Annotated in this window: 52 protein-coding genes (1 of these 52 running past the window's edge); 36 read left to right on the top strand and 16 right to left on the bottom strand. The window is 44.0% G+C overall.

The features are described 5' to 3' along the window. From Q4549_RS15390 to Q4549_RS15375, 4 genes are all read left to right on the top strand, one after another. Window positions 1-3,434, top strand: partial view of a contractile injection system tape measure protein gene (locus tag Q4549_RS15390; protein WP_303553368.1) — the 3' portion only. The gene continues 1,741 nt to the left of window position 1, outside the view; only the last 3,434 of its 5,175 coding nucleotides appear in the window; its start codon lies beyond the left edge, outside the window; the stop codon is at window positions 3,432-3,434. 15 nt (window positions 3,435-3,449) lie between these two features. Continuing rightward, window positions 3,450-4,844 (top strand): ATP-binding protein, encoded by a 1,395-nt coding sequence (locus tag Q4549_RS15385; protein WP_303553369.1) that lies wholly within the window; start codon window positions 3,450-3,452, stop codon window positions 4,842-4,844. Further along, a complete protein-coding gene (locus Q4549_RS15380) occupies window positions 4,844-7,384 on the top strand; it encodes a hypothetical protein (RefSeq protein WP_303553370.1) in 2,541 nt (846 codons plus the stop codon). Before Q4549_RS15385 ends, Q4549_RS15380 begins: the two co-directional genes overlap by 1 nt. A gap of 69 nt (window positions 7,385-7,453) precedes the next feature. Continuing rightward, entirely contained in the window at window positions 7,454-8,002 is a 549-nt protein-coding gene (locus Q4549_RS15375) for a DUF4157 domain-containing protein (RefSeq protein WP_303553371.1), read from the top strand. 71 nt (window positions 8,003-8,073) lie between these two features. Here the strand turns inward: Q4549_RS15375 and Q4549_RS15370 are convergent, their stop codons facing one another. Together Q4549_RS15370 and Q4549_RS15365 are read right to left on the bottom strand one after the other, a co-directional pair. After that, a complete protein-coding gene (locus Q4549_RS15370; protein WP_303553372.1) occupies window positions 8,074-8,733 on the bottom strand; it encodes a response regulator transcription factor in 660 nt (219 codons plus the stop codon). A 67-nt stretch (window positions 8,734-8,800) separates the two neighbouring features. Further along, on the bottom strand, window positions 8,801-9,409 hold the full coding sequence (locus Q4549_RS15365) for a LysE family translocator (RefSeq protein ID WP_303515763.1): 609 nt from the start codon (window positions 9,407-9,409) through the stop codon (window positions 8,801-8,803). Window positions 9,410-9,694: 285 nt separating this feature from the next. On the opposite strand from Q4549_RS15365, the gene Q4549_RS15360 reads away from it, so the two are divergent. After that, window positions 9,695-10,186 (top strand): ABZJ_00895 family protein, encoded by a 492-nt coding sequence (locus Q4549_RS15360; protein WP_303553373.1) that lies wholly within the window; start codon window positions 9,695-9,697, stop codon window positions 10,184-10,186. 14 nt (window positions 10,187-10,200) lie between these two features. Here Q4549_RS15360 and Q4549_RS15355 read toward each other — a convergent pair whose 3' ends face one another. Then, window positions 10,201-10,494, bottom strand: coding sequence for a DUF5522 domain-containing protein (locus Q4549_RS15355; RefSeq protein WP_303553374.1), 294 nt, complete (start codon window positions 10,492-10,494; stop codon window positions 10,201-10,203). 171 nt (window positions 10,495-10,665) lie between these two features. Continuing rightward, on the bottom strand, window positions 10,666-11,637 hold the full coding sequence (locus Q4549_RS15350) for an alpha/beta fold hydrolase (protein ID WP_303553375.1): 972 nt from the start codon (window positions 11,635-11,637) through the stop codon (window positions 10,666-10,668). A gap of 96 nt (window positions 11,638-11,733) precedes the next feature. Here Q4549_RS15350 and Q4549_RS15345 point away from each other — a divergent pair, with 96 nt between their 5' ends. Further along, window positions 11,734-12,750, top strand: a complete 1,017-nt coding sequence (locus tag Q4549_RS15345; protein ID WP_303553376.1) for a GlxA family transcriptional regulator — start codon at window positions 11,734-11,736, stop codon at window positions 12,748-12,750. A gap of 58 nt (window positions 12,751-12,808) precedes the next feature. Here the strand turns inward: Q4549_RS15345 and Q4549_RS15340 are convergent, their stop codons facing one another. Then, window positions 12,809-13,705: a LysR family transcriptional regulator gene (locus Q4549_RS15340; protein WP_303553377.1), complete on the bottom strand. Its 897-nt coding sequence runs from the start codon at window positions 13,703-13,705 to the stop codon at window positions 12,809-12,811. Window positions 13,706-14,019: 314 nt separating this feature from the next. On the opposite strand from Q4549_RS15340, the gene Q4549_RS15335 reads away from it, so the two are divergent. After that, complete coding sequence (locus Q4549_RS15335) at window positions 14,020-16,041, top strand: methyl-accepting chemotaxis protein (RefSeq protein WP_303553378.1); 2,022 nt, start codon at window positions 14,020-14,022, stop codon at window positions 16,039-16,041. Between the two features lie 305 nt (window positions 16,042-16,346). On the opposite strand, the gene Q4549_RS15330 is transcribed toward Q4549_RS15335, so the two are convergent. Together Q4549_RS15330 and cutA are read right to left on the bottom strand one after the other, a co-directional pair. After that, on the bottom strand, window positions 16,347-18,149 hold the full coding sequence (locus Q4549_RS15330; protein WP_303553379.1) for a protein-disulfide reductase DsbD: 1,803 nt from the start codon (window positions 18,147-18,149) through the stop codon (window positions 16,347-16,349). Further along, window positions 18,125-18,445 (bottom strand): divalent-cation tolerance protein CutA, encoded by a 321-nt coding sequence (gene cutA, locus Q4549_RS15325; protein ID WP_303553380.1) that lies wholly within the window; start codon window positions 18,443-18,445, stop codon window positions 18,125-18,127. Before cutA ends, Q4549_RS15330 begins: the two co-directional genes overlap by 25 nt. 191 nt (window positions 18,446-18,636) lie before the next feature. On the opposite strand from cutA, the gene Q4549_RS15320 reads away from it, so the two are divergent. After that, window positions 18,637-19,119 (top strand): FxsA family protein, encoded by a 483-nt coding sequence (locus Q4549_RS15320; RefSeq protein ID WP_137673850.1) that lies wholly within the window; start codon window positions 18,637-18,639, stop codon window positions 19,117-19,119. Window positions 19,120-19,173: 54 nt separating this feature from the next. Here Q4549_RS15320 and Q4549_RS15315 read toward each other — a convergent pair whose 3' ends face one another. Further along, on the bottom strand, window positions 19,174-19,356 hold the full coding sequence (locus Q4549_RS15315; protein WP_137673851.1) for a hypothetical protein: 183 nt from the start codon (window positions 19,354-19,356) through the stop codon (window positions 19,174-19,176). A gap of 322 nt (window positions 19,357-19,678) precedes the next feature. On the opposite strand from Q4549_RS15315, the gene Q4549_RS15310 reads away from it, so the two are divergent. From Q4549_RS15310 to oxyR, 4 genes are all read left to right on the top strand, one after another. Further along, the gene (locus tag Q4549_RS15310; RefSeq protein ID WP_137673852.1) at window positions 19,679-19,969 is read left to right on the top strand and encodes a co-chaperone GroES; all 291 of its coding nucleotides are present in this window, start codon (window positions 19,679-19,681) and stop codon (window positions 19,967-19,969) included. 52 nt (window positions 19,970-20,021) lie between these two features. Further along, complete coding sequence (gene groL / locus Q4549_RS15305; protein WP_303553381.1) at window positions 20,022-21,680, top strand: chaperonin GroEL; 1,659 nt, start codon at window positions 20,022-20,024, stop codon at window positions 21,678-21,680. 693 nt (window positions 21,681-22,373) lie between these two features. After that, window positions 22,374-25,712: an esterase gene (locus Q4549_RS15300; protein ID WP_303553382.1), complete on the top strand. Its 3,339-nt coding sequence runs from the start codon at window positions 22,374-22,376 to the stop codon at window positions 25,710-25,712. A 215-nt stretch (window positions 25,713-25,927) separates the two neighbouring features. Further along, entirely contained in the window at window positions 25,928-26,818 is an 891-nt protein-coding gene (gene oxyR / locus Q4549_RS15295; RefSeq protein WP_137673869.1) for a DNA-binding transcriptional regulator OxyR, read from the top strand. Here the strand turns inward: oxyR and Q4549_RS15290 are convergent. Next, window positions 26,815-29,391, bottom strand: a complete 2,577-nt coding sequence (locus Q4549_RS15290; protein WP_303553383.1) for a penicillin-binding protein 1A — start codon at window positions 29,389-29,391, stop codon at window positions 26,815-26,817. The two genes, oxyR and Q4549_RS15290, sit on opposite strands and share 4 nt — an antisense overlap. Window positions 29,392-29,550: 159 nt before the next feature. On the opposite strand from Q4549_RS15290, the gene pilM reads away from it, so the two are divergent. The 9 genes from pilM to Q4549_RS15245 all read left to right on the top strand — a co-directional run bounded on the left by pilM (window position 29,551) and on the right by Q4549_RS15245 (window position 38,462). Further along, entirely contained in the window at window positions 29,551-30,627 is a 1,077-nt protein-coding gene (gene pilM, locus Q4549_RS15285) for a type IV pilus assembly protein PilM (RefSeq protein WP_137673871.1), read from the top strand. Next, entirely contained in the window at window positions 30,620-31,195 is a 576-nt protein-coding gene (locus Q4549_RS15280) for a PilN domain-containing protein (RefSeq protein ID WP_137673872.1), read from the top strand. Before pilM ends, Q4549_RS15280 begins: the two co-directional genes overlap by 8 nt. Continuing rightward, window positions 31,195-31,791 carry a type 4a pilus biogenesis protein PilO gene (locus tag Q4549_RS15275; RefSeq protein ID WP_137673873.1) on the top strand — a complete coding sequence of 199 codons (597 nt, stop codon included), beginning with the start codon at window positions 31,195-31,197 and terminating at the stop codon, window positions 31,789-31,791. The genes Q4549_RS15280 and Q4549_RS15275 overlap by 1 nt, the downstream gene beginning before the upstream one ends. After that, on the top strand, window positions 31,788-32,315 hold the full coding sequence (locus tag Q4549_RS15270; protein ID WP_137673874.1) for a pilus assembly protein PilP: 528 nt from the start codon (window positions 31,788-31,790) through the stop codon (window positions 32,313-32,315). Before Q4549_RS15275 ends, Q4549_RS15270 begins: the two co-directional genes overlap by 4 nt. A 10-nt stretch (window positions 32,316-32,325) precedes the next feature. After that, a complete protein-coding gene (pilQ, locus tag Q4549_RS15265) occupies window positions 32,326-34,398 on the top strand; it encodes a type IV pilus secretin PilQ family protein (protein ID WP_303553384.1) in 2,073 nt (690 codons plus the stop codon). A gap of 169 nt (window positions 34,399-34,567) precedes the next feature. Then, window positions 34,568-35,083 carry a shikimate kinase AroK gene (gene aroK, locus Q4549_RS15260; RefSeq protein ID WP_137673876.1) on the top strand — a complete coding sequence of 172 codons (516 nt, stop codon included), beginning with the start codon at window positions 34,568-34,570 and terminating at the stop codon, window positions 35,081-35,083. A 7-nt stretch (window positions 35,084-35,090) separates the two neighbouring features. Further along, the gene (gene aroB, locus Q4549_RS15255; RefSeq protein WP_303553385.1) at window positions 35,091-36,167 is read left to right on the top strand and encodes a 3-dehydroquinate synthase; all 1,077 of its coding nucleotides are present in this window, start codon (window positions 35,091-35,093) and stop codon (window positions 36,165-36,167) included. A 10-nt stretch (window positions 36,168-36,177) separates the two neighbouring features. Next, complete coding sequence (locus Q4549_RS15250; protein ID WP_303553386.1) at window positions 36,178-37,644, top strand: AAA family ATPase; 1,467 nt, start codon at window positions 36,178-36,180, stop codon at window positions 37,642-37,644. 2 nt (window positions 37,645-37,646) lie between these two features. Next, window positions 37,647-38,462 carry a Dam family site-specific DNA-(adenine-N6)-methyltransferase gene (locus Q4549_RS15245; protein WP_303515716.1) on the top strand — a complete coding sequence of 272 codons (816 nt, stop codon included), beginning with the start codon at window positions 37,647-37,649 and terminating at the stop codon, window positions 38,460-38,462. Here the strand turns inward: Q4549_RS15245 and Q4549_RS15240 are convergent. Continuing rightward, on the bottom strand, window positions 38,459-38,641 hold the full coding sequence (locus Q4549_RS15240) for a DUF2970 domain-containing protein (RefSeq protein ID WP_303553387.1): 183 nt from the start codon (window positions 38,639-38,641) through the stop codon (window positions 38,459-38,461). The genes Q4549_RS15245 and Q4549_RS15240 overlap by 4 nt on opposite strands. Window positions 38,642-38,759: 118 nt before the next feature. Between Q4549_RS15240 and rpe the strand changes: the two genes are divergently transcribed. From rpe to Q4549_RS15195, 9 genes are all read left to right on the top strand, one after another. Beyond that, window positions 38,760-39,437 (top strand): ribulose-phosphate 3-epimerase, encoded by a 678-nt coding sequence (rpe, locus tag Q4549_RS15235; protein ID WP_137673881.1) that lies wholly within the window; start codon window positions 38,760-38,762, stop codon window positions 39,435-39,437. A gap of 9 nt (window positions 39,438-39,446) precedes the next feature. After that, window positions 39,447-40,142, top strand: coding sequence for a phosphoglycolate phosphatase (locus Q4549_RS15230; RefSeq protein WP_303553388.1), 696 nt, complete (start codon window positions 39,447-39,449; stop codon window positions 40,140-40,142). 30 nt (window positions 40,143-40,172) lie between these two features. After that, window positions 40,173-41,177: a tryptophan--tRNA ligase gene (gene trpS / locus Q4549_RS15225; RefSeq protein ID WP_137673883.1), complete on the top strand. Its 1,005-nt coding sequence runs from the start codon at window positions 40,173-40,175 to the stop codon at window positions 41,175-41,177. 146 nt (window positions 41,178-41,323) lie between these two features. After that, window positions 41,324-42,232 carry a cation transporter gene (locus tag Q4549_RS15220; RefSeq protein WP_303553389.1) on the top strand — a complete coding sequence of 303 codons (909 nt, stop codon included), beginning with the start codon at window positions 41,324-41,326 and terminating at the stop codon, window positions 42,230-42,232. A gap of 88 nt (window positions 42,233-42,320) precedes the next feature. Next, a complete protein-coding gene (locus Q4549_RS15215; RefSeq protein WP_303553390.1) occupies window positions 42,321-42,902 on the top strand; it encodes an aminodeoxychorismate/anthranilate synthase component II in 582 nt (193 codons plus the stop codon). Window positions 42,903-43,196: 294 nt separating this feature from the next. After that, a complete protein-coding gene (locus tag Q4549_RS15210) occupies window positions 43,197-44,408 on the top strand; it encodes an aspartate aminotransferase family protein (protein ID WP_137673886.1) in 1,212 nt (403 codons plus the stop codon). Between the two features lie 114 nt (window positions 44,409-44,522). After that, window positions 44,523-45,554 carry an arginine N-succinyltransferase gene (gene astA, locus Q4549_RS15205; protein ID WP_303553392.1) on the top strand — a complete coding sequence of 344 codons (1,032 nt, stop codon included), beginning with the start codon at window positions 44,523-44,525 and terminating at the stop codon, window positions 45,552-45,554. A gap of 40 nt (window positions 45,555-45,594) precedes the next feature. Beyond that, window positions 45,595-47,064, top strand: a complete 1,470-nt coding sequence (gene astD / locus Q4549_RS15200; RefSeq protein WP_303553393.1) for a succinylglutamate-semialdehyde dehydrogenase — start codon at window positions 45,595-45,597, stop codon at window positions 47,062-47,064. Window positions 47,065-47,074: 10 nt separating this feature from the next. After that, a complete protein-coding gene (locus tag Q4549_RS15195; protein WP_303553394.1) occupies window positions 47,075-47,869 on the top strand; it encodes a DUF1338 domain-containing protein in 795 nt (264 codons plus the stop codon). Window positions 47,870-47,918: 49 nt separating this feature from the next. Here Q4549_RS15195 and crp read toward each other — a convergent pair whose 3' ends face one another. After that, window positions 47,919-48,557, bottom strand: a complete 639-nt coding sequence (crp, locus tag Q4549_RS15190) for a cAMP-activated global transcriptional regulator CRP (protein WP_016403770.1) — start codon at window positions 48,555-48,557, stop codon at window positions 47,919-47,921. A 211-nt stretch (window positions 48,558-48,768) separates the two neighbouring features. Between crp and Q4549_RS15185 the strand changes: the two genes are divergently transcribed. Next, window positions 48,769-49,173 (top strand): OsmC family protein, encoded by a 405-nt coding sequence (locus tag Q4549_RS15185; protein WP_137673890.1) that lies wholly within the window; start codon window positions 48,769-48,771, stop codon window positions 49,171-49,173. Between the two features lies 1 nt (window position 49,174). On the opposite strand, the gene Q4549_RS15180 is transcribed toward Q4549_RS15185, so the two are convergent. From Q4549_RS15180 to Q4549_RS15170, 3 genes are read right to left on the bottom strand one after another with little or no spacing between them, the layout of a single operon-like run. Further along, window positions 49,175-50,044 (bottom strand): phosphoribulokinase, encoded by an 870-nt coding sequence (locus tag Q4549_RS15180; RefSeq protein WP_137673891.1) that lies wholly within the window; start codon window positions 50,042-50,044, stop codon window positions 49,175-49,177. A gap of 37 nt (window positions 50,045-50,081) precedes the next feature. Further along, window positions 50,082-50,330, bottom strand: coding sequence for a YheU family protein (locus tag Q4549_RS15175; protein WP_137673892.1), 249 nt, complete (start codon window positions 50,328-50,330; stop codon window positions 50,082-50,084). Next, window positions 50,327-51,325 carry a hydrolase gene (locus tag Q4549_RS15170; RefSeq protein WP_303553395.1) on the bottom strand — a complete coding sequence of 333 codons (999 nt, stop codon included), beginning with the start codon at window positions 51,323-51,325 and terminating at the stop codon, window positions 50,327-50,329. Before Q4549_RS15170 ends, Q4549_RS15175 begins: the two co-directional genes overlap by 4 nt. Before the next feature lie 124 nt (window positions 51,326-51,449). Between Q4549_RS15170 and Q4549_RS15165 the strand changes: the two genes are divergently transcribed. Together Q4549_RS15165 and Q4549_RS15160 are read left to right on the top strand one after the other, a co-directional pair. After that, window positions 51,450-52,841: a coniferyl aldehyde dehydrogenase gene (locus Q4549_RS15165; RefSeq protein ID WP_303553396.1), complete on the top strand. Its 1,392-nt coding sequence runs from the start codon at window positions 51,450-51,452 to the stop codon at window positions 52,839-52,841. A gap of 32 nt (window positions 52,842-52,873) precedes the next feature. Further along, entirely contained in the window at window positions 52,874-53,119 is a 246-nt protein-coding gene (locus Q4549_RS15160; RefSeq protein WP_303515682.1) for a DUF3624 family protein, read from the top strand. On the opposite strand, the gene miaA is transcribed toward Q4549_RS15160, so the two are convergent. Next, on the bottom strand, window positions 53,120-54,049 hold the full coding sequence (miaA, locus tag Q4549_RS15155) for a tRNA (adenosine(37)-N6)-dimethylallyltransferase MiaA (RefSeq protein WP_303553397.1): 930 nt from the start codon (window positions 54,047-54,049) through the stop codon (window positions 53,120-53,122). Between the two features lie 118 nt (window positions 54,050-54,167). Then, window positions 54,168-54,377: a DUF1127 domain-containing protein gene (locus tag Q4549_RS15150; RefSeq protein WP_137673896.1), complete on the bottom strand. Its 210-nt coding sequence runs from the start codon at window positions 54,375-54,377 to the stop codon at window positions 54,168-54,170. A 792-nt stretch (window positions 54,378-55,169) separates the two neighbouring features. On the opposite strand from Q4549_RS15150, the gene Q4549_RS15145 reads away from it, so the two are divergent. The 3 genes from Q4549_RS15145 (at window position 55,170) to Q4549_RS15135 (ending at window position 57,492) form a co-directional block, all read left to right on the top strand. Beyond that, window positions 55,170-56,294 (top strand): alanine--glyoxylate aminotransferase family protein, encoded by a 1,125-nt coding sequence (locus tag Q4549_RS15145; RefSeq protein ID WP_303553398.1) that lies wholly within the window; start codon window positions 55,170-55,172, stop codon window positions 56,292-56,294. Between the two features lie 80 nt (window positions 56,295-56,374). Further along, on the top strand, window positions 56,375-56,989 hold the full coding sequence (locus Q4549_RS15140) for a flavin reductase family protein (protein WP_303515675.1): 615 nt from the start codon (window positions 56,375-56,377) through the stop codon (window positions 56,987-56,989). A gap of 2 nt (window positions 56,990-56,991) precedes the next feature. Then, window positions 56,992-57,492 carry a C40 family peptidase gene (locus Q4549_RS15135; RefSeq protein ID WP_303553401.1) on the top strand — a complete coding sequence of 167 codons (501 nt, stop codon included), beginning with the start codon at window positions 56,992-56,994 and terminating at the stop codon, window positions 57,490-57,492. Window positions 57,493-57,671 lie beyond the last annotated feature (179 nt).

Here is a 57,671-nt window from a genome sequence, read left to right as displayed (position 1 = left end):
AACGGTGTTTACAGGAGTTGAGCCGAGCTAAGCCGCCGATCTTACAGATAGCGCTTAATCGGCTATTACGTGGGGGGAAATCTGAGCTGCAATGGTTGAACTTTGCTCAATGTCCAGGTTTATCGACTCATGCGCTATTGGTTCAACGCTTTAATGACAAGCTCAATCCAGTATTGCAGTCGCTAGTTTTAACTTATAAGGGCAGCGCGAGTAAGGCTCAAACCATCGTGAAGCAAGTGGTTGGTTTAAGTGCCCAGCAGCAAGAATTGCTCGCATTACTCGCTCAACAAAGTAGTAACCATGTACGCCTATGCGAACGCGTTGTCGCAGCGCTTACCTATGATCAATTAACCGACGTATTAGCCTTGTTTGGTGGCTGTATGTCAGAGCTTAATCATGCTGCGTTTAGCTCGTTGCTAAATCAGTGTGCTAAGGCTAATTTGGGAAGCTTGCTTAAATCTCCTCATACTCTTGAAACTACCAGCCGTGTTTATTTGTTATATCAGTCACTTAATCAGAGTAATTTGAGTTTCCTAGCGCTAAGGCATGGTTTTATCGAGTTGCTTAGCGCAATGTTGCCTTTGTCTGTTGCTCAGGTGTATGCGCAGTTAGGACATACTGCTGCACCTTTTGGCCAAATTATTTGCCCTAGCTTGTACAATTGGGGAAAAGAGCGGCGGGATGACAAAGTTCCGATGTCACTTAGTGCTTTGCCAATGGATAGTTTTTCATTTGAGTTAACCGTAAAACAAAGCCAATCACTTGAACAATGGTGTAAAGCGTTAAGTATACAAGCGCGATCCGAACTGCAAGTTGTACTAAGTAGTGTTAATCCTGAAGGGAGTTTATTGTTCAAGCTTGCAAGTCAGCTAAGCAACCCTCAGGTCGACTTATTAGTCTCTATTTTGGGCGGGGTGCAGCTCACGAGTTTTAGCCATAGCGCAAATGCATTGGTTGATGAACTGAGTTTTTTTGCGGATAACGCGAATTACCTGCAGCAACTACGTAAAACCACTTTGTTGTATCTATTGTTCAATGACCAACCTAGGTCCGTTCCTAGTGAGGCGCAATGCCAAGCTTTAATGTTAAGTGCTCTGTCTGCAGGTTTGGGGTTAAAGCCAGAACAATTAACCGCTGATTTTAATGCGCTTAAGCATTGGGCAACGGCACGCTGCGATGCCGCTGCGTTGCTTACACTGATTAAAAATCAGCGTGCTAGCCCTTCTGTTCCGCGTTGGACTAAAGCAAACATTGTTGGCAGTACCGATTTGCTTGGCCCGATTAATCCGCTGGTCCCGCAGATTAATTTGGCTAAAAGCAGTCAAGTTAGTGCTCTACTGCCACAGCCAAGGTTAGGGTTAATCGATGGTATATTCACTCAACAATACTCAGCGTTACCGTTGGAATTAGTAAGTCGCTTAAGTGGGCGCTTTAATCTTTTAGCAAAACAAAGTTTTGGTGCTTATTGCCACTATGCCCGTTGGCGGAAACAGTTACTAAATCGCTATACGATTCCAAACTTACTTCAGTTGCTTAGTAGGGTGTATTGGCCACAGGATGAGCTTGAAACCATTCTTAAGTTGCCGTCACTGGCTAGCAATGGGGAATCAGCTTTACCTTGGCAAAAATTACTGGCTAGCCTTAATAGTGGTGCTTATTCTACTCCGCAGTTAATGGACGAGTTACTGCAAAACTTAAGCTGGAAAAAGTACAGTAATTGGCAAGCCGTAATTGAAGGCCTATACCAGCAGTGTGGGGTTAGTCGCCAGCAAGCATGGCGTAAAGCTGCTGGCATTAATGAAGCGCTAGTCACAAAGCCCAAAGCCTGTGTAATCCATAGTGAGTCACCGCACCAGTTACAGATCCAGCAACAACTTAGCAAAGCTTTTAGCGAAGCAATACAACAAGGTGCGTTAACGACTAAAGGTTTAGATGTTCTTACGCAGCTCGACGAGAGTTCACCAATACTCGCTTATCAACAGATCCACCGCTTAGTGCGGTCTGCAAATCATATTCGAGACTTAGATAAACCAAATGTTCAGTTGGGCTTGTTGGCAATACTAAATAACGCAGGGTTAACAACCGCTAAGCAGCAACATTTGTTAGCACGTGGTTTGGCGAATGAGTTAAGCCATCTAGAAATGGGTGCTATACAACAGGCTGTATTTGATATTTGTCCTAGTGATTCAGCCACCGACATCCATCGTTTAGAGAAAGTACCCGATCAGCTTAGGTCTATGCTAGAGCAGTTTGATAGAACGCCAATTGTGGCAATTGATACTGCTGAACCAATGTTAATAAGCTCGCTCCTGAAAACCCTTGAGAGTAGTCCCTCTCGATTTATCAAGGAATACCAACAAGCACTTAGCCAACTAGGATTTAAACAACAATTTGCCAAAGCTTTAGAGTCTGCTGAGCATCTTGAACTGTTTTGTCAGGCAATGCCTTTATCGTTGCTGCCCAGTTTGTTAAGTGACATTACTTCGAGTGATGTAAATGTCGCGATGGCGTGTATTCAGCGCTTATCTTTTGTGCAAAATCACTTGGGGTGGATGTCGGTAAATTTAAGTGATGTGGTCGCTGTGCGTTGTTTAAGTCAGTACTTTTTAGTGGCTGGTTTTAGCTTTACTCTGCCGCGATTTATGGCCTGTTATTTAGCCGCATTGGCACAGTTAAGTCATCAAACTTACCTGCGAGTATCTGACTCACGGGCTGAGTTGGTCAAAGGTTTGCGGTTGGCCGAAAATGTCTGCCAATCTAATCATAACGCTCCAGTTATCCCTTCCCATACCACAGCAGATATTGAACAAGCATTGTATGAGGTAGTGAAGCAACAATTGACTGCCGCGAGTACTGATAAAATTACCGATGTGGATGCCACCCTCATTCAGAGTGACCCGCTAGTGCCTGTGGCCAACAGCGAACCAGAACCGATACAACAAGCGGTGCTAAGCAATGCCGGTTTAGTGTTATTGGCCCCATTTATACCCATGCTGTTTGAGCGTTTGCATTTAGTGGAAAAGCAACAATTTGTTAGTCCGCTTAGCCAGCAATTGGCGGTAAATGTGCTGCAGCATCTGCTTGGTATTGACGACTATAGCGATACTGATTTGAGTTTAAATAAACTCATTTGCGGAATGGAGATTGCTTCTCCTGTCGTATGCTCTCCAGCCAGTGAGGAGCATAAACCCTTGCTAGAAAGTTTATTAAACGAAGCTGTTCGCCAATGGAGTGCATTAGGTAAAACCAGCGTAATGGGGTTGCGCGATAGTTTTTTGTTACGCAACGGGGTGTTGTCTCGACAAGAGGAATTATGGCAGTTACAGGTAGAGGTTAAACCCTACGACATGCTGCTGGATAAACTGCCTTGGGGTTATGGCATGGTTAAATTCTCATGGATGAAATCTGCTATTCAGGTTAACTGGCGTGATTAGCAAAAGGATAAGAGCTTGATTCAAATTCAACAAATTGCACAACAGTATTTAGCAACAGCGGAGCAATCTCAAGCGATTAGCCAATTAAACGCAGTGGTACTGGGTGCAGAGGTGGCATGGTTTACCGCCGTACTAGAAGCGCGAATGCTGCATTATTTTGAAAAGGATCACGCCTTGGATATTAGTGACTTAGCGGCACCAGACTTAAGTGAAAGCCAATCCCTATATGCGCAATTTGTGTTGCAAAATCAGTTTAACCAGTGGCAGCGGTTGGCCTTGATATTGGCGATGCTGCCGCATATTAAACCTGAAGCTTTAGACTTGTTTTACATTAAAAATCGGCAGTTAGATAAGCGTTACCCTGAATTTGGCGGGTGGAATGGTAAATCTCATTCGGGTTTTTTACCTACAATAGAAACTTTTTTGTTTGTTGTTGCTGGTGGCGATCTAGTCCGTCGCTTTAGCGCATTAGCCGAATTTGATGACGAATCCCCTTTAGTAAAGTATCGCGTTATATCCCTTAATAGTGAGCACCAAGATGAGCCGTTTACTGCGGCAGCTTTGCGCTTAAGTGGCGAATACCTCACTGCTTTTACGACCGGGATGTTGCATAAACCGCATTATAGTAGTGCATTTCCCGCCAAGCGCTTAACTACGCCCTTAGAGTGGCAAGATTTAGTATTACCTTCGCGCGTAATGGAAGAAATTAACCAATTGCTTAGTTGGATTAGCCATCAGCGGCAAATCATGCAAATGGATATAGCTAAAAATTTGAAGCCTGGATTTCGGGCTTTACTTTACGGCCCTCCGGGTACCGGTAAATCACTCACTGCTGCCTTAGTGGGTAAGCATTGTGACATGGATGTATATCGAGTCGACTTGTCAGCTTTAGTATCAAAATACATTGGCGAAACCGAGAAAAACTTAGCGGGCGTATTTGACCAAGCGGAATCAAAAAATTGGATCCTCTTTTTTGATGAGGCCGATGCCTTATTTGGCGCACGTACCCAAACACAATCCTCTAATGATCGTCATGCGAACCAAGAAGTGGCTTATTTGCTGCAACGAATCGAGGATTTTCCAGGGGTGGTGATTCTAGCGTCCAACATTAAAGACAATATAGACATTGCTTTTATTCGTCGTTTTCAAGCGGCTATTTACTTCCCAATGCCGGACGCAAAACTACGTCAAACTCTTTGGCAAAACATGCTCGGCGAACAAAATTGCCAACAGCGCGAGTTTGACTTATCTGAGTTGGCCGATTCCTATCAACTGTCTGGAGGGGCGATGACCAACGTAGTTAGAAACAGCGCTTTACTGGCAATTAGGCAAGGACGAAACCAGTTATCTAGCGAAGATATACATGAAAGTGCGCAGCGAGAAATGCGTAAAGAAGGGAAATCTATTTAATGAATAAACTCAAAGTAATCACCTTTAGCGTGGTAATGGTTGGTTTATTTACCGGCTGCTACAGCTATAGTGCCTTAGCTGAACAAGCTTCAGAAAATGCTGCTACACCTGCCATTGCTGCACAGACTACACTCAGCGAGCCAGCAGGGATCGCTGGTGATACCTCTAGTCAAGCAGATACGACTTTAACAGACAGTGCAGTGCCATTGGCAAAACAAAACAGGAATAATTCCGTCACTTTAACTATTACTGTTAGTAACAATAATGGTCAGCCAATACTAATAAACAAAGCGGAAGATGGTGAAACAGCAAACCAACCACCAAACAACAGCAAATCTAGTGGCAACGCTAAAACAGAAAGCCAAGGGGATGGCTCAACATTAGATAACTCTATCCTTATCGAATCTAGTGGCAATATTGCCAAGTTAACAGGTGACACCAACAGTGCTAGTGCTGTTGATACCAATAAGCTGAGCAGTATCAACGAGGTTGCCACTTTAGATACTCAACAGCCGATACTAAGTTGTAAGAAGGCCACGGCTTCAGCTACTAAACTAAGTAAATGGCAAACTATGTTGATTCAAGTGGGCTTGTATTTGGAGCACCATCGCTATTCTGATAACAAGCAAGCTAAACAAGACTTTAAATATTTAAGTGATGGTATTGGTGAAGGAGTCACTAAGAATTGGCTAGCTAGATACTGTCAACATTTACCGATAGAGCAACAGAGCGATGTGATTAATACGCTGTATCTGTCGGGATCGTTTCAAACATTATCAACACAGTGCCAAAAATTGCTAATGACTGATTACAAAGTATGGGGGGATAAAACATTTCAACAGTTTTTAGCTATGTGCATTTCTCCTTCACCCACTCAGCCCGATAATGTGAGTAGTGACTATTATCAGTTTGTTGCTTGTAAAGACGGTGAGCCACAAACCCACTGCATTGCCCCTGAAAACTACCCTGCATCAGCACTAAGCACATTAGATGAACAAGACAATTATTTTGCTACTTTTGGCGGTTTAATCGCCCAGCTAAAAAGTGCTAATACGGGCTTTGATGACCAACAATTAACCAGCTTACAGAGTCAAACAAGGCGAGACTTTCCCGCAGTGCTACCAGAGATTCCATTATTTTATTCTGATTGTGGTTGTGTGCACGAAGAGTATTTTGAAACTCACCGTTATGCTTATTTCCCCGCTAGTCGTTTACTTGTAGAACCCACAAAAGAAATAGAAGTAGCCAATGACGCCTTAGTGCTACCACCAATTATCGATCTTCCCTACAGCAATATGTCACGCATTGCCTTCGACCGAGTGGTTATTGAGGAAGATGGTAGTGGTACGTTTAACGGGTGGCAAGAGATTAGTCGCAGCTTTATTCGTGAAGCGCATAGGCATAATACCGAAGTGGATGTATTACTTAACTTTAAGCAATGGCGCATGGCCAAGGCCACAACCCTGCAAAAACAAATGGATTCTGTGAAGCAGTATTGGCTAGAAAGCTCGAATACCACGTTGTGGGATAAATTGGTCAGTATTAGTAGCGATGTAGATGGTCTAAATATACTGTTCGAAGACCTATACCCGCATGTTCAGACTAGTGAATCATGGGGAAATCTTGCTGAGCAAGATGCTGAGGCCATTAACCAGTATATTAGTACGCTGTTAACGCTCACCCGTGCAAATACAGGTTTGGCTAAGAAGGTAGAACTAAGCCTAACTCTCGATTTAGCCGCTTGCCTCATTGACAGTGATTGTGTAGAAGGCTATTTACCCCATTTTTGGAACACTCTTGATGTATGCCCTTCTATAGAGGCAGGTAGTGGCCAATTTGAGCGCTGCCCCAATGGAGATATTCCGCTGAAATTTATTATGGTTACTGTATCGGGAAATGCCGCAGAAGACAGTAATCGCCTGTTCAACAGTTACGACAAAGCATTTCATGGACAAACTAAAGGCAATTTATTGATTAAAACACTTCCTGTAGTAAGCCCTGCTATATTGTATCAAGAGGAACTAAACTCAGACCCAAGCACTAAACCCTACAGCGCGCCATTTAAACAAGCGGTGTACTTTGGAAAGTATGTATTGGGAGGCAATGCGTACTGGCCTTTAGCCAAAGCGCATAGTAGTGAGATTCAAGCGCTTATTTATCAGTCTGTTCATGAAGATACCACTACACCATTTGCCCGCACATTGGTGTTAGAGGCGCAACAAAGTACCGGCGTAGATATTTGTAAGTATGTATGTACTGGCCGAGAAATTTATCGTCCAGCTTTTGTGGTCTATTTGCTATTCATGGTGTTTATTACGGTGTTGCGCTCGGAGTCCTGCGTAATGTGTGGCGTGATAGAGCGTTACTTTAGTGTTTACATTGTCATGTGGTTAGTATTGGTGGCGATGTTTATTGCATGGTTAGGCTGTGATGAGTTATGGAATGAACTACAGCAAGAAGTTTTGTTTATCGGATTTGTTGGTTTAGCCTTACTGTGTGTATTGCAGTTAGTAAACAAACGAGAGGGGCCGTTACCCTAGGTTTTTAAGTGGAAAGTTAAAGCTGAAAATCGAACCGGACAGTTAATGCCCAATTAAGGAGATATAAACATGGCTCAAAGTACCAAAGTATCAGTTGTTAGGCAAAGCGATGACTACCAAAGTTCTAGTACTCAAAGGACTTTGGTTAATGATACGCGTAGTGGGTTGCGTCAGCTACAGCAAGTGCAACAAGCTGCTAATAACAGCCGAAATTCAAATAAATTGGCTCAGTTAAAGCACCGTATTGCACCGGCATCTGGTATAGCGAGTCAAGCTATTCAAAAAGCCAATAAAACGGGTTTACCTGATAACTTAAAATCGGGCATGGAAAATTTATCAGGCATGAGTCTAGATAATGTAAAGGTACACTATAACTCGCCTAAACCTGCCGCTGTGCAAGCTCATGCGTATGCGCAAGGTAATGACATTCATTTAGGGGCAGGCCAAGAGAAGCATCTACCTCACGAATTAGGCCATGTGGTACAGCAAGCGCAGGGTAGAGTCAATGCGACTACCAGCATGGGTGGAATGGCAGTAAATGATAACCCTTCATTAGAGCATGAGGCTGATGTAATGGGGGCGAAAGCTTTGCAAATGCAAAGCAAACCTGAATGCTGATTGAGCTATCTAAAATCACTAGAGCGCTCAAGTTTCTTTAAGTTGAGCTTTTACTAAAGCCATTTTATCCATTATATATCGTTATCTTCTGGGCTTGGCTCCAACTCCAATTGCTGCAGTGCAATTACCGCTTGGGTGCGATTTTTAACGTTAAGTTTGCGGAAAATAGCTGTAACATGCGCCTTAATAGTAGCTTCAGATACACTGAGTTCGTAAGCAATTTGTTTGTTTAGCAAACCTTCGTTCAGCATGACTAATACTTTGTATTGCTGTGGTGTGAGGCTGGCTAAGCGCTCGGCGAGAGGGTCTTCTTCTACTTGGCTGGTAAAATCGATACCGGCTGGAAACCAATCGTCGCCTTCCATAATGTGTTGAATAGCGGCAACTAGCTGCTGCAATGGCGTTGATTTAGGTATAAAGCCCGTCGCGCCCAATTGCTTGGCTTTTTGTACTACGCTGGTTTCTTCACTGGCCGAAATCACCACAATAGGTAGCTCGGGGTATTGGCCATGTAAATGGGTAAATGCCGAGAAACCATTAGCACCAGGCATTTTTAAATCGAGTAGTAATAAGTCGGGGTCACGCTCTAGGTCTAAGAGCTTGAGTAGGTCGTTAACATTCTCAGCTTCTAGTAACTGAGCATCGGGAACTGCAGTTTGCACTGCTTGCTGAAGAGCACTACGAAACAAGGGGTGGTCATCAGCGATAATGATCTTGTAAGTATCTTCCATAGCGAGGGTTTTCTGCCTTTTTTTTGACCATAGCACCAAGCCCTCACGGATTCAATTTGCTTACTAATTAACTGTGAAGGCCGAGCAAAGTTCCCATGCCAAGCAGGGTTGATCCGCTAAAGCGATTTACCCATTGTTGATAACGTTGCAGCTTAACTTGTACTCGATGATGCGAAAGAATTCGCACGATTACGTACCAAAGCAGGGCGGTTTCGAGCAGCAAGGCTGCACCCAAAATCAGCTTTTCGCTAAGCAAAGTATCGCTGCCAATAAACTGGCTAAATACGCTAACCACAAACACTAAAATTTTAGGATTGAGTAAGTTACAAGCAACGCCACTAAGCACCACTTTTTTAGCTCGTTTGGGTTGTGGCTCTCCGGCTAGTTCAATTAGCTCTGACCGGCTAAATAAGGTTTTTAAACCAAGAAATACTAAAAAGCCAGCGCCGCTCCAACGCAAAATTTCGAACAGCAAGGGCGATTGTTTGATAAGGATAGACAGCCCACCAATAGCTAGGCTGATATGAATGCTAAAGCCTAGCAATACACCCATCACGCATAGTGCGGCTTGGCGTTTACCACTACTGGCATTGCGCAATACCATTACCATATCTGGGCCAGGGCTTAACATGCCAAGAAGATTAATTAATAAAAGAGCGCTGAGGGCTTCTAACACGGGCCATCCCTGAAACTGGAAGTCGAAAACTGGCGCTAGTGTAAGAAGCAACGCTGACTAGATAAATGGAATTATTGTTATTTAAAGTATTCCAAAATGGAATTAAGTTTATCTAAACGAGTTATTGTAGAAAATGTGAGCTGAGTTTTTGTAGCGCTGCTTAAGTTGATATGGGTTAATTTGTTTTTGGGTAGGCAGTGATAATTTTTGGTTAGTAGGTAAACTACGCCATGCAGTTATTGCTAAGGCAATCGATGTTTAGCTAAACAAAGTTAAGGGAAGAGCGTGCAAACAGCTGATGTATCAATTAACAAATATTTACTCTGGTTTTCGCTGGTGTATTTCGCCAGCTCCTTAGTATTTGGCATGGTGGTGTCTTACTTAGATTTAGAAACCAATAGCTTTTTAGGCCTTATTATTTTGATGCTGTCGGCTTTAATAACTGTTCAGCTATTTGTAAACGATCATCGCCGGGTACTTACTCGGCGTGAACTGCGGTATTTAAGTTTTTGGTCTTGGTTAGCGTCGGTGCTTATTTCTGTGATCGAGTTGCTGGCGGTGTTTGCTTATTCTTTCTACGAGATTTACGGCATGATTGCTTGGTTAGATGTGCAAGCAGAACTGTCAGCTTTATTATTTGAACTGTCTATCGACTTACATGCTCTTTATGCGATTATTGCAGTTGTATTGTTAGTATTTTGGGGCTTAACACGCTTAGCTTATGGCTTTGCGAATAAAGCATTTACTAAGCAATTAGCCAGAACAGATCCACTTTAGGCTTCAATTTTGGTTTAATTTGGGTAGGGGCAATGTCTACAGCCATTGCCGCAGCATGTGCCGCGCTTAAGGTGATACCAGGCACTAAGCACCATGAAACCATTCTCTGTTGTGTAATCTAGATGCTCTCGAAGTTTGCTTGATGCCTCGCCTATAGGGCGATAGCGCGCTGCTTGTGCTAACATTTCGGCATGTGGTGTACTGGCAATTAACCGTTCTAGTTTAACCGCCAGTTTTTTAGATAAACAGCCTTGGCAGAAACAAGCATCGCCGGTTAAACCCAGCGTAACCGGCAATATTGTGGGCATTTTCATACACCAGCATTGTGCATTTGCGGTGCAGGCGAGTGATTCCCCGCAGCCCGGGCAGATAGACGAAGAGGGTGTAGTTGATTTAGGTTTATTCATGGTGGCCTAATTAGGCGATACTTGATATTCGCCAGCATAAACAATTTCGCTACTTCCGCCTATGTTTCCCTGTTAAACCTCACCCTCTATTTTTCGCTGGTTTACCAAGAACTGCACCGTTTGTTCAATTACCTGTGGGTCTTTAAGGATCTTAAAATGGCCTAAACCTTGGGTCTGGTAGTGGTTAGCGGCTGTCCAGCGCTGCTCAATTTGCTTGAATTGTTGTTGAGCCACTTCTTGGTCTTGATCATCACTGATCAACAAACCTTTGGTGGTTTGCGGCACCAAACGCTCTACGGTAAATAACTGCCAAGGATCGTCGCCCGCCAACAAGTTCTGCATTTTTTCGCCCACTTGTTGTTGAAACGAGGCTTTAAGCCCACGACTTAAGTTAAGTAGCTTGGCGTAGGTATTAAACATTTCTTGAACGTTTAAGTGTGGCGCTAGCATCACAATATTGTTGGTGGTAAACCCTCGCTGCTGAGCGGTGGTAGTAGCCATCGCCCCAAAGGAGTGAGCTAATACGCAGTGCACTGGGGCATATTGCTGAGCAATCGCGCTGAGGCTGTCGCTAAAATCAAGCAAGTGGCTATGTTTGTCTGTATGCATGCCATGACCAGGGGCGTCAAATGCTGCAACTTGGTATCCAGCCTCCACCAATGGTTTTACAAAATGACGAAATTGAATCCCACTGCCACTCCAACCGTGTAAACACACCACCAAAGGCCCACTTCCCCAAAAGTGTAGAGCCACTTTATGTTGGTTTACATTGATAGAGTGCACTTGCTCGGCACTTTGCCAAAACTGCTGAGCCTTAGGGCTAGGTTTACGTTTAAACACTCTAAACCACAAATTGGCGAGTTGAGCTCCCGCCCAACGTTGATGGCAATACCCCGCCAAGTTGAATAACAAACCTGCTGCTTGGTAACTCAGCGGTACCACACGTTTGTGGCGCTTACCTGCAAGGGCATGATTAATATCGGTACTCGCTTTTGCTGTTTCGCTATTAATCGGTGTTGGTTCTTGAGAGATGGGCTGATTCATTTTATGGCTCCATGCGACTGAGTGGCTAGTATGCCGATTGCTAGAACACAAAATAAGTGTCATATTTGCCAATGTAATGGTGAAATTGGACATGAGATGAAAGCCGCAATTTTATTAATGGATAACTGTTTTGGCACAGGTATTAACGGTATTTTAGACGCCCTAATTGCCGCCAACTACAGCTTAATCAAGTCTGGTGCGCAGCCTTTATTTGAGTGGGAGTTAGTGTCTTTAGACGGCAATAGTGTGCGACCCACCAATGGTTTACGCATTGATGCCGATTGTGATTTAGCCAGTTTTGTCGCGCGTGGCGATAAACCCGATATTTGGATTATTCCCGGTATTTATCAGTCGGCCAGTAACTTTGGTAAGGTGCAGGCGGCAATGCAAAAAAGTGAAGTAATGGTACCGGTACTGCAACAACACATGGCCGAAGACAAGATGATTGTTTGCATGTGCACCGGAGCGTTTTTACTGGCCCAAGCCAATTTACTGGGAAAGAACCCTGCGCTAATGCATTGGCGTAATGAACACCATTTTCGTCAAGCTTTCCCTACGCTCACCATTGATAGTCAAAACACCATTGCTGAGTATCACAATTTGTTGTGCTCAATTGGCGGCAGCATGGCTTATGAGTACCTAGTGTTGCGTTTAATTGGTCGTTTTGCGGGACATCAAACGGCAATTAACACTGCTAAGTTATTGATGATGGATTTAAACGCACCGCCTGCCGCGCCTTATCGGGCGACTCACTTCAAACCTGAACACCAAGATGCGTTAGTGCAACAGGCGCAATTGTATTTGCAACGTAATAGTAGCGAAGAACTGAACATGGTGGGATTAGCCGAGGAACTGAATATTAGTGATCGCCAGCTAAAGCGCCGTTTTGCAGCTGCCTTAGCTTGTTCACCACTGCAGTACTTGCAACAGGTGAGGGTGAATCAAGCCTGTAATTTGTTAGAGGCAACTCAGCTGCCGAGTAGCAAAATTGTACTAGAAGTGGGCTACAAAGACGAAAGTAGCTTCCGCCGATTATTTAAAAAGCAGATGGCAATGACCATGGAAACCTATCGCCAGCAATTTGGCATTATGGCTCACAGTATTTCAGCATAAGAACAGTTGCTTTATTAAGCCTTTAATTTGTTCGTGTAAGTGCTTACTTACGTCTTGATTAAGTCATTGCTTGGTGTATCTGCTGCCTAAACCAAGAGTGCGCTGGATCGTGATGATTACGGTGATGCCAAATTAGCGAGTACTCAAAATTTTCTACAGTAAAAGGTAAATCAACGATCGCCAGTGGTCGCTGTTTTACTAACTGCTGGGCAATCTTTGCTGGCAAAGTAAGAATAAAACGCGTTTCGCTAAGTATTTGAACGGTCGCTGGATAAGACGATGCACGAAACTGTATTTGTCGCTGAAACCCTTGTTGCTGTAAGTACCGGTCAATGTGGCTATTTTTGTCCGCCCCGGTGGTAATAATGGCATGAGGATAGCGACAATAATCAGCGACACTAGGCGTGTTAAGGGCTAAATAGGGGTGCTGTTGGTGCATTAAACACACTAAGCGATCGGTACCTAAAGTAGTGGCATGTAACTCGGTACTGTCTTTAGGCGGTAGTGTCATGCCTAAATCTACTTCACCACTGTGCAGTAACCGATTGGTGGTGTGATCCCAGTTGCACAGTTCTATATTAAGCTGCGGCGCTTGCTCATAGATTAAGCCTAGTACCTTAGGTGGTAAGTGTTCACTAACATAGTCAGAGGTAGCAATGGTAAAGGTGCGCTGGCAGAGGCTGGGCTCAAAAACCTGTTGATGTAACAGGTTTTCTACTGAATCCAACAGGGGAGCCACTTGGGCTTTTAGCTCTAAGCCTTTAGGTGTGGCTTGTAATTGGCCCTGCACACGTACCAACAATGGGTCGCCAAACACTTCGCGTAATTTGGCTAAATGCTTGCTCATGGCAGATTGGCTTAAATGCATTTTCTCAGCCGCGCGAGTTACGCTTTGCTCTTGCAGAAGGTAATACAAAGCGCTGAGTAAATTTAGATTTATTTTGCCAAGTTGCATGGGGTGTTCCTGTTATGAAGTGTTTAGCTTACTCGGGCTGGTGTTTTGTGTATAGCGGCAAATAGTTTGATTCACTATTTGTTGATATTATTGATTTTATTGTCAGTGTGTTGTTTTGCTGCAGCTCTTTGTTGAGCTATATCACTCTTTTATTTTGTAACAAGATGTTAACGTTCACACAAACTTAGCTTAGCTCTCGAAAACGTGATTACATAATTGCTGATCTGGAAAACATAATAAGTGGTGATGTGCCATCCAGTTAACATGTAAGCGCTTACATATGGATGTGGCAAATTTTTAAAAGTGAGATAGAGATGCTAATACACAAAAAGTTGTCAATTACTCAATTGATTCTCGCAACATTTTCGCTGCTATGTGTCGTATTGTTAGGTTTAGGCTTAGTGGCATGGAAGCAAATGCAGCAAGCCGAAAACACCATGGGTGAAGTGATTACCCAAGCGTTCCCATTAATGGAGCATACCAGCCATTTAGACCGAAGCTTAACTGCGGTTGAACGGGTACTGAATAATGCGATTCAAGAACGCGATGAGCAACAAGTTAATCAACTCATTGAGCAATATCGTCAGCGTGTGGCTGACTACAAAGTTGCTGAAGATGTATTGGTTAACTGGTTAGCTGAAAACGGCGTAGAGAGCGAGAGCTTCACTGTAGTGCAAGAGCAAAATGAGCTGTTGTTCGAAGATAGCGAAAGCTTATTAGAACTACACCAGGATGTTATTTCTAGCGGTACTTCTTTGTCGGAGCGCACTGCAACTTTCCAAGGTATTTCACTTCGTATTAACTTATTGTTAGGCCAACTGTTTGATGAAACCGATCCTAATATGACCAGAGTGTTATTGGATGCGGTAAGCACCGATTTATCGGCCATGCAATTGGCCACCATTAACGTATTAAATTCAACTGACCCGCGAGAAGTGGGTAAATTGATGACCAGCAACCGCGAAACTAAAACTTACGTTGAAGAAGATTTTGGTGACTTGATTGTGGAAAAAGAACTGTCAGGTGACTCTCAAGGCGAGCATGAGTTAGTAACGCAAGTTCCATGGTTATTGAATGAAGTGACTGCCTTTGGTGGTTTGTTAGGGCAATACCAACAGTATTTAATTAAGCAAAACCAGTTAATGAAGCTGAAAGGCTCAATTACAGAGCAATTAGAGGCCGTTAATGCCAACCTTAGCCAGCTAATTACCGAGAGCCAAAGCGCCACAGAGAAGCAGATTGAAGGTGCGTCGGGCAGTATTTCTACCTTGATTAGCAGCGGCGCAGTGGTCATTCCCTTAACGGTATTGTTTTGTTTAGCCATGGGATTAACCATTCAACAGTTGATTAGGGCTCCATTGAAGCAGTTGATCGAAACCTTGAAGCACTTAGCAGCCGGCGATTTAAGCCAACGCTGCCAATACCAAAGTGGCAACGAGTTTGGCATGTTGAGTTCGCAGCTTAACCAAGTGATTGAGCAACAGCGCGACACTGTGACCGGTTTGCGCAATAAGAGTGAGGCTCTAGGCCAAGCTTCTACGGTTAACCGCCAGCACGGCAACGACATGTTGAAGCAACTGGACGAGCAACGCAGCCAGTGTATTACCGTGTCGGCGGCTATGACTGAAATGGAGCAGGCTATTCAAGATGTGGCTCGACGCGCCGAATCAGCCGCCCAAGGGATGCGAGAAATTAGTGATAGTACCCAAGATGGTGTGCGTTTAACTGAAGAAGCTTTAGAGAACAACCAAGCCTTAGCGGCCAATATTGCGAGTTCGACTGATAGAGTTAAACACGTTAATGAAAGCAGCAACGCCATTTTTGGCATTTTAGAAGTGATTGAAGGGATTACTCAGCAAACCAACTTGTTAGCACTTAACGCTGCCATTGAAGCGGCTCGCGCCGGTGAACAAGGGCGTGGCTTTGCTGTGGTAGCTGATGAAGTTAGACAACTAGCACAGCGCACCGCGTCGTCTACCACTGAGATTCAAACCATGATTGGTGGGCTTCAGCAAGATACCTCACTGGCAGTGAAAGAGATTGAGCAGTGTAACCAGAGTATGGAGCTGAATGCCAACAACGTGAACAGTATTAACCAGCAGATCCGTGACATTAACACTCACATTGAGCGACTATCGCTGCTTAATGAAGAAATTAGTGTAGCCACTAATCAGCAGCAAACAACCAGTGAAGATGTGTCGTGCAGTATGGAAACCATTTCGAGTGCGGCGCAGCAAAACTTAACGGTAGTTACTGAGCTAAATCGCCTGAGTGACGATTTAGAATCGGTGGCTAAAGAACAAGTTGATTTGGTACAGGGCTTTAAGGTCGCTTAAGTCTCGACGGTACTAAAGAAAAAACCACCTTAGGGTGGTTTTTTAATTGGCTAATACTGGTAGCCACAGTTCGCCTTAAAGGCCGGAACACTTACTGTATCTTTGCTAAGGCATTAGACCTTACTGAAAGCGAGATCTGAACTGCCACCACTATATCTAGCGCCACGCTACAATTGTAAATTACGACCCATTTTAAGATTTAGTCATTAACAGGCCAATAGTGCTAGCGAACGAAAATATTGAGTAGAGCCTTAAGCCATAACAGCACTGAATAAAAAGCCACCTTAGCGGTGGCTTTTTATTAACTATAAACCGTTGAGTATTAAGTGGGCTTTAAAGGCTTCGGCGTTCATAAAGCCGGTGACTCTGGCTTGGTTTAGTTCTTCGCCTGCGTGGTTAAACAACAATATGGTGGGCAAACCTAATACTTCATAATGGCCGAGTAGTTTTATTGCTGTGGCATTGGTTTTTGTCACATCAGCTTGAATCAGTACCATGTTGTCAAGCTTTGCAGCCACTTGTGGCGCATGAAAGGTTTCATTTTCAAAGGCTTTACAGGCGGTACACCAATCGGCGTAAAAGTCGACCAACGCGGGTTTACCTTGCGCTGCGGCTAACGCTAACTGCTGCTGCATTTCTTCCAAGTTTGCTACTCGAATAAACTCGCCTTGTTTAATGGCTTGAGGAGGCGACAACCAAGGTTGAGCTGCCCACAACAAGGCCACAATCATTATCGCCGACAAGATAAGTTGACGGGCAGTTTGCCAGGCACTTAATACGGTTAAGCGGTTCTGATGATAGTAGTAAGCGCTAGCTCCAATCACTAACACTGCCCATAAAGCGTGAACCGCCGAAGCCGGAATAAATCGTTCTAGCAGTAATACCGCTACCGCTAATAACATCACGCCAAAAAATGTTTTAACGTGGTTCATCCATGCGCCAGCTTTAGGCAGCAAACGGCCGCTACTTGCGCCAAGTATTAGCAGCGGTAAGCCCATGCCTAAACTCAAGCTGTATAAAGTGAGCGCGCCCAAGCCAATGTCGCCACTTTGGGCCACATAAATGAGCACGCCAGACAACGGTGCTGCTGTACAAGGCGAAGCGACCAAACCTGAAATCATCCCCATAATTGCAGCGCCAGTGAGCGAGCCAGCCTGTTGCTTATTGCTTAAGTTGTTTAGCTTTTGTTGTAAGTTGCTAGGAAGCTGTAGGTTGAAAACACCAAACATCGATAGAGCCAACACCACAAACAGTATGGCTAAACTGCCTAAGATAACAGGGTGTTGTAAGGCTGCTTGAAATTGCAATCCGGCGCTGGCGACCACTAAGCCTAAAGCCGTAAAAGTTACCGCCATGCCTTGCACATAAGCTAAAGATAATGAAAAGGCGCGTTTGCTACTCAGCTGCTTGCCCGAGCCGGCAATAATACCAGTAAGAATGGGGTACATAGGAAATACGCAAGGTGTAAAGGCCAGGCCAATTCCCAATACAAAAAACAACAAAGTATTTAGCCAAATACTGCTATTGGTTAAACGCTCGGCCAGTACCCATTGTTGGCTAATAGGCACTGATTCAGTGCTAGCTGATTGCGCTGGGCTGTTATTGTCAGCGTCGCTAATCGAGTTCGCTGAGTCAGTAAGCGCTGAACCGCTTTGCGAAAGAAATACCGATTTGGTTTCCGGTGGGTAACATAAGCCTGCTTCAGCACAACCTTGGTAAGCCACGGTAATACTATTGGCGTTATTAAACTCACTTAAGGGCAATGAAAAGGAAACATCGTGTGGGTAAATCATCACTTCACCAAAATAGGCGTCGTTGTACAATTTACCTTGTGGTAAACGAGAGCTTAAATCTAGAGATTGTCCGTCGGCTTCAACAATAAACTGCGCCTGATAGAGATAATACTCTTCAGCCACTTGCCAGCTTAAGTGCAGGGCCTTGTCTTGTTCTACAAAGTTAAAGGCGAAGGCGCTGTCTACCGGCAAAAAATCATGAGCGTTGGTCGACGGGCCAGTATTTAAACCCGGTAGCTGATCAAGCAAGTTGTTGGCATGGGCGGGTAGGCTCAAGCAGAGCGCTAATACTACTGTAAAGAATCGTTTAGCCATTTGAGGTAATCACTCGCTCCTTGTTCAATCGGTAGTGCAATGTATTCAGGGCAATCATAAGGGTGCTCTTTTCTTAAAAAACACTGCAATGGATTTATACACCGTAAATTGGTTTTAATTTGCAGTTGTACTTCTTGGCTAGACTCAATTTTGTCTTGCCACCGATAGATAGACCTGAGTTGCGGTAAAATGTTAACACAAGCGGCTAACTTTTTTTCTACCACTTGCTGGGCAAAGCGTTGCGCTGAGTCTTGATCTGGGAACGTGGTGAGAACCAAATAGCAGGCAGTGTCCATTATCAACTCCTTTTTAAGGCTTTATTAAAGTGTAGAAACCTTGGCGTTAAGTGCTTAAGCTATTTACTAACAGCAGGGTTAACCGCTGCTTTATTGAACACAAACCTTTAAATTTGCCCCATTAGCCCCCATATTTTACTCTTAAGGTGAAGCGCTGATTAAGCTTCTCCATGACTTAGAGGAACTACGCCTTGTTTTTATATGTATTTTTGTTGTTTGCTGGCCTGTCGTACGCCGAGATTTATGTACTGATTCAGGTGGGCAGCCAAATGGGAGCCTTAAGTGCCATCGCTCTCACTATTCTTACCGCATTGGTGGGTGCGTCATTAGTTCGTAGCCAAGGATTACAAACCGCTTTTCAAGCGCGTTCGGCGATGGAGCGAGGTGAAACACCTGCTCAGCAAATGATTGAAGGGCTAATGTTGATTATTGCTGGCGCTATGCTGGTAATGCCTGGTTTTATTACGGATACCTTTGGTTTGCTTATTTTACTGCCGCCGCTGCGGGCTTTTTTGGCGTCGCGAGTATTAAAATCTCAAGCGCTTAAGATGCAGTCGATGCGTTTTCAAACGCCGGGAGGCGGCAATGTGAAAGATGCTAATCCGCCAAGCGGTAAAGTGGGTGAGAAACCCGGCAGCACCATTGAAGGTGAGTTTGAAAGAAAAGATGACTAAAACAAAAAAGAAGGGCAAGCCCTTCTTTTTTTATATCTGTCTAAAGCTTATTGCTTAGTGTTTGGTGGTCACGATGCGTGGATTCAAGCCTTTGCTGGTAGACAAAAATGAATCAAACTCATCGGAACGCAGATGCTCTTCGGCTTCTTTAACGCTACCCTGGAAAGACAAATAAACAGTTTTCTCTTTTGAGAGAAATCCGCTTAAACGCTCAAATGCAATGTAAAGTTGCTGCATGCTAAGTGCTCCCGCTATTACGCTAAATTTAACCAACAATTTGTTATCTATTTGTTATTCAAATGTTGGTATAACTGTCTAGTACGACCAGTAGCTGTGATCCTGCTCAAATTTTTATTCGGGTTCAAGTGTTTTTTGTAAAATTTGTTGCTGAAAATGTTTTCATTTTGATATTCGCTAAGTTTTTGCGATAAAAAACCAAAAAAATTTCTGCTTTACCCCTTGTATGCGCTTTGAACGCCCCCATCTTATTTTCAACAGAAAGCTTTGTAGCCTTGGCTGCATTTTACAAACATGAATGTTTTTTAAAGGAGAGATAGCAATGAACATCCGTCCGTTGCATGACCGCGTTATCATCAAACGTAAAGATCAAGAAAGTAAGTCTGCTGGTGGCATTGTGCTAACTGGTTCAGCGGCTGAAAAATCGACGCGTGGCGAAGTAGTTGCCGTAGGTAAAGGTCGTATGCTTGATAACGGTGAAATCCAAGCCTTAGATGTAAAAGTTGGTGACACTGTAGTATTTAACGAAGGTTACGGCGTTAAATCTGAAAAAGTTGATGGCGAAGAAGTGCTAATCATGTCTGAGTCAGACATTCTAGCAATTGTAGAATAATCTCCCTTTTTTCTGGTTAAGAAAAAGCTGAACGAATATTAGGAAATGTATCATGGCAGCTAAAGACGTATTATTTGGAAACGATTCACGCAGCAAAATGTTGGCTGGTGTAAACGTACTTGCAGACGCAGTAAAAGTTACTCTAGGTCCTAAAGGCCGTAACGTAGTATTAGACAAATCTTTTGGCGCTCCAACCATCACTAAAGATGGTGTATCTGTTGCTAAAGAAATCGAACTTGAAGACAAGTTTGAAAACATGGGCGCACAAATGGTGAAAGAAGTTGCTTCTCAAGCCAACGATGCTGCTGGTGACGGAACGACTACTGCAACTGTACTTGCTCAATCTATTGTTAACGAAGGCCTTAAAGCAGTAGCTGCTGGCATGAACCCAATGGATCTTAAGCGCGGAATCGACAAAGCAGTAATCGCTGCAGTTGAAGAGCTTAAAGGTTTATCTGCTCCTTGTGCCGACACTAAAGCGATTGCTCAAGTAGGTACTATCTCTGCTAACTCTGATGTCACTGTTGGTAACATCATCGCAGAAGCAATGGAAAAAGTAGGTAAAGAAGGCGTAATTACGGTTGAAGAAGGCCAAGCGCTAACAGATGAGTTAGACGTTGTTGAAGGTATGCAGTTTGACCGCGGTTACCTATCTCCTTACTTCATCAACAACCAAGAGAACGGTACTGTTGAGCTAGACAGCCCATTCATTCTTTTGGCTGACAAGAAAATCTCTAACATCCGCGAACTTCTTCCTTTATTGGAAGCACTAGCTAAAGCGGGTAAGCCATTGCTTATTATTGCTGAAGATGTAGAAGGCGAAGCCCTAGCTACATTAGTAGTTAACAACATGCGCGGTATTGTTAAAGTATCTGCGGTTAAAGCCCCTGGTTTTGGTGACCGTCGTAAAGCTATGCTTCAAGACATCGCTATCCTAACTAACGGTACTGTTATTTCTGAAGAAGTTGGCCTTGAGCTAGAAAAAGCCACTTTAGAAGACTTAGGTACAGCCAAGCGTGTAGTTATCTCTAAAGACAACACTACTATCATCGATGGTGTTGGTGAAGAAGCGGCGATTCAAGGCCGAGTTAACCAAATTCGTCAACAAATCGAAGATACCTCTTCTGATTACGACAAAGAAAAACTTCAAGAGCGCGTAGCTAAACTAGCTGGCGGTGTAGCGGTAATTAAAGTTGGTGCTGCTACTGAAGTTGAAATGAAAGAGAAAAAAGACCGCGTAGAAGATGCACTACACGCAACTCGCGCCGCGGTTGAAGAAGGCGTAGTGGCTGGTGGTGGTGTTGCTCTAGTGCGCGCTGCTGCTAAAGTAGCTGGCCTTGAAGGTGACAACGAAGACCAAAACGTAGGTATTCGTGTAGCACTTCGCGCAATGGAATCTCCTCTTCGTCAAATCGTAACTAACGCGGGTGACGAAGCATCTGTTGTTGCTAACAAAGTTAAAGAAGGCGAAGGTAGCTACGGTTACAACGCTGGTACTGGCGTATACGGCGACATGCTAGAAATGGGTATTCTTGACCCAACTAAAGTAACCCGTTCTGCTCTTCAGTTTGCTGGTTCTGTTGCAGGTTTAATGATCACTACCGAGTGTATGATTACTGACAAGCCTGAAGATAAAGCTGCTGGTGGCGCTCCTGATATGGGCGGCATGGGTGGTATGGGCGGCATGGGCGGCATGGGCGGCATGATGTAATCATCGCTCCATCTATTCATAGAAACTCATAAAGTTTCTAAAAGCCGGTAAAGCTTAGCTTTACCGGCTTTTTTATTGCTGTAAATTTTGTGTTTTGACTACAAACCGCTAACAAACAATTCCGCTCTAGTCTGAGTGAAGTAAGGCTATAGGGATTAGAGGGGCAGCTACTGCTTGCTCGGCTTTAAGTCTGAACAAGCCAAGTTAATGAAGTACCGCATAATTAAATTGAATACTTAGCAAGTTAATTGAACGCCATTCTGACTTACGTAAAGTGCATTTTCGCCTTAATACTCATGATCTTGAAGGCGCGCTTTTATTCTTCAAAACTATGGCCACAAAATTTCCACCATCGCACTTTGCATTGAATCGCGCTATTGATTTTACTATTTCGGCTACCAATTACTATTCAGCAACAGATTTGGTTTAGGTATAAAAATTTAGCCCTGTTGATTTTTAACAGTTAAGGCCTTGCCTCACAAAATCAGTAGTGACTTTTTAGTCAGCAATGAAGCGTGATGGACTTCACTTACCATACAACCACTAAATATATACTTATCAATAAGGTGTTAATGCCTTAGGTGTACCTTTGCCTCGCACTAAAAAGATAACAAATTTGCAGTTATTAAGGATTTCTTGGCGGCTGTAAACGCAGAGCAAAGTACTGAATAATCGTTATAGTGGGAATAACAAATGCTAACAAAAATTACAGTGAGCAGAGGTTTTATTGGCCTTAGCTCAATTATATTGCTGAACGGCTGTTTATCTGATGATTCATCGTTAAATTGCGCTCCGCCCTTAGAACAAAATGCCGAGGGTACTGCTTGTGTCAGTGTTGCTCCTTATCAAGTTCCTTTATTTTTGAAAGGTAGCTTTAGCGGTTGGTCTGCCGAAGAGAAGTTTAAGCTGAGCTTTAATGGCGAAAATTATCACTTAGACAACACTGAATTTACCGCAGGCGTTCATGAGTTTAAGGTAGCCGATGAAAACTGGACCTTAGAGACAACCTTTACAGCAAATATTGATGAGCTAACTCAGCTCAGCCCTAACACCGATTACCCTCTAGCCACTGGCGAAGCAGCTGCGAACATGTCTTTGGTGTTAGAAAATGCAGGTGTCTATGATTTTGTGTTAACGGTAGGCGAGGATCTCTCTTCTCCGGTATTTAGTTACAAGGAAGATATTCCTCCATTAGCTCAAAAACTTTATATTCGCGGCGGCTTTAATGGCTGGACCAGTGATGATGAGTTGAAGTATTTAGGTGATAACCAATATCAGCTAACTAAGCAAATCGCCCCCGGTAACCATGAGTTTAAATTGGCTTATGCTGATTGGTCGAGCGAGTGGGTGTTGGATGCCGATAATCCGGTGGTGGCAGAGCTAGATAAAGAGTACACCTTGGAGGAAAGTGGCCCGAACAGTAGTTTTTTTGTTACAGAAACGGCTTTTTACCAGTTTACTATCGATGCTAGTCAACCTTCTGCACTGGTCTTTAGTGTTACTGAAACCGATGGTAGCGGTGATGTAACCATCGATCCCCATTTAGATCATGAGCTCACCCTTGAGTTGAATTACCCGAATACCATTGATGACGATGTTAGCAAAGCGACGTTTTCAGTTAAAACGGCAGCGGCAGAACTACGCGAATATGCCCAATCAACGACTCAAGATTTACGGGACCCCGGCAATAACTACGTACTTTACCAAGAGCTAGCTGGCCAGGCTAAGGTACGTACCGGAAACATTGCCTTTGACGGCTTGTTTGCGCTGGCCCTAAATGAAACGGTGCAAAACAGCGTAAGCGAGATTGTTGATGACAATTACAACGGGGGTGAAGCTATTCCATGTGATTGTTTTGAAACGGGAGCTAAATGGCACTACGTGTGGACCAGAGATCTGTCTTACGCTGCTCACTTGGGCTTGGCAATGATTGATCCTCTGCGTGTTAAAAACTCATTAGAATTTAAGCTGTCACCATACCGTGAAGGGCAAACTAAACCCGCTTATGCAAAAGGGTCTGACGACGGCTCACAGATTGTACAAGATACTGGCACGGGCGGAAGTTGGCCAATCAGTACCGACCGTGTTACTTGGGCAATGGGGGCCGAAAAGCTACTGCATAATTTGAGTGGCAATGACCGAACAGCTTTTGTGAACCAAGCTTACCCTGCATTAGTAAATACCTTAGAGAATGACCGTGTTGCTGCGTTTGACACGCAAGACGGCTTATATAGAGGCGAACAGTCGTTTCTTGATTGGCGTGAACAAAGCTACGCCAGCTGGATTGTTAACGACATTGCTAGCCTAGGCAGCAGCAAAGCCTTATCAACTAATGTACTGCACCACCAAGCAATTCAGCTGGCTGCATCGTTAGCCCAAGAGTTGGGAGACAGTGTTGCGTCAGCTAAGTATCTGGGTTGGGCAAGTGACCTTAAAGATGCTATTAACCAAGAGTTTTGGTTAGCCGATAAAGGTTTGTACAGTAGCATTATTGCTGGTCATCAAGATGGCGCAGCCTTATACAAGTTTGATTGGTTAGGCCAAGCTTTAGCGGTGGTAAGTGGTATTGCTGATAGCTCGCGAGCGGCGAGTGTTGTGGCCAATTATCCACATGGTGACTTAGGTGCGCCGGTAATTTTCCCTCAGCAACCGGGAATTGCTGTTTACCACAATCGTGCAGTTTGGCCATTTGTGACTGCTTATGGGTTGAAAGCGGCGATAAGCACCAATAATGTCGCGGTGGCCGATGCTGCCTTTGATACCCTGATTCGGGCTGCATCGCTGAATCTGTCGAATATGGAAAACCTAGAATGGTTAAGCCTTAAACCTAATTTATTGGATATCGATAATCCGGGATTATCTGGGCCGGTGATTAATTCGACTCGCCAGCTATGGTCTGTGGGGGCCCATGTAGGCATGGTGATTGATGGTGTGTTTGGCGTGCAAACGGAAGAGAGCGGCATAAATCTCAATCCGTTTATCACCAGCAAATTACGCCGTACCCTGTTTGCCAATAACAGCACTATTAGTTTACAAGGGCTTACCCTGCGTGGTCATAATATTGATGTACAAATCGAATTGCCCGCAGAGAGTGTCGAGCCTGGCTATTATCCTGTTCAAAGTGTCAGCTTAAATGGAACAAGCATTGCTTCTTCAATCGCCTGGTCGGCATTGGCAGACAGTAATAGCATAGTGATTACACTAGGAGATTTGGTAGCAGGAGCTAATGATATTTCTCAGGTAACATCTGAGGCTCTAGCTAGCCAGGACCCACAAGTGTTTGCTCCATTCTCTCCAGTGATCGAACGAGTATTTTTAGAGGCAGGCAAGCTAGCGCTAGAGATAAGTGATACTCAAAACAACGAACCAGTAAGTTATCGCATCTACCGTAATGGTGATCAAATTGCCACTCAACAAGCCTTAGGCGTTTATCTAGACAACATTGCCCCCGAAGCAGGCGTTGCTGCTTGTTATAGCGTAGAAGCAGTATTTAGCACCTCAGACAATGTGTCGCATCACAGTGTGCCGCAGTGTTATTCATCGGGCCAAGAAATACTGGTGAGTGATTCTCGGGTAAGTAGTAACGTTGCGGCAAGCCCTGCCGATGCGGTGATTGCTCAAGCTTACTTAAAGCAATGGGGTAACCAAGGCGATAGTTTAAGTGTGAGCAATTTACAAATTAGCGCCAACGGCAGCTATAACATTCAACTTAAATACCATAATGACCATAATGCGATTAATTTAGGGGTAACTAACGCCGTGAAATGGATGGCGGTTAAAAATAGCAGTGGTGATGTAGTGGCAGAAGGGCCAATTCAAATGCCACATGCGCGTACTCAGGCTAATACTAAGCCACTGGTATACTCTACACCGCTGCAGGCTGAGTTAGCCATTGGCAGCTACTCACTGGCTTTGTACGATTTTTACAATATGAGTTATTTGGCTGCCAATAGCACTTTTACTGATACCAAAGATGCTTCTATTAACTTGCTCGATATTGCAGCTATTCGAATCCAAGCAGCGGTTAAATAGCCTACTAGTTAAACAGCCAGTTGCTTTGCTACTGGCTGTTTTTCCCATTTAGCAATACCTGCCTTTCTGGCTTGAATCTTCACTTAGCTGCTAGTCACTCCCTAACTGAAGAAGCATATTTGATGAACCGACAACTAATGATGGTAAGCTAAGGAAAAATGATTAGCTATTGCAGCACTGCGCTAGTGTTCAGCAAAGTTGAAAATGAGAATTAAATGAATTTAAGAGATCTAGAATACTTGGTTGCACTACAAGAGCTAAAACACTTCCGCAAAGCGGCAGAAAAGTGTTTTGTTAGCCAACCCACCTTAAGCGGCCAAATTGCTAAGTTAGAAGAAGAACTCGGATTACTGCTGATTGAGCGAACATCGCGGAAGGTGATTTTCACCCATGCTGGCGATGAGCTTGCAGCTAAGGCGCGTACCATTCTACTTGAAGTTAAAGGCTTGAAGGACATGGCAAAAAGCTTCCAGGCACCTATGGCTGGGCCGCTGCATGTGGGTTTGATTCCTACTGTTGCGCCTTATTTGTTACCCAAAATCGTGCCACATATTCGTGAAGAGTTTAGTGAGATGGAGTTGTTTCTTTATGAGGAACAAACTCATGTTTTATTACAAAGGTTAGAAGAGGGCGAGCTTGATTGTCTGCTGCTGGCTTATTTACCAGACATGGAGCGTTTTGGCTCAATTGATTTATTTGATGAACCCTTAATGTTGGCAATGCCAAGCAATCATAAATGGCAGAATCAGCAGGAAGTTCAACTCTCTGAACTGAGTGGTGAGCAAGTATTAATGTTAGAAGATGGCCACTGTTTGCGTGACCAAGCGATGGGTTACTGTTTTGCAGCTGGTGCCAAAGAAGATACCAGTTTTAAAGCAACCAGCTTAGAAACCTTACGGCATATGGTTGCGGCCGGAATGGGCATAACCTTATTACCTCAACTCGCGATACCAGATACTGAAGAACAAAATGGCATTTGTTATCGCCACTTTAGCTCCCCAGAGCCTAGTCGCCGAATAAGTCTACTTTATAGAAACAACTCGGTTCGACGACCATGCTTTAATCAGTTAGCTAAACTGATTCAATCTCATACAGAGTTAGCTTAGAACAACTCTTCTTCTTCACTATCAAATACTGAACCTGAAGATGGTTTTACATATTCTTTGGGTTCGGTACCGTTCTCGAAGTACTCAAAGCGAGTTGTGTGATCGCTCGATTTGGTCAACAAACCGGTGGTGCGATCAATCCTTACCGTACTTACGTTTTTAGGTGGTGTGAAGGCTTGTTCTGGCACGCCTTCTAAACCTACTTTCATAAAATCGATCCAGGCTGGTTGAGCAGTTCTTGCGCCGAACTCTTTGCCGGTAACTTGGTTTTTGTCTAAATTAGCATTGTACGATGCCTCGCCTAACTCGCGGTTAAAGTCATCAAAACCAATCCAAGATGTCACCACTAGGTCGGGAGAGAAACCTGAGAACCAAGCGTCTTTGGCATCGTTTGTTGTACCCGTTTTACCGGCTATGTCTCGACGTTTAAGCTCTTTCGCTGCTCGCCACCCGGTACCATTCCAACCTGTTTTATGTGCCCAACTACCACCGCCCCAAACGGCACTGTTCATCGCTTGCGAGACCAAAAACGCATTTTCAGCACTAATAATTCTTGGTGCCAAATCATCTTCTTGAGCAAATGAAATATCACATTGTTTTAAAGGATTACCTTTAACATTGAGTAACTTGTCCAAACTAGGGGCGTGCTCAATGGTTTCAAAACATGAATCACAGGCTACTTTTGGCAATTGCTGGAAGATGATATTGCCTTCGCCATCTTCTATACGGTCAATGAAATAAGGACTCACTAAATATCCGCCATTGGCAAAAGAACCATAGGCACTGGCAACTTGCATGGGCGTTAACGATGCTGAGCCTAAAGAGAGAGACTCGTTGCGCGGTAGCTCGTTTGCTGGGAAGCCAAACTTGGCTAAATGTTTAATAACGGCATCTATACCTAAATCTCGCATTAAACGTACTGAAACAACGTTTTTAGACTGAGCTAAAGCCACTCGCAGACGGATAGGGCCATCATAAACAGGCGGGGAGTTTTTCGGGCGCCAAGCCACTCCCATTGCCTTATCCCAACGGTTAATAGGCGCATCGTTCTCCAATGTGGCTAAGGTCATACCCTGCTCAAAGGCTGCCGAGTACAAAAATGGTTTTATATTTGAGCCTACTTGACGGCTGGCCTGAGTAACTCGGTTAAATTTGCTTTGATTAAAGCTAAATCCACCCACTAAGGCCTCTACAGCTCCGTCTAATGGAGAAATAGCAATTAGTGCAGCGCCAGCATCCGGAAGCTGAGAAAGCGAGTAGCTGCTTGCTAGAGGTTGGTTCTCAGGCTCACTGCTGTCACTAGCTTCTTTGCCTGCGGTATCTAGGTTATCGGCGATTGCTTCTACCCATACTACATCACCGGCAGATAGTATCTCACCGGCTAACTTAGGCGCAGGACCTTGGCGAGTATCAGTAATAAACCGACGTGCCCATTTCATATCATCCCAGGCGATTACACCAAGCTTTCCACCTTTAACTAGAATATTTGCGCTGTTGTCAGTAGTCGATATTACTGCTGCAGCACGTAGTACGCCGTAATTAGGTAAACTGGCGAGTTGTTTGTTTATGTCTTCCTGGCTTAACGCTGGTTCTTGGTCTTTCCATAGCTGTTTAATCGCGCCGCGAAAACCATGGCGTTGATCATAACTTTTAAGGTTTGTTCGTAACGCGTCGGTTGCGGCATTTTGTCGTTTGGCAGTCACGGTGGTATACACATCCATGCCTGTCGTGTACGCATCTTCGCCAAATTGCTCGAGAATTTGCTGACGAACCATCTCGGCCAAATAAGGCGCAGCGAGGCTGATTTCAGCGCCATGATAAGTCGCAGTAATCGGTGCTTGATTAGCTTCATCGAAGCTTGCTTGATCAATATAGCCGGTTTCTAACATACGGCCCAAAACTACACGGCGACGGTCACGGGCACGTTCTGGAGAGCGAATAGGGTTTAACGCAGAAGGAGCCTTGGGCAAACCCGCAATAACCGCTATTTGCGGCAGTGTAAGCTGGTCGACTGTTTTTCCGTAATATACTTGTGCAGCGGCGCCGACACCAAATGAGCGATAGCCCAAGGGGATTTTATTGAGATATAAAGCAAGAATTTCATCTTTCGATAATTCCTGTTCAATCTTAATCGCTAAAAAGATCTCCTTGATCTTACGGATGTAAGTTTTTTCCCGAGTTAAGAAAAAGTTACGAGCTACTTGTTGAGTAATAGTACTTGCGCCTTGGCTTTTTTCGCCGGTAGCTATCAAGTTTACTGCAGCCCGAGTAATACCAATTGGGTCGATACCTGGATGTGAATAGAAGCGGGCATCTTCGGTAGCCAAAAATGCTTGCAGCATTTGTTCGGGAACCTCATCAATTTGTAAGGGTATGCGGCGTTTCTCTCCAAATTGGGAGATTAACTCGCCATCCGCACTAAATACTCGCATGGGTGTTTGTAGTTGCACATCTCGTAAAGTTGTCACGTCGGGCAACTGAGGTGCAAAATAAAAATATAATGCAGTGACTGCTGCTAGCCCAAGGCTAAACCCTAAGAAAATCAAAAATAACAGTCTTTTAAGCCATTTCATTCCGAATTTTGCACTCTGTATCTAAAGAATCGCCGATTATATCGTCAAATTGTGACCTGTTTCGACAACTTTCTTAATAACTATTAGCACCTAAATCAATAACCCGTTATTCTGCAATCACAGGTAACTGTTTAAATTTAAAAAGATAGTTGGCGAGTCATGGTACTAGGGATAGGTAAAAAATCATCGACTGCTTTGTTAGGTATCGACTTTGGATCTGCCACAATTAAGGGCTTATTGCTTTCAAAATCCTCAAAAGGGTTGAAAGTTGAGTCTGTGGCCGAAGTAGATACACCAACAGGCGCGTTAGTCGATAACCAAGTTGTTTCTCCGGAAGAGATTACTGAATCATTACGCGAATTGAAGCGAAAACTTCCATCGCGTAGTCGCCAGGTGGCGACAGCTGTAGCAGGTAGCCATGTAATTACTAAAGTAATTTACATGGACAGTAGTTTGTCAGAATTAGAGTTAGAGACTCAAGTAGAGCTTGAGGCTGAAAACTCTATTCCATTTCCAATTGATGAAATTAGTCTTGATTTTGAAGTGTTAGGTATTAACGAGAGTGAGCCTAATCGAAATAATGTGTTGTTAAGTGCTGCGCGCACTGAAGCTGTAAGCATCCGTGCTGAAGTGCTAACCAATGCTGATTTTGAAACCAAAATTGTAGATGTTGAATCACACGCTTTAGGGCGTGCTTGGAACTACGTGCTTAACCAGCAAGACGAAGAGTTTGATGAAAGCAAAATTATCGGTTTAGTTGATATCGGCGAAACCACGTTAAACTTTGCCATTTTGGATAAAGGTGAAGTGGTATATAACCGAGCACAAAACTTTGGTGGCGCTCAATATACCCAACAAATTGCGAGTTTCTATAGTCTTAGCTTAGAAGAAGCGAAAGAGATGAAAGTAAGCGGTCGCTTACCGGAAAACTACGAAATAGACGTATTTGCTCAGTTTGTTAGCGGTATTATTCAAAATGTACGCCGTCAGGTGTCGTTGTTTTTAAGCTCCAGTGGTTATAAATCTTTAGACGCTATCGCAGTTAGTGGTGGTAGTGCTTTGTCAGATGAACTGATGTTTCAGATGCAAAGTGATCTAGAGGTGCCAGTAATTAAAGCTGCTCCGTTTAATGATTGTCAGTTTGACCGTTCGGTTGACCGCGAAAAACTTCGTCAAGAAGGCGGTAAATATATGGTTGCGCTGGGTCTAGCTTTAAGGAGTTTTGATAATGTCTAACATTAACTTACTTCCTTGGCGCGATGAGGTTAAAACTAAACAAAAGCGTGAATTTTGGATTGGCTTAGCATCAGCAGCAGCTATTACGCTGGTAGCGTTACTGGGCGTGCAAGGTTACTACACTAACCTTCAAGACAAACAAACTGCGCGAAATCAGTTTCTTGAAAAAGAAATTGCCATTCTTGATCATCAAATTGGCGAAATTCGCAAAATTAAAGAACAGAAGAAAAGTTTGAAAGAGCGGATTGCATTGATTCAAACCTTGCAAGAAAGCCGCAACGTTCCAACTAGAATCTTTAATAACCTCCCGTTAATTGCCCCTACTGGCATCTATTTGGATAGCTTAGCCTTTAGAGATTCTGCAATTAATTTAGATGGTAAGAGTGAGGCGAACTACCGAGTGGCTAGCTTGATGCGCAATATTGAGCAAAAAGTGTGGCTAGGTAGCCCTAGTATTCGTTCTATTGTTGCTTTACCAGGTAAACAAGCGGATATGGAACTCAGTAAGTTCCAACTTAATTTTGCAGTAAAACTTGGTGTTCCTGAAGAAAAAAAGGAGGCTAAGTAATGGATTTACAGCAGTTAAATGAACTCGATTTAGAGAGCATTGGTACCTGGCCTAAAGTTGCAAAAATTGTTTTCGGCTTGGTGGTGTGTGGTTTGCTTTCTGCAGGCTTTTACTATTACCAAATTGCAGACGAGCAAAAAGAGTTGGTGAAACTTGAAGCTAAAGAGCAAGACTTACGCTCAAAGTTTGAAGTTAAAGCGGCTATTGCTGGCAACTTACCCATTTACCAAAAGCAAGTAGAAGAAATGCGCGTGGCATTTTCATCTTTGCTTAAACAGCTTCCAGAGAAACATGAGATTCCCGGTTTGCTGGATGAACTTAGCTTTATTGGTATTGATAATGGCCTAGAGTTTCGTCGCATTAATTGGGAGCCAGAAGTAGAACATGAGTTTTCTACTGAGCTACCGATTAAGCTGGAAGTGAGTGGTACTTACCATCAATTAGGTGCTTTTGTCAGCGCTGTTGCAGCGCTTCCCCGGATTGTTATTTTGGATAACATCACCATGAAAAAACAAGGTGATGGCGGAACATTAAGTATGGCGATGTTAGCCAAAACTTACCGCTACAAAGAAAAACCAGCGCCGAAGGGGAAATGATGAGAGCTATAGCTATTGGATTGACCCTGCTTGCATTAGTGGGTTGTGAGGCGTCTCAAGATGACTTGCAACAATATGTAATGGAAGTGAAGGCACGAAAAGTACCGGTTAAGGAAGATGTTCCAGAAATTAAACCTTTTGAGCATTTAGCTTATCAAGCGACTGAACGACGAAATCCGTTCACTAGCCCAAGGGCTGAACTTGCTGATACCACCTTAAACACAGAGAAAGAGTGTACTGTTACACCAAGCATCACGCGTCAAAAGCAATCGCTTGAACAGTTCTCTTTATCCAGTCTCACTATGCGTGGGATTTTGGGTGATGGACCAAGCCTATGGGCCTTAGTTGAGGCACCTGGTGGCGAGCTGTATCGTGTTAAAGAAGGTTACTATTTAGGCTTACATCACGGCATGATTGTGAAGGTAAGCGATGTAGGTTTGGATATTCAAGAAGTTGTTTCAGACGGCGAAGGCTGTTGGAACGAAAGAACTACTCAGCTTTCGCTCTCGAAAGTTGATCAATAGGGAAATAGGCATGAAGGGAAAGATGCTGCAAGGAGTATACAAAAGCGGCTTGCTGCTGGCTGGTGTGTTTTGTTGCATAACACAAGCTTGGGCAAATGCTCAGTTAATTCAACTAAACACTAACCCAATGGTGAAAGGAGCGGTGGAAATAGAGTTACTTTTCGATAAGCCTATCGAGAATGTAAACGACCACCTCGAATATTCGCCTAATCAGTTGGTTATTGATGTTGCTAACGCTAGCTCTGCATTAAAAATTAACCCTCTACCCATTGAAGGTGGTGGCGTTAAGCAAGTTCAAAGTTTGCAAACTGAGTCAGGTTTGCAACTGGTACTAGCCTTAGAGCGATTGGTGCCTTACCAGGTAAGCAAAGATTCACAAAGGGTATTAATTAAACTTGGTGCGCTGCCAATTGCGGCAGCGAACGCGCAAAGCTCTGTTGATGATGCTTTTGAAAATGCTAGCCGTGTTGAGCATGCCACCATTAATACCGTTGAGGGGATAGACTTCCGCCGTGGTAAAGGTGGTTCAGGTCAGGTGATGATCGATTTGAATAACAGTTCAATCGCTGCCGATATTAAGCGCCGAGACAACAGCCTAATTGTTGATTTTTACAATACCGATATTGCTGAAGAAAATGTTTATGTCATGGACGTGAACGATTTTGCTACACCAGTCGAAAGTGTAGAAGTGTTTAAACATGATGCTAAGGTACAGCTTAAAATCGCCATTGATGGTGACTTTGATTACCGTTATGACCAATCAGGCGAATTGTTTTTAGTTGAAGTTAAGCAGCTTGAACCTGAAGAAGGTGCCAAGGTTGAGTATCAGGGTAAGCCTATTTCTCTGAACTTCCAAGATATCCCTGTGCGTACGGTGCTGCAGCTAATTGCTGACTTTAACAAGCTTAACTTGGTTACCACTGATTCGGTACGCGGTAACATTACCTTGCGTATGGACGATGTGCCTTGGGAGCAAGCACTAGACATTATTTTGAAAGTGAAAGGCTTAGATAAGCGTTTAGATAACAATGTATTGTTGATTGCGCCAGCCGCTGAACTTGCTGAGCAGGAACGTCAACAGTTAGAAAGTGCTCAACAAGTAGCTGATCTAGCGCCGCTTTACTCAGAGTATATTCAAGTTAACTATGCTAAAGCAGCAGACTTATCAGCCTTGCTGAAAAGCGAGCAGACCTCAATGCTGTCAGAGCGCGGCTCGGTAGCGGTTGATGATCGTACTAATACCTTGTTGATTAAGGATACTGAAGAATCACTAAATAACATCAAAGCGATGGTTGAAAAACTGGATATTGCGGTTAAGCAAGTCGTGATTGAAGCGCGCATGGTGACGGTAAGTGACGATGTTAGTGAAGAGTTAGGTATTCGCTGGGGTGTCACGAGTTCTGGTTCCGCTGGCAGTGGCACAGGTATTACGTCAGGTACTCTAGAAGGCGCTGACGATGTGCTCGCCGGTAACATCCCAGACTTGGATGACCGTTTGAATGTGAATTTACCGGTGGCAGACCCTGCTGGTTCAATCGCCTTCCAAGTGGCCAAGTTAGCCAACGGCCAAATTCTTGACTTAGAGCTTTCAGCTTTAGAGCAAGAAAACAAAGGTGAAGTGATTGCAAGTCCACGCATTACTACTGCTAACCAAAAAGCTGCGTACATTGAACAGGGTCGTGAAATCCCTTATGTAGAAAATGCTTCTAGTGGTGCTACCTCGGTTACCTTCAAGAAAGCGGTATTAAGCTTACGTGTAACGCCACAAATCACGCCTGACGGTAATGTGATTCTTGACTTAGTTATTACTCAAGATTCAGAAGGTGAAGCGGTACTCACACCAACGGGCCCTGCAGTTGCGATTAACAAGCAAGAGATTGGTACTCAGGTACTGGTTAAAAATGGTGAAACCATCGTACTAGGTGGTATCTACCAACAGCAAAATGTTAATCGAGTGAAAAAAGTACCTATTTTGGGTGATGTCCCAGGCTTAGGTTACTTGTTCCGCACGACTACTGAGAGTGTTAACAAGAATGAGTTACTGATATTTGTAACGCCTAAAATCTTGCTAGACGCCTTATAAACAAGCCTTTTAGTCACTCTCAGGTCGAGTCATTCGATTTGAGAGTGATTTTGCGGTTGCCAAAGTCCCCTCCATACTGAGATAATCCCGCCCTGATCTTTTTACTAAGGTTTGAACATCACGTGCCCGCATTGCCGGGAGAAATAGACAAAGACAAATTTGAAGAAGCATGGCTGAGAAACGAAATATCTTCCTTGTAGGACCAATGGGTGCTGGGAAAAGCACAATCGGGCGTCATTTAGCACAGCAATTACACTTGCAATTTTACGACACAGACCAAGAAATTGAACGCCGCACCGGTGCCGATATCGCTTGGGTGTTTGACGTAGAAGGCGAGGCCGGTTTTAGAGTTCGTGAAGAAGGCGTTATTGACGACCTATCTCAAGAACAAGGCATCGTGTTAGCAACGGGTGGTGGTTCTGTTATTAGTAAAGAAAACCGCAATCATCTTTCTGCGCGCGGTATCGTAGTTTACTTAGAAACCACTATCGATAAGCAGTTTGCGCGTACTCAACGTGATAAACGTCGCCCATTACTTCAAACTGATGAACCTAGAGAGGTATTGGAAAATTTAGCGGGTGAGCGTAATCCCATGTACACCGATGTGGCCGATTACACCGTTAAAACAGACGATCAAAGTGCCAAAGCAGTGGCCAATCAAATCATCGAATTATTAGGATTCTAAAATAACAATGGAATGTTTGACGGTTGCTCTTGGTGAGCGTAGTTACCCCATTACTATTGGCCAAGGTTTATTAAACCAAGCTGATTTATTTAGTTCAGCCATCTCCAGTAAAAAGGTTATGGTTGTCACTAATACTACGGTAGCACCACTATATTTAGAGCAACTACTGGCTTGTTTAAGCGGCTACACCGTAGATGTAGTGAGCTTGCCAGACGGTGAGCAATACAAAAACTTAGACACGCTAAATCAAATCTTTTCAGCGTTGTTAGCTCAGCAACACAGCCGAGATACCACTATTGTGGCGCTTGGCGGTGGAGTGATTGGTGACATGGCAGGTTTTGCTGCTGCGTGTTATCAACGAGCGGTACCCTTTATACAAGTACCTACGACCTTGTTGTCACAGGTTGACTCTTCAGTGGGGGGGAAAACAGCGGTAAACCATCCGCTGGGTAAAAACATGATTGGTGCATTTTACCAACCTAAAGCGGTGATTATCGATATCAATTGCTTAGCCACCTTGGATAAGCGTGAGTTAGCAGCAGGCATGGCTGAAGTGATTAAGTATGGCATTATTTATGATGCTGATTTCTTCAGTTGGCTTGAAGATAATCTTGATCAACTTATGAACTTAGACCCTGCTTTAATGACGCGTGCTATAGCTCGTTGTTGTGAAATTAAAGCCGAAGTTGTTGCTAAAGATGAGACAGAGCAAGGTATTCGAGCGCTCCTAAACCTTGGGCATACTTTTGGTCACGCTATTGAAGCTGAACAAGGTTATGGTGTTTGGTTACATGGCGAAGCTGTAGGTGCTGGCATGGTAATGGCCGCAGAAACAGCTGAACTGGCCGGTATGATCGATAAAACGCTTGTTGAGCGTATGCGTAAGCTGATTGAACGAACGGGTTTACCAATTGTACCACCGCAGAACATGGGCTTAGCGCAGTTTATTCCCCATATGATGCGTGACAAGAAAGTATTAGACGGAAAACTACGTTTAGTACTACCTAGCTCTATTGGTACAGCAGAAGTAGTTGATACAATTACTGAAAGTGATATAAAAACAGTTATCAGTCGATTTCAATAAGGCAATTTGAATGGTGGAAGTGCGGCGCGATGCCGAGTTTGCGCAATTGCAAAGTCAATTACGTTTGCGCGATAGACTTATCACCCAAATTCGCTTTAGTGCTAAATTCATTTGTGTAACGGGTGAGGCTGGCTCAGGAAAGTCATCCCTTGCAACTTCGGTACTAGAGCGCGCCCCTTTTGCTAATCATGCTTTTGTTACCGCTGCTGCCGATGAAGGCGGCCGACTGCGTCGGGATTTGCTTCAACAGTTACTCAAAGACCCTCTCTTTAATCAAGACGATCCGCTATTTGATAGCTTCCAGCGTAATGTAAAAGAAAGCGCTGCGCCCTTGGTTGTGATAGTGGACAATGCACAGCACTTGAGCGCCGATATACTCAAAGAGTTAGTCGAGTTTTATCAACACTACAATCAACTTTATCATCACGATATGTCGCTGCTGTTGTTTGCAGAAGGCGGCACAGAGTTTAATGCGCAATTGGATGCGCTAAGTAATGACGTACTGTATTTTGATGTCTCTCCGTTAAACGAAAGTGAAGCATTTGAACTCGCTTCACTACTGTTTAATCGGGCAGACTATGTGGCTGAGTTTGAAAATCAACAAGCCATTGAACAACATATAGCCTCGGCGAAAGGAAATCCTCGTCTAATTTATCAATTTGTCGATCAAATCGTTACCGGAGATATTCCCATGTCAGAAGCAAGTAGTCCTAATCGTAACAAGCTCTATTTGGTTATCGCAGTGGTGTTATGTGCAGCTGTCGCCGGTTTGCTGGTACAAGTTATTAACGACTGGGGCGGCGATGGCGACAATAACGACAGCCGTATCGCACTCGCCTTGATGGAAGAGCCTGCGTTAGCTAACGGTAGTTCACCAAGCCAAAGTGCTGCAGATACAACGTCGAGCAGTTCAAACCTACTCGGGAGTCAAGTTGAGACCGCAGAGCTCCCGTCTCAAGATTTACCGGAAGAACTTGATATTAGTTCGCAAAGCAGTAGCGATGAGCTACGAGTGGTTGTTGAAGACGACGTAGTTAATAAACTATTGGCTGAGCAAAACGAGCCTAAAGCTGACACCGGCCAAGTGACAGAGATTAAAGATAACGACAACTTACTTGCAGAGATGCCTGAGGAGGCCCTTAGCCCAAGCCTTGAAACGATAGAAAACAGTGACGTAGCAATTAAAGTTACGGATGTGAAATCCCTGTTAGAAGCTAAGCCAAGTAAGCATTACACCTTACAGCTAATGGCGCTGAATAACCGCGAGAAAGCCCAACAGTTTGTCTCTGCACGCCAATGGTCACATGACGTTTGGGTTTATCGCTCAAGTGCTAACCCCAATGTACCCTATAAAATTATTTACGGTGACTTTGCTACTCGCGAAGAAGCCCAAGCCGCTCGCACAAGTTTAAAACAGCAAAATCTAGATTCATTGATTAAGCAATTTAAACAGGTACAGTTTGAATTGACGCAATAGAAATGAAGAAAACTCGTGCTTTTTTAAAGTGGGCCGGCGGAAAATACGGCCTGATTGAAGATATTCAACAACAACTTCCTGAAGGCGATACCTTAGTTGAACCTTTTGTTGGCGCTGCTTCGGTATTTCTAAATACCGACTATTCTCGTTATCTTTTAAGCGACATTAACCCTGATTTAATTAATCTGTATAAACTTTTGCAAACAAGTCCGCAGAAGTTCATTAATGACGCCAAGCTTTACTTTACGCCCGAGTGTAATCAGAGTGAGTTTTACTATGAGGTGCGTAAGCGGTTTAACGCGACTACAGACAGCTATCAACGTTCCTTAATGTTCTTGTATATGAATCGTCATGGCTACAATGGTCTGTGTCGCTACAATCGGAGTGGTGGCTTTAATGTGCCCTTTGGTTCTTACAAACGACCTTATTTTCCTGAGCATGAGTTAGCGTTTTTTGCTGAGAAGGCGAAGCGTGCAGAGTTTCGTTGTTGCAGTTATGTAGACACCTTTGCTGACATTAAAGCCGGCGACATTGTTTATTGCGATCCACCTTATGCTCCCTTAAGCCCTACCGCCAGTTTTACCAACTATGCAAGTAAAGGCTTTAATCGCAGCGATCAAGAACGTTTAGGTGAACTAGCAATAGCAGCTCAGCAGCGCGGGGCATCGGTGTTGATTAGTAATCATGATTTACCACTAACACGCACTATCTATCAAAGCAGTGAGTTGAGTCAGCTAAGTGTGCGCCGTACTATCAGCCGTAAAGGGCATAAACGCATGAAAGTGGCCGAATTACTGGCTTACTACCATGCTAATTAAGTAATCACTTTTACTAATAGCGCAATACTTAGTACAAACACTATCACCATCACAATGCCTAACACGATAAATTTCCACGCTTTGCCTTGGCTAAAGTCGTGTTGGCGTTGCTTGTCTGATTGAACACCAAATAGTGCTCCCAGTACGCTTTTGAACAAAGATGCAGTTTTACCAGCCATTTTTTGCTCCTTAGAATGTGAAATTTCAGCATGCCATAAAAACTATCTTTGTACAGTGATTGGATCACGGCACAAGCTGCGCTAAAATTGCGCACTTTAAAATCCAATGGTTATCCCAATGAGCAAACCCTTTTTAATTGCCCCTTCAATTTTAGCTGCCGATTTTGCCCGTTTGGGTGAAGAAGTAGAAAACGTATTAGCTGCCGGTGCAGACGTGGTTCACTTTGATGTAATGGATAACCATTACGTACCAAACTTAACAGTTGGTCCTATGGTGTGTAAGGCGCTTCGCGACTACGGTATTACCGCTCCGATTGATGTGCACCTAATGGTAAAACCGGTTGATGCAATTATTCCGCAGTTTGCTAAAGCAGGCGCTAGCATGATTACCTTCCATGCGGAAGCGTCTGAGCACATTGACCGCAGCTTACAGCTGATTAAAGAGCAAGGCTGTAAAGCGGGCTTAGTGCTTAACCCTGCAACACCTTTGCATTGCCTTGACTACGTAATGGATAAGCTAGACATGATTTTGTTAATGTCGGTTAACCCAGGTTTTGGCGGCCAGAAATTTATTCCAAATACTCTTGATAAGCTACGCGCGGTACGTAAAAAAATCGATGACAGTGGTTACGATATTCGCTTAGAAATTGATGGTGGCGTAACCCCTGACAATATTGGTGAAATTGCCGCTGCCGGTGCCGACATGTTTGTAGCTGGGTCTGCTATTTTCAGTAAGCCTGATTACAAAGCAGTGATTGACCAAATGCGTGCTGAATTAGCCAAAGCAACAAAGTAAGGCCAATTAATGACTCAGTTAAAACAGATTAAACTTATCGCTTTTGATTTAGATGGCACCTTAGTGGATAGCGCTCCAGATTTGGCTTTAGCTATAAATGCTATGTTGGTGGATTTAGGGCGTAGTGAATTTTCAGAGCAAACTATTCGTCATTGGGTTGGCAATGGTGCAGAAGTGCTGATTAAACGTGCCTTATCTGGTGCTTCTGTTATTGCTGAAGATTTAGATGAAGCTTTGTATCTCAAAGCCAAACCGCTATTTAATCGCCACTATAGCGAAAGGCTCTGTGTAGCCAGTAAACTTTATCAGGGGGTAGGGGAAAGTCTTGCCGCGCTTGCGGAGCTAAATATTCCCATGGCCATTGTTACTAATAAGCCAGGTTTGTTTACCCAACCTTTATTAGAACAGCTAAATCTTGCACGCTACTTTGACGTAGTATTGTCGGGCGACAGCTTAGCACGTAAAAAGCCAGACCCACTGCCGTTACGGCATCTTGTAGAGCGCTATCAATTGAATATCGACCAGCTTCTTATGGTGGGAGATTCAAAAAATGATATTCAAGCGGCAAAAGCGGCGGGTTGTGCCTCTCTGGGCTTGACCTACGGCTACAACTACGGTGAAGATATTGCACTAAGTGGCCCCGAATTTGTGGCAGACAGCCTTGAGACTTTAGTAGAGCTAATGAATGGCTCGGTAACGGCTTAAGCCCATCGTAATTGTTTGAATAGGAACATCATGAGTAAACCCATAGTATTAAGTGGCATTCAGCCTTCAGGTTCGTTAACCATTGGTAATTATATTGGGGCAATAAACCAATGGATTGACATGCAAAACGACTACGACTGTCACTTCATGTTAGCCGACTTACACACTATTACTGTTCGCCAAGAGCCTACGCAGTTTAAGAACCAGGTATTAGATGGTTTAGCCATGTATATTGCTTGTGGCTTAGATCCAGACAAAAGCACCATATTTGTTCAGTCACAAGTACCAGAGCATGCTCAACTAGCCTGGGCGCTTAACTGTTACACTCAAATGGGCGAACTGAATCGCATGACTCAGTTTAAAGACAAGTCGAGTAAGTACGCCAGCAACACTAATGCCGGTTTGTATACCTACCCAGCGCTTATGGCGGCCGATATTCTATTGTATCAAGCCAATGCTGTTCCTGTTGGAGACGACCAAAAGCAGCACCTTGAGTTAACCCGTGACATTGCTCATCGTTTCAATACGCTTTACGGAGACATTTTCACTGTACCCGAGCCATTTATTCCTAAGTTTGGTGCGCGAGTTATGTCGCTTCAAGAGCCAACTAAGAAGATGTCAAAGTCAGACGACAACCCTAAAGCATTCATCTTGCTAAACGATACACCAAAGCAAATCGCTAAGAAGATTAAAGCATCGGTGACTGATTCAGATGAAGCCGCGCGTATCTATTTTGATCGTGATGAAAAGCCAGGTGTATCAAATCTTCTAACTTTGCAATCGGTCGCTACCGGAAAATCGATAGATGAGTTGGTGGCCAGCTATGAAGGTAAAATGTATGGTCACCTTAAAGTTGACACGGCAGACGCAGTGGTGGCGATGATAGAACCCATTCAGGCGCGCTATCAAGCACTACGCGACGACGAAGCAGCCCTACAAGCCATTATGGCGAAAGGTGCAGCCCGTGCTAGTGAGCAAGCCAGTAAAACCCTAGAAGCAGTTTACGATGTTTTAGGTTTCATTCGCTTAAAGTAGCAATTTGCTCTAAGTGTTAAAGCCCAGCCAAGCGCTGGGCTTTTTTATACCCAATAGTTAACGCTAGTGACTTAGCTGCCCGCTTGCTAGTATTTGCTGTAATATCAACATATTGAATTAATCGGCCAATGCCGAGGAGCGAGTAGATGGATCTAGAACGCAAAACTCTGGTGTATTCGGCGGTTATCGCCTTGATACTTTCTCTATGGGGTATTGCAATGGGGGTGCACACAGAGTCTGGCGCTATCATGTTAGACGGGGTATTTAATCTACTGTCTTCAGTGATGGCCTTTACTGGGATCCGCATTGCCTACCTCACCAGCCAAAACTACAACGAACGCTTTCCCATGGGCTACTTTGCCTTTGAGCCGCTAATGGTAATGGTGAAAGGGATCTCTATTCTGGTACTAGTTGCGTTTGCCTTGTCGGCAAATTTGCAAACCATGTTAGCTGGTGGTCGCGAGCCGCAAATTGGCATGATGCTGATTTATGTGGTGCCCGCTGTGTCTGGTTGTTTATTGGCTTGGTGGATATGTTTACGCAGTAATAAGTTGCAGGCCTCTAACTTACTGCTGGCTGAGCAGCAAGGCTGGCTAATAAACTCGGTGATCTCTGGTGCCATTGGCATAGCATTAATCGTTGTATTGCTTATTCAAGACAGCAGTGTAGGGTGGATAGCCCGTTATGTAGACCAAATTCTAGTGATTGTATTTTCACTTATCTTCTTAAAAGACCCTTACCTACTGGTTAAAAATGGCTTTAAAGAACTACTACTGAGCGCACCTGAACCCGAACATACCAAACCATTTACTCAAGCCTTAGAGCAGCAAACCATGTTAAATGGTTTTGAGTTAGGAGAGATTGTAGTGATGAAAACCGGTCGTCGCTTTTGGGTCACCATAGAGGTAGTGTGCCGGAATCATCAACTTGCGCTAGACGATATGGTTCAGCAGAGAAAGCAAATTCGTAGTTTGGCTAATCAGTATTACCAGAATAATTATACCGAAATTGTATTTGTTGAACCCTCAGAGCAAGGCGAATTTTCTGCTGGATGAAAATTATTACAGCAGCTCGAAATGTCGCTGCCTGCTAACTAAAAATCAGCTACTATAGCGCTTTTAACCTGCAGGCTATTCTGGTTACATGCTACTGATTATCGACAATTACGATTCATTTACCTACAACCTCTATCAGTACTTTTCGCAGCTGAATGTAGAGGTTGTGGTTCGTCGTAATGATGAGATTAGCATTGAACAAATTAAGCAGCTTGCACCGTCTCATTTGCTTATTTCACCAGGTCCATGTTCACCCAATGAAGCAGGGATTTCTCTCGCGGTTATTGCCGAGTTTGCTAACACGCTGCCCATTCTTGGGGTGTGTTTAGGACATCAGTGTATTGCACAGCACTTTGGCGGCAAGGTAGTGCGTGCGGCTCAAGCCATGCATGGCAAGGTAAGGCCGGTATATCACCAGCAAGATTCGGTATTTAGTGGGCTCGCTAACCCAATGGCTGTTACTCGTTATCACTCCTTGGTGGTTCAGGCAAACAGCTTACCGGAATGTTTAGAGGTGACAGCTTGGAGCCACGATGACAAAGGTGAAAAGCACGAAATTATGGGGCTTAAACATAAGCATTTACCGATACATGCGGTGCAGTTTCACCCTGAAAGCATTCTTACAAAGCAAGGTCTGCAGTTGCTAAGTAACTTTATTGGTTCTAATTAATAGAATGAATGGGCTTTAAAATGATTCAATGCATTGATTATATAGAATGAATAAATAATGCATATTTATGCTTAATGATTTTGATGTGAGGGCATTGCAAGCAATATTCCCTACGCTATTATTAGAACTATGCACTGAATATGCTTAAAAATGACCATATTTTGTATGGCTTAATGGCTGAATACTCAGACATCGCTCTCGATATTTGCCATAATCGCCAAACTCTTTACATACTATTAACCTTTCTGGCCTTTGACATAAAGGGATCGCCAGAAAGCTAAAGGAGAACACTACATGTCACACGCTGTTACTCGCGCGCTATTCGATGAAGTTATGGTTCCTAATTACGCCCCGGCGGCTATTATTCCGGTTAAGGGCGAAGGTTCACGCTTATGGGATCAAGAGGGCCGAGAGTATATCGACTTCGCTGGTGGTATTGCGGTTAGCTGTTTAGGGCATTGTCACCCTGCGTTGGTGAAAAGCTTAACCGAACAAGGTCAAACCTTGTGGCATCTAAGTAATGTATTGACTAACGAACCGGCTCTGCGCTTAGCCAAAAAATTAGTCGACAGTACCTTTTCTGAAAAAGTGTTTTTCTGTAACTCGGGTGCTGAGGCAAACGAAGCCGCGCTTAAATTAGCGCGCCGTTACGCCATCGAGCATGGCTCAAAAGACAAAACCAAAATCATTGCCTTTGAACAAGGCTTCCACGGTCGCACCTTCTTTACCGTTACGGTAGGTGGTCAAGCTACATACTCAGATGGTTTTGGTCCTAAGCCGGGTGATGTAGAGCATATCCCTTACAACGATTTAGCGGCACTTGAAGCGATTATCGACGACCAAACTTGTGCAGTGATGATGGAGCCGCTGCAAGGCGAAGGTGGCATTATCAGCCCAGATTTAGCCTTTGCAAAAAAAGTGCGTGAGCTATGTGATAAACACAATGCGCTACTTATCTTTGATGAAGTACAAACAGGTGTGGGTCGTACTGGCGAGTTGTATGCTTACATGGGCCTAGATGTGACGCCGGATATCCTTACCTCAGCCAAAGCCCTAGGCGGCGGTTTTCCAATCGGTGCGATGTTAACCACTACTGAGATTGCGGCTTCTATGAAAGTAGGAACCCACGGCAGTACTTACGGCGGTAACCCATTAGCTTGTGCCGTTGCAGAAACCGCTTACGACATTGTTAATAGCGAAGAAGTGCTAAACGGTGTTAAGCAGCGCGAGCAATGGTTTAGAGAAGCCTTGAATGCCATTAACGAGAAGTACCAAGTATTTTCAGAAATACGGGGTAAAGGTTTGTTACTGGGAGCTGTGCTAAACGAGCAATACCAAGGCCGAGCGCGTGACTTTTTAGTGGCAGCGGCCGATCAAGGCTTAATGGTATTAGTCGCTGGCGCTAACGTAGTGCGCTTCACGCCTTCTTTAATTGTCCCTCAAGCTGATGTTGAACAAGGCATGCAGCGTTTCGAGCAAGCTGTTGCCAAAGTGGTAAACGCTTAGCGTTTTTGGGCTGGCCTTAGCAATAAGGCCTGCCAAGTTATACTTTTTAACTATCAAGAGTAGTGGCTAATATTAGCTACGGTTCTGTGCTATTCAAAAAAGGGAGATGTAGCCATGTTAGTTATCCGTCCTATTAAGGAAACGGACTATCCTGCCTTGTTACAAATGGCGGTTGGGTCTGGGATAGGCTTTACTTCTTTACCGGTTGACGAGCCTTTGTTGCGTGAAAAATTAGCGCATTCTATTCGTTCGTTTGCAACCGATACCGATAAACCTGGCGACCAACACTATTTAATGGTGGCGGAAGATACCGTAACCGGTGAAGTGGTTGGCACCAGCGCCATTGATGCCGCTGTAGGCATGAGCAGTCCATTTTACACTTATCACCTAGGTAAGGTGGTTCATGCTTCACGTAGTTTAAACGTTTATAACGTGGTGGAAACGCTCACGCTAACCAATGACTACACTGGCGTTACTGAACTATGCACCTTGTTCTTACAAGAATCGCACCGTCAAGGTCAAAATGGCCGCTTGTTGTCAAAGTGTCGTTTTTTACTCATGGCCGAGCACCAAGAGCGCTTTAATGAATCGGTCATTGCCGAGATGCGCGGTGTATCCGACGAGCAAGGCCGTTCGCCATTTTGGCAATGGTTGCAAGATAGCTTCTTTAGCGTGGACTTCCCCACTGCCGACTACCTTACTGGCGTAGGCAAAAAAGAGTTCATCGCGGAGCTGATGCCGAAATATCCCATTTACGTGAATTTGCTTAGCAAAGAAGCCCAAGCGGTAATTGGTGAAGTGCACGAAAAAACGCGGCCAGCACTGCGTTTGTTGGAAGCCGAAGGCTTTTGCAAACACGGTTATGTAGATATTTTTGATGCTGGACCCACGGTAGAGTGTCCTTTGAAGTTGATTGAGAGTGTTAAGCACTCCTTTAAACTCAAGATTCGTATTGGACAGCCTAGTGATGCAGCTGAAGAGATGTTACTCACCAACGCGCGTCTTCAAGACTTTCGCGCTTGTGTATCAGCTATCGATATTAATCTACAGCAGCAAACAGCGCTTATTTCGCCAGAAGCTGCAAACGCATTAATGGTAAATGAAGGAGCAAGCATTCGCGTGGGTGCCTTGCGTTTCGAGCAATAGAACTTCGCCTACGGGCAGCATTAAAGGATTTGAGCTAGTAATGGAACATTTAAATCAGTTTATTAATGGTCAATGGTTAGCTGGTGAAGGGACCGTATTTGAGTCTATAGACCCAGCTAAAAACCTTAGTGTGTGGCAAGGCAATGCAGCGCTTTCTTCACAAGTTGATAATGCGGTAGCTGCCGCACGTGCAGCGCAGTTTGCTTGGTACATGAGTGGTGTTGAATCTCGCCTTGCAGTGATCAAACAGTTTGCCTACTTGCTGGAGCAAAATAAAGAGCAACTCGCGTTAACCATTGCCCAAGAAACCGGCAAACCTTTGTGGGAAACCCGCACCGAAATAGCTGCCATGATCGGTAAAATTGCTATTTCAGAAAAAGCCTATTTTGAGCGCACTGGGGAGTCATCTTCAGAGTTGCCTATCGCGACCGCGGTATTACGTCATAAACCGCATGGTGTCGTAGCTGTATTTGGCCCTTACAATTTCCCCGGCCACCTGCCTAATGGACATATTGTACCGGCCTTAATTGCCGGCAATACCGTGGTACTTAAACCATCTGAATTGACTCCTTTTATCTCCGAGCGAGTGGTTAAATTGTGGCAGCAAGCAGGTTTGCCTGAAGGCGTGCTTAACTTAGTCCAAGGTGAGGTTGATACAGGCAAGGCCTTAGCCTCGCACGCTGGCATTGACGGCTTGTTCTTTACTGGTAGCTCAAATACCGGTCACGTATTGCATAAACAGTTTGCCAGTCAGCCAGATAAGATTTTGGCCTTAGAAATGGGCGGCAATAATCCTCTTGTGGTTGATAAAGTGGAAGACATCGATGCTGCGGTGCATGACATTGTGCAATCTGCCTTTATTTCGGCAGGCCAGCGTTGTACTTGTGCTCGCCGCTTGTTTTTACCTAATAACGAACAAGGCGAGCAAATTCTTAGCCGCTTAGTGGAAGTAACTAAAGCCATAGAAGTGGGCGAATACGACGCTGAACAGCAACCGTTTATTGGTGCCATGATTAGCGCGAAAGCGGCAGCTGGTATGGTGGCAGCACAGCAACAATTATTGGACTTAGGGGCTAAGTCCTTAGTTGAGCTTAGCCAAGCAGATCCAAGCAAAGGTTTTGTTAGCCCAGGAATTGTAGATGTCACGGCAGTGGCAGAACTGCCAGATGAAGAATACTTTGGGCCTTTGTTACAAGTTATTCGTTACGCTGATTGGGATGAAGCGATAGCCCAAGCCAACAATACTCGTTATGGCCTCTCGGCTGGTTTACTTAGCGTGGACGAGGACAAGTGGGAAAACTTCCGCCACCGTATTCGCGCAGGCATTGTGAACTGGAACCGTTCAATTACTGGCGCTTCAAGTGCCGCACCGTTTGGTGGAGTGGGGGCTTCGGGTAATCATCGCGCGAGTGCCAAATATGCGGCCGACTACTGTGCTTATCCTGTTGCATCTATGGAAGGTAAAGCCAGCGTATTACCAGCAAGCTTAAGCCCTGGCCTGCACTTCTAAGGAGTGAGTTATGACTGTAGATTTGTTTTTTGAGCGCTTGTGGGAGCAATACTTGGCGGTTACACCTAGTGCTGACTCTATTCATCAGCTACTCGGTAAAGGTGCTGAGGTAGTGAATGATCACATTGCAGTGCGTACCTTTAATTTACCTAATACCGGTGTTGATGCCTTTGCTAAGCATTTAATCGCTATGGGTTATCGAAAGGGTGGGGAATATCATTTTGCCAATAAACACTTGGATGCTGCACATTTTGAACACGATGACCCCACTGTTCCAAAGGTGTTTATTAGTGAGCTGCAGGTAGAAAGTTTGCCGCCAGAGTCTCAAGCGATTGTTCAAGGCTTAGCTGCACAGGTAAATAACGACTTATACCAGCGACCAGAGGTATTTTTTTCCGGACGACCTTGGCAGCTTAGCTATGCTGAATACCAAACACTGCTTAACGAAAGTGAATATGCGGCTTGGTTAGCGGCCTATGGTTATCGAGCCAATCATTTTACTATTTCGGTGAATCAACTTGCGGGTATGGATGATTTACAGCAAGTGAATCAGCAACTAAAAGAGGCTGGTTTTAGCTTAAATACTGCAGGAGGAGAGATCAAAGGGTCGCCAGAGGTGTTGCTAGAGCAGTCAGCCACCTTAGCCGATCAAGCTGAAGTGGTATTTAGCGACAGTAAGCATAATATTCCTAGCTGCTTTTACGAGTTTGCCTTGCGTTACCCTAAGCCTGACGGAGAGCTTTACTCGGGCTTTGTCGAAGCCTCAGCAGATAAAATATTTAGCAGTACCGATAGTGGACAGTAAAAACAAAAAAAGCCGCATTTAGCGGCTTTTTTATTAGCGTGGTAGCTTACTAGCGCGTGCCGTAAACCACTATAGTTTTACCGTGCGCGGTAATTAACTCTTGCTCTTCTAACATCTTAAGAATACGACCTACCGTTTCACGTGAACAACCAACAATTTGGCCGATCTCTTGGCGGGTAATCTTAATTTGCATGCCGTCTGGATGCGTCATCGCGTCAGGCTGCTTAGCTAGGTTTAATAAGGTCTGTGCAATTCGACCAGTAACGTCCAAGAATGCTAAGTCACCTACTTTTTGGCTGGTGATTTGCAAACGGTTCGCCATTTGGCCTGAAAGGCGCATTAAGATCTCAGGGTTAACTTGGATTAGCTGACGGAATTTCTTGTAAGAAATCTCCGCTACCTCGCAAGGACTTTTAGCCCGGATCCAAGCAGTACGAATTGGATTTTCAGTGTCTTCGAAAAGACCCAATTCACCCATGAAGTCACCTTGATTCAAGTAAGACAAGATCATTTCCTTGCCTTCTTCATCTTTAATCAATACTGCGACTGAACCTTTTACAATGTAGTAAAGCGTTTCAGCTTTTTCGCCAGCATGAATCAAAGTACTTTTTGATGGGTACTTATGAATGTGACAGTGAGAAAGAAACCACTCCATCACCGGATCAGCTTGAGGTTTGCCAATTACCATATTAAAGAAATCCTCTGTCTTTATAATTATTTGCTAGCTTTATAACTAACAAATTGTATTTATTGTTGTAGTCGTCCATTCCGCCTCTAGCATAAAAGGCTTCGGGCTTTGCTGCAAGGCATTTATACGCCTTTAGTATGAGGCAAACACTAGCCTTGAACCTTGACCTAGATTAAGCTGGCTGACGAAATATTCCCTAGGAGAATCTAACATGAAAGCGACCGTTACGTGGTCTAAAGAACTACAATTTATTGGAGAAAGTAGCTCAGGTCACCAAATTTTGATGGACGGTGACAATGCACAGGCTGCTGCAAGCCCAATGGAGTACGTATTAATGGCCGCTGGTGGCTGTAGTTCAGTAGATATTATCTCAATTTTGGGTAAGGCGAGACAGCAAGTCACTGATTGTAAAGTTAATCTAGATTCTGAGCGGGCTGAGGGAACCCCCCGAGTATTTACCAAGATTCACTTAGAGTTCGTGGTAAAAGGGCATGATTTAAGTGAGAAACACGTAGCGCGCGCTGTGCAATTAAGCATGGAAAAGTACTGTTCAGTGTCATTAATGTTGAGTAAAAGCTGTGATATAAGCCACAGCTATCGTATTGAAAGCGCTTAACTTAGCGAATTTTTCCTGTCTCTAATAGTTGTTGAATCATTGGCGACAGGATCAGCTCCATGGCAAAACCCATTTTACCACCTGGTACCACAATGGTGTTTTGCCGAGACATGTAAGCGCCGTCAATCATTTGCAGCAAAAACGGAAAGTCGACGTTTTTCAGCCCTCTAAAGCGAATGACCAACATGCTTTCGTCTAATGTCGGAATGCTTTTCGCGCTGAAGGGGTTAGAGGTGTCAACCGTAGGCACCCGTTGAAAGTTGATATGTGTACGCGAAAACTGCGGGGTAATGTAATTAATGTAGTCGTCCATTGAACGTACTATTGATTCTTGCACTGCTTCACGTGAATGGCCTCGTTCAGTGGTATCGCGTACCAGTTTTTGAATCCACTCTAAGTTAACAATGGGGACCATGCCGATAAGTAGGTCCACTTTAGAGGCGACATTTTTCTCGTCATAAACCACACCGCCATGCAAACCTTCATAAAATAATACGTCGGTTTCTTCAGGTAAGTCTTGCCAAGGAGTAAAAGTACCCGGCATTTGGTTATATGGTACTGCTTCGTCAAAAGTATGCAGGTAGCGGCGGTATTGACCAGTGCCATTCTCACCATATTGTTTGAAGAACTCGTACAATAAATTGAAGTCGTTGGCTTCGGGGCCAAAATAGCTAATGTGTTTGCCGTGTTCGCGCGCTTTACGGATTGCCACGTCCATTTCTGGGCGAGTGTAGCGATGGAAACTGTCACCCTCTATAAACGCCGCGTTTAGCTTGTGCTGTCTAAACAGGTGGGCGAATACTTCGCTGGTGGTGGATGTTCCTGCGCCTGAAGAACCGGTAACGGCAATAACGGGATGCTTAGCTGACATAGTGGCCTTATCTGTTGGTGATGATTATAAACATGGTTTACCCATCATCCTGCTGCCCTTCCATGGCAGAGGCATCAAACTGCTCTTTGGCAATTAAGTTTACTGTTTCGTGAAGCTCTGAGTATACGATTAAAACCGAACCATTAATAACTTGTTGTTTAATTTGTTCAAGTTTCTCGCTTAAGCTCAGTTCTTGCTCGCCGTAGTCAGTCCCTTCGCGTAATACATAACTCTCTAATAATGCATCGAAGGTATTAGGATCTAGTTGCTGCCAAGGAATAATCATTTATCTGTTTGCTCTAATTGCTGCTTAAACCAATGCGGAATACTCGATTCCAACCAAAATTTGGGGCGCAGCAGGCTACCACCAACAAAACCTACGTGTCCACCTGTGTCACTTAAACGATACTCCACAGCCTTGCTTAGTTGACTCGTGGTAGGAATCACTCGTTGATCCATAAATGGGTCATCGGCAGCGTGAATTAACAGGGTAGGGTGTTGAATGTCTTTTAACAACGGTAGACCGCTACAACGCTGATAGTAATCTGCAGCGCCTTTAAAGCCATGGGCCTTAGCTGTGTAATGTTCATCAAATTCCACAAAGTTGCGCCATTGTTGAACTTGTTGAGGTTTTAAGGGGGCTTGATGAGTTTGGGCGATTTTTTTTACCAGATTGTCTTTCATGCGAGACAGCAAGTGATGCTGGTAAATTTTGGAAAAACCTTGCTGCAAGCGTTCTGAACACGCGGCTAAATGCAGTGGTGGAGAAACAATAACCGCCGCTTTAATAGGGGAGCTAGGTGTTTTTGCTAAGTAGTTAACGAGCATATTGCCCCCTAGCGAATAACCTAAAGCTAATAAAGGGGCATTAGGAAACTGCTGCTGCAAATGCGCAATGCATGCGGTGGCGTCGCCTATTTCGCCACTGTGATATCCCCGCCATAGTTTATTGGCTTTACCGCTGCAGCCACGAAAATGCATCACAACCGCGCGCCAGCCTTGTTGTTGGCAAGCTTGCAGAATACCCTTGGCATAAGGTGAGTTTACACTGCCTTCTAAACCATGAAATACCACTACAATAGGTTGTTCGGGAGTTGCAGCTTGAGCGCTATCTATCCAGGCTAAATCTACAAAGTCGCCGTCGCTTAGCTCAAGCTTTTGCCAATCGAGTGTGATTTTTTTTCGCCTTAATAAAAAGGTGGGCAGTAGCGTTTGTAGATGTTTGTTGCTGGCCCACCATGGCGCTTTAAATTGACTTGGGTTAATGCTTTTTCTCCACAATATAGCTAGCTATAAACTATGTGCTTAGTCATAAAATTGTTCAAGCTTTGTCATTTTTATTTACAAGTTACCATCGGTAACATAATCTAGATTAACGTAAGGCAAACTATTATTGGTGGCGTCCATGAATCAGCAGCAACTTAATCAAGATTTATCTCGTATGCAGGCAGCATTTAAACAACAAACGTATCCAACGTTGCAGCAGCGCAAATACCATTTAGACCAGCTGCTGGCTCTTATATTGGAAAACCAAAGTGCCATTATAAAGGCTATTAGCGAGGATTTTGGCCATCGAAGCTCTCACGAAAGTCAGCTGATTGAAATATTCCCTTCTATTGAAGGGATCCGTTATGCACTTAAGCACTTAAAAAAATGGCTTAAGCCGCAACGGCGTGGCGTTAGTGTTTGGCATTTTGGGGCTAGTAATAGCGTAGTTGCGCAGCCGCTAGGGGTTATTGGGGTTATCGTACCTTGGAATTATCCCTTGTACTTAGCCATTGGTCCCTTAACAGATGCATTGGCGGCGGGCAATAAAGCGATGATTAAAATGTCAGAGCTAAGCCCGCATCTTACTAAGCTGCTGATAAACCTAATGCCTCAATACCTGCCTGATGACGTGGTGAGTATTTACGCTGATGATGGCGACCTAGGCCCGCTGTTCTCAGGTTTGGCCTTTGATCACCTAGTCTTTACTGGTTCTACCAATACTGGTCGTAAAGTGATGCAAGCCGCTGCCGCTAACCTTACCCCAGTAACGCTAGAGTTAGGTGGTAAGTCTCCGGTGATTATTGCTAATGATTACCCAATAAAGTTAGCGGCTGAACGCATTATGATGGGTAAACTATTTAACGCAGGGCAAACCTGTGTGGCTCCCGATTACATATTGCTACCTAAATCTCAGCGCCAAGCCTTTATCGATGCCTGCTTGGCTTACTGCAAAAAGCACTATAGCAATTTATCTGATGAATCTATTTCAAGTATTATCTCCAGTGATTTTCTGGCCCGCTTACACGAAATACTAGGAGATGCAGAGCAGCAGGGAGCCAATACTACTCCGCTTATTGCAGGCGAAAGTAGTGGCAAAATAGCACCTACTTTAATCTTCGATGCTCCAGCTACAACCACCTTGATGCAGCAAGAGATATTTGGGCCATTATTACCTGTGGTCGAATACGAAGAACTTGCAGAGGCAATTGCTTATGTTAATCAACATGAACACCCGCTAGCGCTTTATGTATTTAGTAATCAACAGCAGCTACAACAGCAAGTGATACAGCAAACCCAAGCGGGTGGGGTATGTATTAACGAGGTATTGCTGCATGTAGCACAGCATGAACTGCCATTTGGTGGAGTAGGGGCAAGTGGTATGGGCCATTATCACGGCTATGATGGATTTGTGCAGTTCTCAAAAATGCTGCCTATTTTCAAGCAAGGGCGTTTTGCGGCGATTAGCCTAATGCAGCCACCTTATAACAAGTTTACTGATCTCTTGATCAAACTGATGACGCGTGGATAATTAGCGTAATTGAAACCAGTTGAGTCGCCATTGTGAGCTGTCAGTTTTGCCAAAAAGCGTGGTTTGTAGAAAAGTTAGGACGTTGCCAGCAATGCATGTTGCTGGCGAATCTTGGTTGGCTGGTTATGTTGCTTTTAAGTGTAATGTATAGCGGTAAGGTCGCGGTTTATCAGCTGAGCTTATGGTTAGCTTTTGCAGCCTTTGCTTTGCTAAGTTTGGCTCATTGGCTGATGTTTTGTTATTACCGCTGGTTTGCCTCAGAGCCACCTTCTAATTAACTAGCTTGTTAAGCTATGTAGCTGTGGCTCAACAACCTGCTTCGCTTGTTCTACTAAGTCATACTGTGGATCCAGCCAATGAATCACATCGCCACGACGTTCCATTTTTCTAAACCAAGTGTCTTGGCGCTTAGCAAATTGATGAATCTGTGAGTTTAGCTTTTGGAACATATCGTTGTAAGTGAGTTGTTCTTGTAAGTGCTGGGCAACCAAGCGGTATTCTAAACCGTAAAACTCCAGCTTTTGATAACTTACCCCCTCTGAATGCAAGCGCTGTACTTCTTCAATCAAGCCTTCTTCTAAGCGTTGTTTTAGGCGCAGCGTGATGCGCTCGCGTAATACCGAGCGATCCCAGCGGATCCCGATATATAACGGCGTAATAGTTGGGTGTACCGCTACATCTTGCCCGCTGACTTGAACATCGGCTTCAGCAATCTCTATCGCTCGCACTAAGCGTGGCCGTACTGTTAAGTCGGTGCTGTTATGTTGCTCTGGTTTTAAGGCGAGCAAACGTTGCTGTAGCGTTTCCAAGCTAAGCGTGGCTAGTTCGTCTCTAAGCGCTTTGTTTACCGGCGCTTCGTTCAATTGGTAGTTTTGAGTGACTGCGTCAATATAAAGCCCCGTTCCTCCAACCATAATGGGTAACTTTTTAGCCTGTTTTATTTGTGCGTAAGCCGCAAAAAAATCTCGCTGAAAATGAAACACACTATATTCAGTATCGGGTTCAACGATATCGATCAGGTGATAGGGGATCTCCTGATACTCGGCAAGATCTTTCCCTGAGCCAATATCTAAACCACGATACACCTGCCGTGAATCCGCTGATAGCACTTCGCCGTTATAGTGGCGAGCTAATTCCACACCTAAGTGAGTTTTACCTGAGGCGGTAGGGCCGAGTACTACGATGAGATTAGCTGAGTGAGTTTGCATAGTGTTTTTCAAAGCGGGTTTTGCGGGGAATGGTAACAAGAAAAAACAAAAACGGCATGTGCAAAGCAACATGCCGTTCTAAATAAGCCTGAGATCCTTGGCGAAAAACGCGTTTGTTTTAGTTTTCCCAGAAGTGCTTACGGGACTCTTGGTAGCGATCAGCTTCGCTTAAACCAATATCACGTAATAAGTACGCAGGTAATTGGGCTAATTGACGTCGTGTTTTTTGGCGTAATAGCCAAACATTGCAAAGTTGGTAAACCTCTACAGCGTGCTGTAAGAAAGACGTGTTTTTGTTGTTGCCGATAGTATTTGTGTTAGTGCTCATAATCTAGGACCTCATCTCAGTTGATGGGGCCATCTTAGGCTTGCTCTGCGGCTTTCTCAAACAAAATAAACTGCATCATTTGCATTAGAAAAACTAATTTAACTTTCTTTTCTGTTGAGCTTTATTTTTAGTGAAAAAATAGGCGAATAGTTATTCATTAAAATGAATTTAGAGTACAAATTCTAGCGAGGAATAATTAACTATTGTTTAGATTTTGAACCAAGTTTCTAGATTTATAGCCTGTTTGTTAAGGAGAGTTACAAGGAGGAGGGCTTGATCGCGATTTGACTATTTATTCTACGCCATTTTAAGTGCTCTAATAATTGCCTTTCCCTTTTATCTGTATGGCTTTGTTGGGCATTGTTAAAGTCGGGCTGTTTTATGTTTTAGATCAATTTTCAGGTACTAGATAGGCTTAACAAGCTCGTCCTTACTGGTGACCTTCAGGTTAAATTCTGTACTTTTTTGTTAATGCGTTGTTGGTGGTTTGATCTTATTCAAGTAAGTGCTGATTATTGGGGTTTTTCAGCTATTCACTAACTGTGATGTTAACCTTATTAGGCTTAGTTATATTTATTAAAGGGCTCGCAGTGTTGTTTTAGATTGAAACTAGCAATTGCTTATCAATATCGAAGTTGTTACCGAGCGCTTCACTGTGCAATTTATAGCGTTAAACAAAGTGTCGATGCGCAGCTGTACATTTTACGTTCAACTTTTGTTAAGGCAATGTTAGAGTAATTACGCAACACAGATAATTACAATAAATAACAATATAAATATAAGGACATTAGGATGGACGTAAGTTCTTTTAATCCCCCGCGCCGTACCTTAATGGGTCCAGGCCCTTCAGATATTTCTCCTCAAGTATTACAAGCGCAAAGCCGACCAATTATTGGTCATTTAGATCCCTTGTTTGTGAATATGATGGATGAGATTAAAGCCTTACTGCAATATGCATTTCAAACGACTAATCAGCATACGTTCGCGGTATCAGCACCAGGCTCTGCAGGCATGGAAACGTGCTTTGTTAATCTACTTGAGCCAGGCGATAAAGTAATTGTATGTATTAACGGCGTATTTGGTCAGCGCATGCTAGAGAATGCGGAGCGCTGTGGTGCGGTGCCTATCGTCGTTGAAGACAATTGGGGAGAACCGGTTTCTCTTACTAAAGTCGCTAAAGCATTTGAGCAACACCCAGATACCAAAGTGTTGGCGTTTGTACATGCAGAAACATCCACCGGCGTCGCATCAGACGCACAAGCCTTATGTGCCTTAGCCAAGAAAAATGACAACTTAACTATTGTAGATGCAGTGACTTCATTGGGAGGCATTCCTCTTAAAGTAGATGAATGGGGCATTGATGCCATTTATTCTGGCAGTCAAAAGTGTTTGTCCTGTGTACCGGGGTTGTCTCCAGTTAGTTTTAGTCAGGCTGCAGTAGATAAACTCAAGCAACGAAAAACTAAAGTTCAAAGCTGGTTTTTAGATCAAACCTTAGTCATGGGTTATTGGTCAGGCGAGCAAAAACGCTCGTATCATCATACTGCTCCAGTAACAGCTTTATATGCCTTACACGAATCCTTACTCATGTTATATAAAGAAGGATTAGAAGCATCTTGGCAACGCCATGCTCAGCAACATGCTGTACTTGCTGAAGGCTTAGCTAAACTAGGTTTAGATTTAATGGTGGATGAGAGTTGCCGCTTGCCTCAGTTAAATCTGGTCGCCATTCCTGAAGGGGTAGACGAGCAAGCAATTCGCTCTCGATTGCTTAATGATTACAATTTGGAAATTGGTGCCGGCTTGGGTAAGTTTGCAGGTAAAGCTTGGCGTATTGGTTTGATGGGCTACGCAGCTCGCCAAGAGAATGTTAGCTTGTGTTTAGCTGCGTTGGCTGAGGTAATGGCTAAAGACTAGTTATTTCGTTCTATACTGATAAACAAGCCCGCTATTGCGGGTTTGTTGTTTACCGCCTTCCTATATTAAGGAGCTTTTAGGTGTATATCGACTTTGCCGACTTGTTAAGTAACCAAGTTTATCATTGCATGACTCAAACCATTGTACCTCGTCCTATTGCGTGGGTACTTAGCGATAATGGCCAGCCCACTTCTTATAATCTCGCTCCATTTTCTTATTTCACTGCAATTAGCTCAGATCCACCATTGATCATGCTATCGGTGGGTAAGAAGCCCGACGGCAGTGATAAAGACACCAAGGTCAATATTCAGAACGGTAAATACTGTGTAGTGCATATCGCCAGTGCAGAACAAGCAAAGCAAGTAACGGAATCAGCAAAAACCTTACCTTATGGTGAATCTGAGATTGTTCAACAGCAACTAGAACTTGCTTCTTTCGAAGGGTTTGCATTACCACGTTTAGCTGATGCACCTATTGCCATGGCGTGTGAACTGTTTGAGATGCAGTCTATCGGGAATACGCCACAGTCGATGATCATCCTTAAAGTATTACACCTATATATAGAAGAACAATTTGCCACAATGAATGACGGCCGTATGAATCTAGATACTAACGCGCTAAATCCTTTAGGCCGTTTAGGTGGTGGAGAGTACTGGGCAAACGGTCAAAGCTTTACTATCCAGCGGCCTAAATAGTGATGAAGTTTGAATTAGCTAATTACGTCGTGCGTAGTTACCAGCTTCTGGCTTTGTTCATTGCTGGAATGTGGCTGGTGGGTTGCAGTAGTCAGTCATCTACTAGCGGTGGGGTGAACCAGCAAGCTAATTCAATAAGCAGCGAGCAAACTCAGTTCTTGGCTCTACATAAGCAGTGGCAAGGTACGCCCTACAAATTAGGGGGATCGAACAAAGCGGGGATTGATTGTTCCGCTTTTGTGCAACACCTATATAGTAGTATCTACCAAAAGCAGCTTCCTCGAACGACACAAGCCCAAATGCAGCAGGGTAAAACCGTTAACTTAGCTAAAGCGCGTACCGGTGATTTGGTGTTCTTTAAAACCAGCCATAAAGTGAGACATGTTGGTGTCATTTATGACCAACAGCACTTTCTTCATGCATCTACTTCTAAAGGCGTGATCTTTTCTCGACTCGATAATGTTTATTGGTCACCAAAGATCATCACGATAAAACGGCTCTAATTGTAGATAAAACCAACTAAAATCACAGCTTCTGACTACTATCTGAACACTTGACTCGATTTCTGTGATTTTCTTCAAAAAACGCTTGCACCAAAATCGCGGATCCCTATAATGCGACTCCACTGACACGGCAAGCGGCGCTGCAAAGCGATGTAGAAACGAGGTCAGGGTTGGTAAGG

The sequence above is a fragment of the Agarivorans sp. 2_MG-2023 genome (genome assembly GCF_030548085.1).
Lineage (GTDB): Bacteria > Pseudomonadota > Gammaproteobacteria > Enterobacterales > Celerinatantimonadaceae > Agarivorans.
This window is presented reverse-complemented; position numbering and strand designations above follow the sequence as displayed.

Excerpts from the sequence above, each read along its gene's own strand:
- Q4549_RS15380 (WP_303553370.1), top strand. The coding sequence starts at position 4,844 with ATGAATAAACTCAAAGTAATCACCTTTAGCGTGGTAATGGTTGGTTTA.
- Q4549_RS15375 (WP_303553371.1), top strand. The coding sequence starts at position 7,454 with ATGGCTCAAAGTACCAAAGTATCAGTTGTTAGGCAAAGCGATGACTAC.
- Q4549_RS15370 (WP_303553372.1), bottom strand. The coding sequence starts at position 8,733 with ATGGAAGATACTTACAAGATCATTATCGCTGATGACCACCCCTTGTTT.
- Q4549_RS15355 (WP_303553374.1), bottom strand. The coding sequence starts at position 10,494 with ATGCCCACAATATTGCCGGTTACGCTGGGTTTAACCGGCGATGCTTGT.
- Q4549_RS15350 (WP_303553375.1), bottom strand. The coding sequence starts at position 11,637 with ATGAATCAGCCCATCTCTCAAGAACCAACACCGATTAATAGCGAAACA.
- Q4549_RS15345 (WP_303553376.1), top strand. The coding sequence starts at position 11,734 with ATGAAAGCCGCAATTTTATTAATGGATAACTGTTTTGGCACAGGTATT.
- Q4549_RS15340 (WP_303553377.1), bottom strand. The coding sequence starts at position 13,705 with ATGCAACTTGGCAAAATAAATCTAAATTTACTCAGCGCTTTGTATTAC.
- Q4549_RS15335 (WP_303553378.1), top strand. The coding sequence starts at position 14,020 with ATGCTAATACACAAAAAGTTGTCAATTACTCAATTGATTCTCGCAACA.
- Q4549_RS15330 (WP_303553379.1), bottom strand. The coding sequence starts at position 18,149 with ATGGCTAAACGATTCTTTACAGTAGTATTAGCGCTCTGCTTGAGCCTA.
- cutA (WP_303553380.1), bottom strand. The coding sequence starts at position 18,445 with ATGGACACTGCCTGCTATTTGGTTCTCACCACGTTCCCAGATCAAGAC.
- Q4549_RS15315 (WP_137673851.1), bottom strand. The coding sequence starts at position 19,356 with ATGCAGCAACTTTACATTGCATTTGAGCGTTTAAGCGGATTTCTCTCA.
- Q4549_RS15310 (WP_137673852.1), top strand. The coding sequence starts at position 19,679 with ATGAACATCCGTCCGTTGCATGACCGCGTTATCATCAAACGTAAAGAT.
- groL (WP_303553381.1), top strand. The coding sequence starts at position 20,022 with ATGGCAGCTAAAGACGTATTATTTGGAAACGATTCACGCAGCAAAATG.
- Q4549_RS15300 (WP_303553382.1), top strand. The coding sequence starts at position 22,374 with ATGCTAACAAAAATTACAGTGAGCAGAGGTTTTATTGGCCTTAGCTCA.
- oxyR (WP_137673869.1), top strand. The coding sequence starts at position 25,928 with ATGAATTTAAGAGATCTAGAATACTTGGTTGCACTACAAGAGCTAAAA.
- Q4549_RS15290 (WP_303553383.1), bottom strand. The coding sequence starts at position 29,391 with ATGAAATGGCTTAAAAGACTGTTATTTTTGATTTTCTTAGGGTTTAGC.
- pilM (WP_137673871.1), top strand. The coding sequence starts at position 29,551 with ATGGTACTAGGGATAGGTAAAAAATCATCGACTGCTTTGTTAGGTATC.
- Q4549_RS15280 (WP_137673872.1), top strand. The coding sequence starts at position 30,620 with ATGTCTAACATTAACTTACTTCCTTGGCGCGATGAGGTTAAAACTAAA.
- Q4549_RS15275 (WP_137673873.1), top strand. The coding sequence starts at position 31,195 with ATGGATTTACAGCAGTTAAATGAACTCGATTTAGAGAGCATTGGTACC.
- Q4549_RS15270 (WP_137673874.1), top strand. The coding sequence starts at position 31,788 with ATGATGAGAGCTATAGCTATTGGATTGACCCTGCTTGCATTAGTGGGT.
- pilQ (WP_303553384.1), top strand. The coding sequence starts at position 32,326 with ATGAAGGGAAAGATGCTGCAAGGAGTATACAAAAGCGGCTTGCTGCTG.
- aroK (WP_137673876.1), top strand. The coding sequence starts at position 34,568 with ATGGCTGAGAAACGAAATATCTTCCTTGTAGGACCAATGGGTGCTGGG.
- aroB (WP_303553385.1), top strand. The coding sequence starts at position 35,091 with ATGGAATGTTTGACGGTTGCTCTTGGTGAGCGTAGTTACCCCATTACT.
- Q4549_RS15250 (WP_303553386.1), top strand. The coding sequence starts at position 36,178 with ATGGTGGAAGTGCGGCGCGATGCCGAGTTTGCGCAATTGCAAAGTCAA.
- Q4549_RS15245 (WP_303515716.1), top strand. The coding sequence starts at position 37,647 with ATGAAGAAAACTCGTGCTTTTTTAAAGTGGGCCGGCGGAAAATACGGC.
- Q4549_RS15240 (WP_303553387.1), bottom strand. The coding sequence starts at position 38,641 with ATGGCTGGTAAAACTGCATCTTTGTTCAAAAGCGTACTGGGAGCACTA.
- rpe (WP_137673881.1), top strand. The coding sequence starts at position 38,760 with ATGAGCAAACCCTTTTTAATTGCCCCTTCAATTTTAGCTGCCGATTTT.
- Q4549_RS15230 (WP_303553388.1), top strand. The coding sequence starts at position 39,447 with ATGACTCAGTTAAAACAGATTAAACTTATCGCTTTTGATTTAGATGGC.
- trpS (WP_137673883.1), top strand. The coding sequence starts at position 40,173 with ATGAGTAAACCCATAGTATTAAGTGGCATTCAGCCTTCAGGTTCGTTA.
- Q4549_RS15220 (WP_303553389.1), top strand. The coding sequence starts at position 41,324 with ATGGATCTAGAACGCAAAACTCTGGTGTATTCGGCGGTTATCGCCTTG.
- Q4549_RS15215 (WP_303553390.1), top strand. The coding sequence starts at position 42,321 with ATGCTACTGATTATCGACAATTACGATTCATTTACCTACAACCTCTAT.
- Q4549_RS15210 (WP_137673886.1), top strand. The coding sequence starts at position 43,197 with ATGTCACACGCTGTTACTCGCGCGCTATTCGATGAAGTTATGGTTCCT.
- astA (WP_303553392.1), top strand. The coding sequence starts at position 44,523 with ATGTTAGTTATCCGTCCTATTAAGGAAACGGACTATCCTGCCTTGTTA.
- astD (WP_303553393.1), top strand. The coding sequence starts at position 45,595 with ATGGAACATTTAAATCAGTTTATTAATGGTCAATGGTTAGCTGGTGAA.
- Q4549_RS15195 (WP_303553394.1), top strand. The coding sequence starts at position 47,075 with ATGACTGTAGATTTGTTTTTTGAGCGCTTGTGGGAGCAATACTTGGCG.
- crp (WP_016403770.1), bottom strand. The coding sequence starts at position 48,557 with ATGGTAATTGGCAAACCTCAAGCTGATCCGGTGATGGAGTGGTTTCTT.
- Q4549_RS15185 (WP_137673890.1), top strand. The coding sequence starts at position 48,769 with ATGAAAGCGACCGTTACGTGGTCTAAAGAACTACAATTTATTGGAGAA.
- Q4549_RS15180 (WP_137673891.1), bottom strand. The coding sequence starts at position 50,044 with ATGTCAGCTAAGCATCCCGTTATTGCCGTTACCGGTTCTTCAGGCGCA.
- Q4549_RS15175 (WP_137673892.1), bottom strand. The coding sequence starts at position 50,330 with ATGATTATTCCTTGGCAGCAACTAGATCCTAATACCTTCGATGCATTA.
- Q4549_RS15165 (WP_303553396.1), top strand. The coding sequence starts at position 51,450 with ATGAATCAGCAGCAACTTAATCAAGATTTATCTCGTATGCAGGCAGCA.
- miaA (WP_303553397.1), bottom strand. The coding sequence starts at position 54,049 with ATGCAAACTCACTCAGCTAATCTCATCGTAGTACTCGGCCCTACCGCC.
- Q4549_RS15150 (WP_137673896.1), bottom strand. The coding sequence starts at position 54,377 with ATGAGCACTAACACAAATACTATCGGCAACAACAAAAACACGTCTTTC.
- Q4549_RS15145 (WP_303553398.1), top strand. The coding sequence starts at position 55,170 with ATGGACGTAAGTTCTTTTAATCCCCCGCGCCGTACCTTAATGGGTCCA.
- Q4549_RS15135 (WP_303553401.1), top strand. The coding sequence starts at position 56,992 with ATGAAGTTTGAATTAGCTAATTACGTCGTGCGTAGTTACCAGCTTCTG.